A 57122-nucleotide genomic window follows, 5' to 3' on the forward strand; every position below is an offset into this window, starting at 1 on the left:
CCGGGCTACGTGGGCTACGAGGAAGGCGGACAGCTGACCGAGAAGGTCCGGCGCCGTCCGTTCTCCGTGGTCCTGTTCGATGAGGTGGAGAAGGCGCACGCCGATCTCTTCAACTCGCTGCTGCAGATCCTGGAAGACGGCCGCCTGACCGACTCCCAGGGCCGCGTGGTGGACTTCAAGAACACCGTGATCATCATGACCACGAACCTCGGCACCAGGGACATCTCCAAGAGCGTCGCCACCGGCTTCCAGTCCGGCACGGACACGCAGACCGGCTACAACCGGATGCGCGCCCGGGTCACCGAGGAGCTCAAGCAGCACTTCCGCCCCGAGTTCCTGAACCGTGTTGACGATGTTGTGGTCTTCCCGCAGCTGACCCAGGACGAGATCATCGAGATCGTGAACATGTTCGTCGGCCGCCTCGAGAAGCGCCTCAAGGACAAGGACATGGGCATCGAGCTCACGTCCGCGGCCAAGGTGCTTCTGGCGACCCGCGGCTACGACCCCGCCATGGGTGCCCGGCCGCTGCGCCGCACCATCCAGCGCGAGATCGAGGACCAGCTCTCCGAGAAGATCCTCTTCGGCGAACTGCACGCCGGCGACATCGTGGTGGTGGATGTGGAAGGCGAAGGCGACGACGCGAAGTTCACCTTCGCAGGCAACGCCAAGCCGCGCATCCCGGAGGCGCTGCCCGCCGCAGGCTGAGCCGTCATGTTCATATGCGGCGATCATTTCGCGTCTCTCTCTAATGGTCGTGGCTGGTCTGAGATTGGTTGGCAGGCTGGTGGCGGCCTCGCCGGGCGTGACTCCGCGTCTCTCTGGCCCATCGAAAGATGGTGCCTTGTGATTGATTTGTCCGCCCGCGGCCGGACACGTCATGTTTTCCGTAGCCGAGGTGCTCATCCATCTCCGCTTCCAGAGCGGTCTCCAAGACATTCTTCGTCAACCGGTTCAACAGCCCGCCCCGGCCGACGAGCTCGATTCCCTGCTCCCTGGCCTGGGCCAGGAGCTGCTGCGCTAACTCATGCTGGTCCAATTCAGTCGCCATGGGATCCATGGTTTCGCTCATGATCAGTCCTCCCCGCCAGGCACCGCCCGGCGTGTCAGGCCAACCCCGGACCACCGTTATTCAGACACTCCCGGCCGCAGAGCCCATTCCTTTGGGCGAAGCAGCCGTGGCTCGACCCAATGCACGACCTACCGGACGTTCTGTCGCTCCTCGACCGTCTTCCCGAGAGGGTGAGCCGGCAGTCAACCCTTGATGCGGTCTCAGCAGAGTTGAATGCGGGCAGGGTCCTCCCCGCATTCATTGCGGCGATGGTGTGGGGATGGGGCACCACCGCTGACATGGGTGCGCTGCGGACACGGTGGATACTCACCCAAACCAAGGCCAAGAGCACCGACGCCGTCTCGGAACCGGTGGATCCCTTTGTCGCAGACCGGCTGGAAGCAGGAGTCAGGTCTGTGCGCGCAGACGGGGCTCTTGAGGCTTTCCGGTTAATGAACAACGAGGGCCGCATCCTCCACCTCAGGTCCTCGTACTTCACCAAGTGGCTGTACTTCACTTCAGCCGTCGACGGCCCTGATGACTCGAACGCCGCCCCGATCTTCGACGACCGGATCGTCGGGTGGCTTGGGGACCCAGCCGGAGTGCCCCTTGAGAAGAACAGCACCGTTTCCTACGGCGAATACTTGGACCTGCTCGCAAACTGGGGAGAGTCGTACGGTCGAACGACAGCGCAAGTCGAAACCGAAAGCTTCAGGCTGGCGACAGGACGCGGATGAGTCGTCGGAGTACGACAGCCGACCTCTGAAGCAACCTCGACTGTCCGCAAGCCAATCCCTTACCGGGCCAGACTGAGAAGGTCTCCACTCTTGAGGATGGAGGTCGTTGTCTCGAGCCGAGCGGGCATCGTAGGTCGGTTGTCAGCCCAGCTCGGCTCGGCGGCCAGGCTCGGCTCCGTACTCTGACCACCCGCCTGCGTAGAGACGGCCCTGACCGAGTCCTGCATGCTCGAGAGCGAGAAGGTTGTGGCAGGCCGTGACGCCTGAGCCACAGTAGGAGATGACGGCAGCCGCGTCTTCGATCCCAACGTTCGCAAACGCTCGTCGGACCTCTGCGATCGGGCGCAGGCGTCCATCGGGGGCGAGGTTCCCACGGCACGGGACGTTCACTGCGCCGGGGATGTGTCCGGATTGGGGATCAGTGGGCAGTTGTAGGGTTCCGTCGAAGCGGTCGGCATTGCGGGCGTCGACGATGATCCCTGCAGCCCCTGCCGTGATGTCCTCAAGCTGGGCGAGGCCGGCCTCGGGCCACGGAGACGGCGTGAAGGTCGCGGGCGTCGGCTTCACGGGCGTCGTCTCCAGCGGTCCCGTCCATGCGGAAATCCCGCCGTCGAGCAGCGCTGCCCGATGCCCGAGCGCACGCAGCATCCACACGAGCCGTGCGGCGATGACTCCCCCCGCGTCGTCATAGGCGATGACGGTCGTGTCGTCGCCGATTCCCAGGGAGGACATTCCCTGTGCGAACACTTCAGAGTCGGGAAGCGGGTTCAGCCCGTATGGTCCCGAATTGCCCGACAGCCATGCGTCCAGGTCCACGAACACCGCATCTGGGAGATGCCCGCCGTCGTACGCTGCACGGCCCGACGCACCGTCGAGGTACCAGCGAACATCAGCGGTGACAACGTTACTTCGATGCGCCTTGAGCCACGCGGCATCAACAAAGGGTGGAAGATCTTCTTGGGTTATCCGGCTGTCCATACAGTGCAGGCTAGATGACGTGTCCATACTTTGAGCAAAAATATTCCATGATGTGGACATTATGTAGGGGATGCGACGCACCACTGCAGGCGCCCGTTAGCCAGTCCCCCCCACCGGGACACCATCCGACCGCGCTGGCGCTGCGAGAAATCGGATACGGATATTGGAAACCTGGATTCGCGGACGGACCGCCCGCAAAACTGCCCCGCTCAGGCTGGACAATCTCGACAGTTGCACCAGCCCGCGCAGAACATTGGCTACGTCCGGGTCTGCACCAACGAACAGGACCCGGCCGCGGCGCACAGGGCGCGTATGGGTCGGGTGCCCCGAGGGCCTGATCAATGGTGACCACGGTGTGACCGGCAGGAACGGGAACGGCCGGGACGGAACGAAGCCCTGGCGGCTGTCCGTCCCGGCGAGACTCTTCCCGTCACCAAACCCGGTCGGTTCGCCCGGCCCTACCCGATGCTCGAGAACATCATAGAGGCCATGACAAGAGGCTCCCAGGAGTTCCGACTGCCGACCGGGATGAACATGAGGGTTTGATCCCAAGTCGCAGCAAGTCATGCAGTTCCAGGCGCTCCCGGCCATGAAGGAGTACACAGCAACACCGCTGTCCAAGCCAAGGGAAGGAGCCGCCAGGCCGCAACCGCCACCAAAAAAATGTGCCCCGCAGGGGCCCATAAAAGGAGACTCGTACACATTCAGCGGCCCACAAGCCCCTGAACAGGGTAAACACGTGCCCGAGGTGGGACTCGAACCGGCCTCCAGCCCTTGCAAGCACTGGGAACCCCCGACAACATGCGGGATTCCAGCGAGTCTGAGGGCTGTACGACGGAGTCCGAGACGGAAAGTGTGGACAATGTCCACACTCCCCTAATTCATTTCAGGACACTTCGAACGGTAGTTGCCAGGCGTTCGGCAGTGTCCGCACCTACGGACCTTGGCGTCCTTGCTGCTGGCACTTCCGTACTCTGATCGGCGGCCGGGTTCGACTGTGTTGTACTTGGCTGCAGGTCGTCGAAGTAGCCCGGCACAGCCAAAGCATCTGCTGCACGTTTCAGCTCCGCCAGCTCTCCGGCGGTCAAGACCTGGTCTGCGAACGCCGCTTCGCGCATCATCTCCAGAATCCGCTCGTTGAGCCCGCGAACTTGTTCTGCGCCCATGCCACCCCTGGCTTCGTCGCCGATAATCTTGCCGTCTTCCAGTACGACAACCAGCAGCTCCAGGTACTCGGCAGCCGCCGCGTCGCTTACATCTCCTGTGCTGATGGGTAGTCGGGACACAAGTGACGACATCCATCCCTCTGTGCCTTTCCTCAGGGCAACTGCACGGGTTACCGGACTGACGGCTCCCAATCGGTCCGGGTCGAATAGGCCACGGGCCGGGTCGTGTCCGAATTCAATGGCCGACTGGTAGCGATCAAGCATCAAGGGAAGCAAGGCAGCGTCGCCCTGACGTTCCGAGAGCAGCGTGGGCGTCCACAAGCGATATCCCGGCGTGCTGGGCGACCTCTCCGGCGAGGAAAAACCACCACGCCTACTGCACCGACTGCGAGGGCTAAGCAGTCCCCACATCCAAGGTCCGGAACTCTGGCACGCCCGTCCAAGACAGTGTGACCCGCCCACCAGCGGGCGGCGACCGCCCTGGGTCGGGACTACGCGGCGCCACGTTCCCTGCCGACCGACGTTCTCCCTACCTTTGGCCTCTCGGCTTCATCACGGTCCGGTGGTGAAGGTCCAACGAGTGGTCTGGAGGGGGTTGCCGGCGGCGTCGCGGATGCCGCCGTACGTGCTGCTGGTCAGCGTGACGGTGTACTTGGTGTTTGCCGTCAGTGTTCCCCTCGGGTTCAGTGTGGCTACCCGGGTGGCGGCGTTGTAAGAGTACAACTCCACAGGAACCATTGCGCCGGTCGTGGCGTTGCTCAACATGAAGTAGTTTCCGCTGGTGCCGGTGACGGGTTCGCTGAAGGTTGCCGTGATATTCGCTGTCCGGCTTACCGCGGTGGCGTTCACGGCGGGGCTGCGGGAAATCACGGTGGGAACAGGACCGGTGGTGAAGTACCAGCTTGTCGTGGCACTGGGTTCCTTCTCCGAGGGGTTGTCCGCTAGCGGGTTGCCCGCGACGTCCCGTATGGCGGTGGCACTGCCGGTTAGGGTCGCGGTGTAACGGGTGTCCGCGGCAAGGGTTGTCGTTGGGTTCAGCGTGGCCACCCTGCTGGTGGGGTTGTAGGTTACCGTCGCGGGAACCGCCGCTCCGGCCGGGTTCTTTAGGGTGAACGTCGTGGCGCTGACGCCAATGACGGGCTCGCTGAACGTCGCTGTCACATCTGCTGTCTGGCTCACGCCGGTGGCGAACCAGGCAGTCCGGTTCATCACCGTCGGCCCGGGCCCTGTAGTGAGGGTCCATTGGGTCGTGGCCAGCGCGTTGTTGGAAGCATCCCGAATGGCGCGGGCGGATCCGGTGAGGGTGACGGTGTACTTCGTATCCGCAGCCAGGGCCGCCGTGGGGTTCAGTGTGGCGACGCGGATGGTCTCGTTGTAGGTGACCGTTGCCGGGATAACGGTTCCGGCTGGGTTCTTGAGGGTGAACGTGGACTCGTTGACGCCGGAAACAACTTCATTGAACGCCGCCGTGATGTCTGCGTCCTGGCTCACATTTGTAGCTGATGCTGCCGGTGTCCGGCCCGTCACGGTCGGTGCTGCTGTGTCGGCCGCTCCGGGAACATAGGTCTGGACACCGCATGTGGTCGGGACGAAGACGCGGTGTTGGGCGATGGCGAGGTTGCCGCCGAACGCGGGCGGACACGCAACCTCGGTGCCGCTCCGGACCCTGCCTGTGATCTCATCCAAGGCGAGAAGTTGACCCGGCGTGCCGGTATCGACCCCGGCGAGGATCCACACCAGCCCGTTGGCGATGATGGGTGCCGAGGACACGACTTCATAGCCGTAGTTTTGGTCCTTCATGCCCAGCCGGTGTGTCCACTGAACCGCCCCGGTCTCCAGGTCTACTGCGGTGATGACGGAGGGCTCAGAGTAGCCGGACGTGGTGAAGATTCCGATGCGGCCGTCGAAGGCGACGGGGATCTCGCTGTTGGGCAGCGTTCGGATGTATTTGCCCGTTGCGGCCTCCAGCACCAGCGTCTGCTCCGTGTAAGAAATGCTGGGGATGTAGAGCCTCCCGTTATGCACAGACGCTGCGGCGGTTCCCGCGCCCGGGCCGGAGTTGCCTCCAGGTTTCACGTACTTCCAGATCGACTTTCCTGTTGTGGCGGAGAAAGCCTCTACCAAACCTTGTCCGTTGTAAATGACCCGACCCGCTTCGATAAGCGAGGGTTCACTGGTTGCGCTAGGGCCTGCTACGAACCGATTAATGCCCGTGCTTGCATCCAGAGCGTAGTAACCGCCCATGACCACTCCGGAGCCGAACACGGTCCGGTATTCGCTCACGTAAGGGCTGGCCCACAGCAGTGCGCCGGTGTTGACGTCGAATGCGTCCAGGACCATCTGGCTGGTTTCGGGGTTGTCGTGGGCGAGATAGACCCTCAATCCATCGATTTTCGCCACGTGGGCGAAATGGTATCCATGGCGCCACAACAGCTTTCCGGTGCCCGTTTCGTAGGCAGATAACCACGAGCACTGGTACTGCCTGTCCACCACCACCGTCCGGTTTCCCGACACGCTGATTGACACGGCACTGCTGCCGCCGGAGGACGGGCAGTGCGGCGGCTCGGCACGCCAGGACTGGTTGATCTGTGCAGGAACGGTCTCCGCCAGCTGCGCATTCCGGTTGCCCGCGTCAATACCGTCTCCCAGTACAGATGTTCCGCCGGCCGGATAAGGCAGGTGGCCCGGAACGATCGGCTCCGCCGCCGAGGAGGCAGGACCCGCAACCAGAGACCCGCACAGTACAAGCGCAACAGTGATGCCCGAACCCCAATGGCGTATTTTCATTTGCTGCGCGCTCCGATCGGTGCCGGGGATATTTAGATAGAGCACACTCTCATATAGGGGGAAATAATTGTCAAGAATAGCGGCTCCCGGCAATTGTTCATGGCCTGTCTTTTCGGAAGCATCTTTCGAAGCTCTTTACATGAAGGAGGCCATTTCGGCCTTAGCGTGGCTTGGGTTGCCTTGCCGATGTCGGCAAGGAAGTACTCGGATTGGCGGTAATACTACTTGGTCCTAAGTCATTTACTACGTGGGAATTCAACGGCAAATACTGTGCCCGGCTATTTGGGAAGTATCACACTTGACCAATCGGCCAAAGCCCAAAAAGAAACGAAACTACGGACGGAAGTTCAGCCCTTTTTGGGTGTCCCGGACGAGAAGCACCGGTTTGAGGAGTCTGGTGCCCAAAACACAGGGGAACCGTAGGGTGGATGGCGCCCGCGGACGGGCGGGCCGATCGGTCGCCAAACTGCCTGGCGCGGACCTCTCCGGCGAGGAACTGTTCATCCAGGTGATCCCGCGGGCGGCGGACGAGTTCAACTGCGGGTCATCTTCCCGTAGGCGCCAGACGTTGCGGTTATCTTGCCTCCATTACCGCTGTAGGAGTTGTTTGTTTGAGCACCGCGCTCTTCGTTCCTAACTCTTTTCGCAGTCCTTGTGAGGATGGTTGCGCGTGCCTGACAGGCGCCGGCTCCAAACGCGACGCCTGGGGCCGCCCGCCGTTCATCCGGTTTCCCCTTATGAGGCAATACCCTGCGGCCCGTTCGACGAACCCTCCACGGGACATATCCATACGTATGGCTCTTTTGAGCGCTACGGTTATGGCGGGCTGTTAACTTCTCGTGCTGCTCGTTCTTCCGTGGCGGTGACGAAGCGCGATTATGAGTGTCCCAATGCTTGCAATGGTTGGAACTGTCAGGAAGGGCTGGGCTCCGCTGCCTCCTGTGTTGACGAGACCGGTGATGCCTATCCACCACAACAAAGCGGTCGTAAATGCGGACAGGATAACAACCGAGTAAGGGGCGCCGGGCGGGGGCGCGTTCCTGTGTCTGCGTTGTCGTTGCCCCATGGGGATTAGCCAGTGGCGTCGGAGTCGATTTCCAATCATGATGGTTCCGATGGTGGCCAGGGCCGGGACGGTCAGGAATATTGCTCCGCCGCCTCCAGTGGTGATGGTGCCGACGATGCCGATCCACCAGAGCAGGGCGGTTGTGAATGCAGCCAAGAGAGCAAGGAGCGTACGGCTGTCAGATCCTGCCGAGCTTGCTGCGTTTCGGTGGGTCATTTCTCTGGCCCTCCGGTGTCCATGGCTGGCTGATTCGCCGGCGGGACGGATCCAACGATGCTGTAGTCAATGGCGGTATGAGCGGTGAGATTATTGGTTCCCAGTCCGAAGAGTGCGTAGGTCATGACGGTGCGTTCACCGATGACCAGGCCAGTGGCCGGGTCAATGATGATTTCATCGCGTTGTCCTGCCCGGAGCGGCTCTGATCGGCCGATGGAGATCCCTGGTTTCCCGTCAAAGTTGGTTTGTTCACTGGCGTTCACGCCCGGGATCAATGCCAGTGCCTCGTAGAGGCCTGCGCGCAGGTCTGCCGGGACCAGTCCGGTCCGCAGCAGGTCCGTGATGCGCACGAAGTTATCTTCGTCGCGGGATGAGGACCCTCCCTGGTACTGGGCGTTAAAGTGCTCGATCAGGGCCTTGCCTTCGCGGGACAGGCCCATGATTTCCTGCTTATCGATCACGGTCCAGGGGATCCCGTAGAACTCGCCATCGGGTGCGTGGATGGTGTCCTTCTGACCGGGGCGCGGGGCGATGGCGCCCCAGTCCCGGTCCAGTACCCAATCCCGTGAGGGGTCCCCGGGAACGTAGACGTCAATGGTCTGGGTGTTCATGCTGAACATGCCATTTCCAGCAGCATCACTTCGGCCCACGAGCCAGTTGGCGTGCGTGTGGACGCGCTGGTATTCTCCTGGACCCGGGGTGGGGTCTGAAAAGGCCATAGTTTGTTCCGCTGCTGACCGCAGGAGACCGGCCGCGTGGGCGCTCTGGATCGACATATTGGTCTGACCCAGAACGATCACGCCGAAACTGGCTGCGGCCATCGTCAGCACCATGCGGCGCGTGCGTTGTGGTCTGTGGATAGGGTCATGATCGGTAATCGCCAGGTTGGCTGCAGGAACCTGCGAGCTTCCTGTCGGCCGTATTCTGGGGAGCTCTTGTGCCGGCATGTCTACGAGCTGGCGGCGAAGCGCATCGCTCCTGTCGGGCTCGAACTGATGTGTCTTCATTGTGGCCTCCGTTCATGCGCGGCCTGACGGTCTATCGCATAGGTACTGGAAACTTCGTCGAATAGGTCCCCGAGCCTTGCTTTGCCCGGTTTAGTCTGGATTTCACGGTGCCTTCGGGGATACCGAGTGCGGTCGCAGCATCCCGGATGCTCATTTCCTCGACCACGCATAGAGTCAGCACGTTACGGTCCGCTTGGCGCAGGCGTGCAAAAACCTGGTCTAAGGTGACGGCCTCAAACTCCTGCTGGTCCTCGTCGGCGAACACCTCAGCGATATCGGGGCTATGGGCAGGGGCAGGGAGGCGGTTTAGAAAGTAGTTGTACCGCCGGCGTTGGCTAAGATCGTTGCGGATGGTGTTGTTCGCGGTGACCAGCAGCCAGGCAACGATGGAGCCGTTGACCATGCGCACGTATTCACGGCGACGCCACGCCTCATAAAACACCATCGCTGTGACGTCTTCGGCGGCATGAGCGGAGCCGACGAGCCTCAGGGCGTGACGCAGAACCCGGTCGCGGTGGCGATCAAAGAGTGCGCCAAAAGCCTCACCGTCCCCATTCACGACAAGCTTCCAAAGAACCTCGTCTGTCCCTTCCACATCTCCGCCCATACCCCATAGTGTCCGGACCCATCGAAAGGTTCCATGATTTGCGCGACAACTTTTCGGGCGCCAACGCAAAGCGGCGTTTATCGTCCAAAAAGACGAACCCTTACCGGGCGGAAAACTGGCGTTCCGACAAGCAGTGCCAAAATTGGCCTGGACGGGACGCCGCAGACCACCGACCCCTGACCGGGCATTATTTCGCAAGGACGAAGACGCGAAGTGAGGGGTTGCAGTTTGCAAATCGTTAATCCTCTGGCCTACCAGTAGCTGTTTCATGCCCTGCTTGAACCGGATAGCTTCCGTTTGTGGGCATTTTCCAAGCGGTGCAGGTGACGGTCGAGGATGATCAGAACGTGTGGGTTGTGGTGGATGACCGCTTCCGGCTGAGCGAGGAATGCCGCGGTTACTCGCTGTGGCTATTCCATTCCGGGCGGGCGGTGAACACGCAGAAGGCTTACCAGCTTAGGCTGGCGCGGTTCCTGTCCTGGTGCACGGAGACGGCTACCGCGTGGACCGGGCTCCGTTTCCATCAGTTGGCGGCTTACAAAGCCTGCCTTGAAGGCTCCTCTGCCAACGGTTGTCGGCTTTCTGGAAAGACAGTCAATGCCCATTTGACGGCTGTGATGGCGTTCTTGCGCTACGCCGTGGCACACGGGTTTGCGACTGACCATCTCCGGGCGACCGTCGAAGGAGGCCGCCCTGGAGCGACTCCTCTGAATCGGGCGGGGCAGTGGAAGGTGGCTCCGGCAAGGCTGGTAAAGGCCCGAGAGATCAAACGACGGCCCGTGGTTCTGACCCCGACACAAGCCGACTGTATTTTGGAGGCGGTCGATCGGCCGCGGGACAGGCTCCTGGTACTGCTGATGCTGCGTTGTGGTCTGCGTGCCGGTGAAGCGCTCGGTCTGAGGCTGGAAGACATGCATATGCTGCCCGACTCAGGCTATCTGGGCTGCGCAATTCCAGGACCCCACGTCCATATAGAAAGGCGCAGCAACCCGAACGGGGCCTGGGCCAAGTCACCGTATGAACGAAATGTCCCTGTGCCGGCTGATGTTTGTGAGGGGCATTCGGCCTACATGGCGCAGAGATACAGTTCCCTTGGCCGCGACCAGCCCGACGCGGTGTTTCTGACTGCGACCGGGCAGAGCAGGGTGCCGCTGGGATACTCGGGGCTTCACAGCATGCTGACGGCTGTCGGGAAGGCCACGGGTTTGCCGGTCAGGGCGCATCAGTTCCGTCATACTGCGGCCACCGGCTGGGCGAGGGCCAAGGTCGACCCGGATGTCATCATGGCGTTGCTGGGCCACAGGTCTTTGGCGTCGACGTCCATCTATCTGCATCCTGCGCAGGGTGAGCTTCGCTGCGCGGTTGAAGGAACGCTGCCCGGCCGGGAGGCACCGCAGTGACAGCCGCCGCCGACTTCCTGCGCCGTGAATCACCGGTGTCCGAGGCCGGTTCATACATCACCTTCCTGGAATCCATGCTGGAACACCCCTGGCGTTCAGGGGAATGGGACGTCCGGTTATGGCTGTTCGCTGCAGACCCGGACAATCCGCTAACCGGCATCTACCCCTGCCCGACGCCCGGGTGCCCCCGGGTCGCTACCGTCACAGGCCGCCTCTGCCGTTCCTGCCTGGACGGAGAACCAGGTGCTGAACCTGTGCCGACCCGGCGCCGGGCCTTGCACCCGAACCCACCGCGCTGCATAGTCGGCTCAGCCGGGCAGGGCTGCGGGGCCATGGCCATGATCAAGGGACTCTGCCACCGGCATTACGCACGCTGGCACCACAGCTCTGACAACGGACAACAACGGCCCACCATCGAGGACTTCGCCGCGGCGGAGAAAGAAATGTTTCCTCCCGGCAAGGCATGCGCATCCCGGGGATGCGGGGAGGAATCGAACCAGCGCGCGTCCGGTCTGTGTCTTTGGCATCACGCCATGTTCGGGAAACTCGCCAAGCTCGGTGTCGACCACGAGGCCTTCATAGCCGTCGAACGCCCCCTCGGCATCCGCTACCACCGTCACGAGTTCTGCTTCATCGATCTGCCACCGATCCTTCGCACGGAGTTGCTGCTCGTCCTACAGGAACGGGACCGGAACTCATACCGGATCCTGCCTGCCACGATGCGCAGGATCGTCCGCGTTGCCTTGGAAACCCGTGCCCGCTCCATCCACAGGCTGCTGGACGCCGAACAGGGCCGGCCGCGCCCCGACGCTAACGTCGTCGGCTTCCTCCGGCATGCCGGCCTGCTCGCGGCCCGGTGGCGCTACCGTCATTCCGGCCGGGACATGCGCTCCGAGGACGTCTGGGACGCGGCGGTCATCGGCCTCCGCAAGGACCGGACAACCCACACAATCTGTTCCAAAGGCATTCTCGATTTCCGCTCCATCAGCGTCAACTGGCTGCGTCAGGCAGCCAAGGAGTACTCCCGCCACTTCGACCTCGCCGCCGATCAGGTCCGCGACGTCATTCGCACCGTTCAGGTCGCCTCGCACGCCCTGGCACGCCGGCCACACGGAACCCGGCCTGAGCAGCTGACCCGGGCCGACGCGAACGCGGTCGTGGACGCATACCGTCACCTCACCGGCCCCGACGGCGAACCTCGCACGGACTCGGTCAAGTACGACTACTTCAGGCTCTTCCAGCGGATGCTGCGCGATGGGGGCGATCTGGAGGTTCTGGCCCGGGTCAGCGCCCGGTTCATGTTCATCACCGCCGAGTCCCTGCCGACGGCAGGGCCTCACAAGAACCCCGGGAAAGCGATCCCGGACCACATCATCAGGCTCCTTGATGCGAACCTGGAACTGCTCGCCGTGGACGCGGCGTATGCCGTTCCGGCCGGACGAACAATGGCCTTCCACAACCTCATGCTGCAAACCATCTACCAGCTGTTGCGCGGTCTCGGCCGCCGGCCAACTGAAATCTACTCGCTTCCCCGCGACACTCTTCGGGAAACCGACGACGGCCAGCCGTACATCATCTATGTCCGGGAGTCCGTCTCAACACCGCTGGGGCTCTGCACCGAACCCAGCAACGTGAAAGCAGCCGGACAATCATGCCCCGTTCGCAACAAGTGCGGCGGCTGCCAGTACTACCGGGCTAACCTCTCCCACCTGCCCCAAATCGATGCCCATATCGTCGCCCTGACCGCGGACCTGTCCGCGGCCGGCGGCATCGCCGAACCCTGGGTCCACCAGTCACTCAAAGACGAAATCAGCTCCTACAAGCGAATGCGCACCGCACTCCTGAAGGAAAAATCCAGGCTCACTCCTGAAGACAGGGCCGCCATCGACGACGCCGTCACGCTGCTGCAGCAGATCCCTGCCGCGTCCCCGCCACCTGAAACAACCGGAGGGCATGCTGCCGTTGACCCCCGTCAGCACCGGCAACCGAACGTGAGCGAAAAACGACAGGCAGCAGTCGCCCAGCTAATTGCGGCCAAGAAAACGGAAAGCAAAGACAAACACGCCAGCGTCCGCAAAGCGGCGGCCAAACTTCTCAAAGGCCCGGAGCTCCTCACGGTCTCCTCTGTAGCCAGGACAGCCGGCGTCAGCCGCTGGCTGATCTACAACACCCCCGAGCTCAAAACCACGGTCAGCCGCGCAGCCTCCCAACAACGCGCAGCATGGGCCCAAGGACACGAGCAAGAGGGGATGACCCCAAAAGGCGCCGCGACAGAACTCCTCCGGCTCCACGAGCGGCTGGCCGCTGTCACCCGGCAACGCGATGACTACAAGCGCGCAGTACGCGCCAATCTCGCCGAAGCACTGGCCGGGCGGACGCCGGAACAGATGGCAAACTACATTCAGGAGCTGGAAAACGAGCTCACTTCAGAGCGGGAGAACGGTAACCAGGCCCGCACAGTCATCTCAACGCTCGAAGCCACAGTTGAGGACCTGAACGACCAACTGCGTGCCGCACAGTCCATCAACAGGACCATGATGAAACAACGAAACGAAACAGCGCCGGTCACGGAGCTCGAACCTCGAAGGCCCTGAAAGTGCTAGTCCTCGTCCGGCACGGGGCGGCCCTCGGCGGACTGCGCACGGACATACTCCGCGGTCTTCTCATAGCCCCGGGAAATGTATTCCTCCAAAAGGCGCGACTCAACCCGCCACTGGCCCCTGCCCCCGATCTGGATCGCCGGCAGCTCGCCGGACCGCACCAGGGCATAGGCCTGGGCTGAGGAAATATTCAGAATCTCCGAACATCGGCCAACGCCAGAAATCGCTTCTCAGCCACAGAACATCACGCCCCAAAGACTACCGAACCGGGCCCAACGATCCTCACGAACCTCGCACAAATCAGCGCCAGCCATTAAACCCTCTGCCCCCGAATTCCGGCAAAGCATTGCATCGACCCACTTGGCTGAGCAAGATAACCCCGTCCGCCAAACTACGCGGCCCGAAGTTCCCCGCTTTTCCAGCCTCGGTTCCGCGGGTGGCTTGATAGCCACTGGCGGATGTTGATCAGCACTTCGTCGACGTCATGCAGAAGGTCCCGTTGCTTGCCGATGAAGTTGCGGTCCGTGACGTTGGTCCGGAGCGCGTGGGCGGGCTTCTGCCGCGCCGCACGGACTTCGCGAAGCGGTTTCAGCGCCCACTTCGCGCTGTTCGCCTTCACATGGTTCATTGTGATTAACAGTTCCAGCCGGCTGAGGGTGCCCAGACGGTCCCCTCTCTCGTTTACCTTCGGAACTTTGGCATTGTCGAGTGCCGCTCTTTCGATGTTGTCCGAAAGGAGCTTGTCGAACGAGTGAATGAAGTGGTCCCACTCCCGTTTGTTCGCCCGGAGGATCCACCCGAAGTCTTCGGGTAGCTCGTGCGACCGGAAGAGACGCGCGCCCCATACGTTCTCGAACAGGTCGCTGATGGCTTCTAGCTCCTGGGCGAGCCGAGCGAACGGTCCCAGGCTGTCGGGCCAGTGGCCCATCTGCCAGCCATACCAGACTGGGTGAGGGGTGATGTCCTCGTCATCGACCTGAAAGCTCGCCCAGCGCTGCTGGTGCTCTGGGGTCAGGTCGTCCAAGTCACCGTAGAAGGCCGCGACGCGTCGGACAATCGGGGACTCTGGAACTTCCGGATCGTATTGGCGCAAGTCGTAGGCAAAGCCGAGGTGCAAGAGCCCGACTCTGTCCTTCTTTGGCTGGTCTTTATCGTCGTACGCCTCGTCCGACAGTCCAAAATTGATGCCGAAGTCGCTCATGCCGAACCTGTAGCGGGCGTCGTTACGGTAGCCTTCAAGGACGTCTGAGCTGAAGAACGCGAGCTCCAGCGTTGACCGACCGCGGGCCATTGCTCTGGCGAAGGGGGCGTCTTCAAACTTCTTGGGCAGCTTCATCCGCTTCAGTGCCTTTGCCTTGGGATAGAGGCAGACCCCGTAGTCGTCGTCGGAGAGTTCGCGAAGCTCGTCGATCTGCTCGGCGGCGGTCCGCCGTGAAGGCCAGGGGCGGATGTGGATGTTCAAGTTGTCGCTCGGGCCCACGACTTCGATCAGGCCGGCATTTAGCAGTTCGACGCCGCCTCGATCTCGTTGTGTGAGTTCCGGGTCGTGCTGATATGCAGTCCGTTGAAGTCCCGTGACTCCATGTAGCGTCGCTTCACCTTCTTCAGCATCTCCCGCGCGGACAGGGAGAGATCGTCTTTGCAGCCATTCCGGTCTAGCCGTTTTCCCTAGTCATAGCCTGACTGGGTTCGCCTGCAGGCTCTGGAAATACCTGCTCGGCCCCAGGGGCAGTCCTGTTGTCGACGGACTCAACCACACAGCCGTCCACGAACTTGGCTAGGACGCTCAGGGTCGCGAGCTGTTCGAGTCCGTCTTGCTCGGTGAAGTCCTCTGCGACGTGCGTCGCTGGGTTCCGGATCACCATGTTGACTCCGGGGGCGAAGCTCAGCAGCCCTGCCTGCATCGTTTTGACGTCCTGGTCGTCCGAGTCGCCAGGCCAGCGCAGTCGGGGCTTGCCCTCCTGAGGGGCAGTCATCGCGAATGCCTGCTGCCACAGGGAGGTGTCGCTCGCGTTGTTCCGGCCGGTGAGCTGCTTCATTTGGCCGCTGACGGCTTCCGCGGCGGCCGCAATTGCCTGACGGAGGTGGCCGTCGTTCCAGAGGCGTTGGGCTGCTGCCCACACCAGGGGGTGCAGGAGCGAGGGCTCGATCGTCGGCGACGAGAGCGCTTCGGCCTTCGCCTTGAGACCTTCCAACCGGTCTGCGGCCTGGAGGCAGCAGCCTCTGACGACAGGGGCGTCCAGCAGCGGCTTCGGCTCGAGTATCCGCTGCCAGTTCATGAAGGGGTCGAGCACCCCGGCTCCCTGAACTGCGATTCGGACGTCGGTGACGCTGCTGAGATCCATGAGCGCACCGGCGAGGCGGTTCAGTTCATCAGTGAGAACTCGGACGCGTGCCTTGTCAGAGCTGTCCTTCGGCAGGACAGCGGGAGCGATCCCCACGGCCATAGCCCCGAACCCGGAGTTTTCGACGTGGTGCGTCATGAACTCCTCGAACGTCCTAGAGAACTCCTCGAGGCGTTTCGTCAGGAAGTCCAAGTACTTGCTATTCGTCCGGACGTCCATGTCTCCCCTGATTTGGTCGTGGCATTTCGCACCCGAAGTCGTTCACCTGCCATAAGTCTGCTGGAGTTGCGCTGACTTCTCGAACTGGTGGTTCTGGCTGCTGCCTCAAGCATGTGTTAGTCGTGGAGGTCGAGACTCTGGACCGTTCACCGCCAATGGCCGGGTCCACATCAGGTGCAGTACCCACGCGACGGACAACAACCACCACTTATAGCCAGACACCAAAGCCGGGACATCTGCTGGACGTCATATCGGAGCCCGATAGTAAGCGGGGCCCCAATCCCCACGAATCCCCGAGCCTCCGGGCGGCTAGGGAACCGACCATTCCAACGGCTCTGCTGCATTAACGGCTGAGAAGTGTCAAGCTTTGTCAACACCAAACGGCGAAAAAGCCCCTGACCTGCGGAAACACTGTGCCCGAGGTGGGACTCGAACTGCATTCCCTCCCCTGCCAATACTGGACTCCCCGAGAAACATGCGGAATCCGGCCCGGGCCGACCCATATACGACGCAGTCCGAAGCCCAAAGTGTGTACTTTGTACACACTTCCTTTTTGCCACATTTCAGGCAACCCAAAGCGCTGCGTAGGAACCAGCGAAACGGCCGGGACTGTCTGAATAACGGTGGATCCGGGGTTGGCCTGACACGCCGGGCGGTGCCTGGCGGGGAGGACTGATCATGAGCGGAACCATGGATCGCATGGCGACTGAAGTGGATCAGCAAGAGTTAGCGCAGCAGCTCCTGGCCCAGGCCAGGGAGCAGGGCATCGAGCTGGTCGGCCCGGACGGGCTGTTGAACCGGTTGACGAAGAACGTCCTGGAGACCGCGCTGGAAGCGGAGATGGACGAGCACCTCGGATACGGAAAACAGGACGTGTCCGGTCGTGGGAGCGGGAACTCGCGCAACGGCACCCGCGCCAAGACCGTCATGACAGAGATCGGGCCGGTGGAGATTGACGTGCCGCGGGACACCGGTGCGACGTTCGACCCGCAGACCGTGAAGGAACGGCAGCGCCGGCTGACGGGCGTGGACGAGATGGTGTTGTCGCTGAGCGCGAAGGGCCGAAGTGCACGGGGCTCACATTGCCCCGGAAGTAGGACCTGAACGCATTGAGCAGGCGGTCCGCTTGGATCAGTTGATGCCAGAACAGCCGGACGGCTTCGCTGTCATAAGAGGCATGCAGGTAGTCCTCGGCGAACGGTATGGTCGGTTCGACCTCGTTCGGCACCGCCCGGATGGCCGTCTCGATGCCGAGCCGGTTCATGGCATCGAAGGTCTCACCATGGAATTCGACCACCGGCTTCGGGCTGAGGTTAACGTTGGCGCTCATGCCGTTGCCGGTGCCTAGCCGCAGGACGTGCTCGGAGAATTCGAATTCCATGTCGAAGGCGTCATGGCGGTCGGGGATGGAAGACGTCGTCAAGCCGCGCGGGGTGAGGTACAGCGTCATCTGCCACCAGTGGTTCAGCATCGGAGTGTGCGCCATGCGGATCTTGCCGACAATCTGCGTCCACATGTGGAGGTGTCCCCGGAGTTGCGGCCACCCGTTATGAGCGCCAGAAACTTCAGACGCGTCCGTCGCACGTCCTTCACAGCTAGAGGCCGACTCGACGTCTTCAGTCCGGCCGTACCCGCTTGTTCCATCCGTGGAAGGGCGCCCAGCTGCCCGCATCCCATGCCTCACGTAGGCCGGGCGTGCTGAGGTCCCAGTCTGGCCGGATCTCCTTCGTCACTGCGCGCAGGTCACGGCGGAGGTCGTCGACGGAGGGACGCCCCCAGAACCAGTAGCCGTTGTAGATGCTGTGGATGACCAAGCCGGGCTTCAGAACGAGCGTGTGCGGGATCATCGGGTCGTGGTCCGGATCGGTGTATTCCTGGATGTCCAGATCCTGCTGCACGGTGCGGCCAGGATCAGAGAGGAACGGCCATTGCGCACCCACCGACGCACGGAATTCCTGGAGCACGTGGTGGTCATCGGTCGCAATGGTTGCCATCTGCGTGTAGGCCACAGCGACCTTAGGGTAGAACGCCGCAAGTTCAAGGTGGTGCTGATGCTCCTTAGGGCAGTAGTGTCCGCGCGACAGCATCAAGACCAGGGGGTCCTCCCCCTGCAACTCACTGAGCCTGCGGGGGATGTTCTCGTGATCAGGCAACTCGTAATCTGGGAAGATGCCGCCAGGTGCAATATCTGAGCGCACGATTCGGCCGCCTTTCACGTGCCGGTGAGCGGCGACGGTCCCTGCCATCGACGTCGTTGCTGGCACCCAGTTGCGCTGTGGTGGCACCGCCGCTCCTGCGGGCGAGCCTACGCCGGCGCCGGGCACCCAGCAAGGGGCCGGGATTGGACAGGGAGGGGCAGGCTCGCTTAGGGGGAGCGCCTCCCAGGGCGCGTTTTCCAGAGACGAGCGCCCCTGCTTGCCCCCCGCATTTCCCCGCCGTTCCAGCTTTTTGGGTGATTGATTTAGGTCTTGACTTTTGCACTGCAGCCGCGGTCGAGGAGCGGGCCGGGCCCCGTCAGCCAGCCCGGAAGTACAGGGATTCTGTACTGTCAGTGCTGCGCTTTGCGCCGCTCCGCCTGCTGGATGGACCAGACTGCGTTGACCAGCCCCAATGTGGCTGAAGGTTTGCGGAAAGTTCCCCAGTTGCTCACCGTTCGAGGAATCGATTTCCTCACTGAGGAGACCCACATCGTTGACGTGGCTGCATGCCCGTTCGAATACCCCCCGTGCATGCCCGGGGCGATCTGCGTTGCTCGCCACAAGGGTTGGGCCCTGGCTCTCCCCCGCTGCATCCGACAAGGTAGGCTGCCCCCTTGACTTTCGTCCCGGATGAGGCCACTGTGGGGTCCCGAGGGCAGCGTCCTCGGCCGAAGATCGACCGGGGGGCGACAAGGAAAAGCGCATGGCGACCCCCGCCGCGTAAGCCCCGCAGCATTGGCCTGATGCCCGCCGCGCCGGCACGCCTTTCCCGGGTCGCCAGTGAGCCCGATGCCGCCCTTTCATGGCGCGCCCGACCGAGGAGGCCGGGATGAGTACCGTCGACGAAAGCAAACAAAGTGCAGCAGCCAGCCCGCCGGTGAAGCCTGGGGAGTTCAGGCTCGAGGTCGTGGTCGTGCCCGTCTCGGACGTCGACCGGGCCAAGCGGTTCTACGGCGGACTGGGCTGGCGGTTCGACGCCGAGGTCGCCGTGGAGGACGGCTACCGTCTCACGCAGTTCACGCCCCCGGGTTCCGGCTGCTCGATCATCTTCGGCGAGGGGGTCACCTCGGCGCCGCCGGGCTCGGCCCAGGGGCTGCACCTGGCGGTGTACGACATCGACGCTGCCCGGGCCGACCTGATCGCGCGCGGGGTCGAGGTCAGCGCAACCTTCCACGACGCCACGGGCATCTTCCACCACGCCGGGACCGAAGGGCGCCTGGACGGTCCGGCTCCCGGGAACAGGGACTACGGCTCGTTCGCCTCCTTCAGCGACCCGGACGGCAACGGCTGGATTCTTCAGGAGATTAAGACCCGGCTTCCGGGCCGCTGAAAGGAGAGGCTGATGGCCACTACGTACGAGTCCGTGGGCGACCTTGCGGAAGCCCTCAGGCGGGCCGCGGCCGCACATGGCAAGCACGAGGAGCGAACGGGCCAGGAGGATTCGGACTGGCCTGACTGGTACGCGCTCTATATGGTGCGCGAGCATGCCGGGGAGGAGTTGCCGACATGAACAGCGACTACGACGTGATCGTGATCGGCGGCGGCTCGCCGGGCGAACACTGCGCGGGAGCCCTCGCCGAGGGCGGCTTGCGCGTGGCCGTCGTGGAGCGCGAGCTGGTCGGCGGTGAGTGCACATACTGGGCGTGCATCCCGTCGAAAACCTTGCTGCGGCCCGGCGAGGCGGTCCATGCGGCACGCCAGGCTGCCGCCACTGCCGAAGTCGACGTCGAGGCGGCGTTCGCCTGGCGCGACTTCATGGTTTCGGACTATTCCGATGCAGGGCAGGAGCGCTGGCTGGCCGATCACGGGATCGATCTGCTCCGCGGCACCGGCCGTCTCGCCGGTCGGGGCGTCGTCGAGGTTGACGGCGTGCGGCATACGGCCGACCACGTGGTCCTGGCCAACGGTGCCGATCCCGTCGTGCCGCCTGTCCCGGGCCTGCGCGAGCTCGACGGCGTGTGGACAAGCCGCGAGGCGACCTCGATGAAGGCCGTTCCTCGCCGCTTGCTCATCCTCGGCGGCGGCCCGGTCGGTGTCGAGATGGCCCAGGCCGTGCGCCGATTCGGCGGCGAGGTGGCAGTCATCGACAGGTCCGCGCACGTCCTGGCTCGGGAGCCGGCGCCGCTGGGCGAGGCCCTCGGCGAGGTCCTGAGCCGTGAGGGCATCGAACTCGTGCTGCCGGCCACCTCGACCGCGGTGCGGCGAGACCGTGGGGACTACGTCGTCGAGATCGACGGCGGGCGCGAGCTGAGAGGCGACCGCCTGCTCGTCGCCACGGGCAGGCGCCCGCGTATCCAGGCGATCGGCCTGGAGACCGTTGGCATCGAGTCGGACGCCCGCGGAGTCCCGGTCGATGCGCACCTTCGGGTGGCGGACGGGCTGTGGGCGATCGGCGACGTCACCGGCATCTGGCCGCTGACCCACGTAGGGAAGTACCAGGGCGATATCGTCGCCGCGAACATCCTCGGCGAGGTGCGGGAGGCAAACTATGAGGCCGTTCCGCGGGTCACCTATACAGACCCGCAGGCCGCGGCGGTGGGCGCCGACGGGGGCCGCTTCAGCGCGAAGGTGCCGGTCTCGCAGGTGCCCAAGACTGCCACCTACACCCGTGACTACGCCGAGAGCAACGGCTTCCTGACCCTCCTCAGCGACGGCGAACGGCTGACCGGTGCGTACGCGCTCGGCCCGGAGGCCGGCGAGTGGCTGCAGCAGGCGACGCTGGCGATCCGGGCCCGTGTCCCCATCGATGTCCTAAGCGACACGATCCAGCCGTTCCCGACATTCTCAGAAATCTATGTCTCCGCGCTGAAGGCACTACGCGGGGAGATCGCGGTTGCGCGCTGGCCGGTCGGCGCGGGACCATCCACGGCGGACTGAGGGAAGGCGATCCGATGAGCACCGCAGCTGCCGCTTCGCCGGCCGCACGCGAGCCGGATTTTGCGGGGCACGCCGTGGTGGTGCTACGTGGCAGCGCCGGCGTCATCCTCGCCGGCCGTGATTCCGCGAAACTGGAGCACGCGGCCAACGAGCTCCTGCGTTGGGATTTCCTCATCGGCGATGAGCGGAGGCGTTTGGGATGCTGTGGAAGGCCGAACAGCAGAGTCACTGTCGGCGGCTGAATCCTCCTTCACCTGGCTTGGCCTCGAATCGGTGGCTCAAATCATTGCAGATGTTCGATCCGAGATCGATGTGGGTGCCGTGGACGACGACGAGAGGGCCGAGCAACTCGAGCTGTCAGCCGACGAAAGGTACAACGCCATCATCCCCTCAGAGGCTGCCTTGGCATCTGGTCAAGTTGCGATCGGTGTCGTCGACCGGTGGCGATTCGAGCGCTTCCGGCGGGGAAATCGAGACGGGATGAATTGAGCGTGTTGGGATGAGCGTTGCCACAGTCACTACTGGGCAGGCGCCAGATATCGCGGAGGCTGTGATCGGCGAGAAGGTGCCGAGCTGATGGCCGCTACCGATCATCTTCGCGTCAGCGACAACGTCGGAAAGCTGTTGTCGCTCAACGTGGGAATGCCGAAAGACGTTGCTTGGAAGGGCAGGACAGTCCACACCGGCATCTACAAATACCCGGCGGACGGCCCCCGGTTCGTTCGACGACTCAATGTCGACGGCGACGGCCAAGGGGACCTCGGGGGCCACAGCGGTGAACAGCGCGCGGTGATGGTGTACCAGCAGGGGTCGTATGAACACTGGTCTGAACACCTCAACCGCAATGACCTGGTGCCCGGTAACTTCGGCGAGAACTTCACCGTCGCGGGCCTCGCGGATGATGAGGTCTGCATCGGCGACCGGTATCGGATCGGTGACGCCGAGTTCGAGGTGACACAGCCACGGGTGACGTGTTACCGCGTCGGCCTGCGCCTGGGGGTGCCGCAGATGGCTTCGCTCCTCGTCTCTCACCGGCGACCCGGCTTCTACCTGCGGGTGCTCACGGAAGGCACAGTGCAGGCCGGCGACCCGATCGTGAAAGTCGCCGACGGACGCCATCAGCTGGCCGTTGAAGCGATCGACGGCCTGCTCTATCTGCCGGACCGATCTCACGAACTCCTGAAGCTCGCGGTCGACATTCCGGCGCTGAGCCCCGGCTGGCAGCAGTCCTTCCACGAGCTGCTCGCCGCGGCGGACATGGGCCAGACCGGGCCGCAGGCCGAGGCGGGACGGGAACCCGGATGGAACGGGTTCCGGCCCTTTACCGTGACCAAGACCGTCCAGGTGACACCGTCCGTGCTCTCCCTCTATCTGAGCGACAGATCGGGCGCGGCCCTCCCGGCGACTAAGCCCGGCCAGTACCTGACGCTGCGGCTGCCGGTCGGCGGCACGTCTGCAGTCCGCAGCTACTCGATCTCCGGCCGCCCGGACGACGCCACCTACCGGATCAGCGTGAAGCGGGAGGAGCACGGAATCGTTAGCCGGTACATCCACGACACGGTCGCCGACGGAAGCGTCATCGACGTCGCGGCGCCCCGCGGTGAGTTCGTGCTCGACGACACCGACGAGCCGGTGCTGCTGCTTTCGGCGGGAATCGGGATCACCCCGGTGCTGTCGATGCTGGCCTCGCTGGCCTCCGCGCATCCGGATCGGCAGGTGTGGTGGCTCCATGTCGCCAGGGCCGAGGCGGACTACGGCCTTGCTTCCGAGGTTGAGCAGCTGCTCGGCCAGCTGCCGAACGCCCACTCCTTCCTCTGGTTCACCCGTTCGGCCCCGCCGCTCGAGGGGCCGGCACCCGGAACGATGTTCGGACGACTGGATGCGGACGGCTTGCGCGCGCTCGGCTTCGACGTGGCGTCGAGCGCCTACGTCTGCGGCCCGACGGGATTCATCGAAGGGATGACCGAGGCGTTGAAGGCCATCGGCATCGCTCCGGGACGCATCCACTCCGAGCTCTTCAGCGCGCTGGCGTCGCTGAATCCCGGTGTCGTGGCGATGACGACGGCCGCGCCGCACCCGCCGGTGGGAACCGCGGGTACCGGGCCGGCCGTGACCTTCGTCCGGAGCGGTCTCACGGTGAACTGGTCGGACCGGTACGGGTCGCTGCTCGACCTGGCCGAGGCCTGCGACGTGTCGACGCGATGGTCGTGCCGCACTGGCGTGTGCCACACCTGCATTACCGGACTGCTCAGCGGTGCGGTCGACTACTCGCCCGAGCCGCTGGAGCGACCGGAGGCGTCGCAAACTTTGCTGTGCTGTGCTCAACCGACCGCCGAAACTGTCTTGGACGCCTGACCCGCGAGGAGTTCGCGTACCTGGGGCACGACTCCGTTTCCATAGAGCCGGATGTTCGTCAGCAGCGCGTCGTCGGACAGACCGCCCATCGCGTACTTCAGGTCGAACCGGTTGGCCCGACCGTCGTCATGCTCCTGGCGATCTTGGTCGCCTCGGTGCCACCCAGCAGAGCATTCCTCAAACTACGTGTTGACGCTCACCGCGGGCAAGTGGCAAAATCTTCCCTGTCCGAGCGGCTAGCGGTCCCGCGAGACTGCACTCACTAGGACGGCATTCCTCCGGAACGCGCGGGGATGCAAAGATGCAGAGAACCAGTGAGTGGACCGATGCCACCGGATACCAGCTATGTGCAGGCGATCCTTCCCGGTGCCCTGCTTTGGGGGCTCGGAGCCGGCCTGCTGGTGACACCTCCGACAGCCGCTGTGCGCCGTCCCGTTTCGCAGGGAGTGAATGACCGTGTTCATCAACGAAGAGACCCGGCGCTCATCCGGACCGCTCACAGGACAGACTGTCGTCGTGATCGGCGGCAGCATGGGGATCGGCCGTGCGACTGCCTTCGAGGCCCGCGCGCAGGGGGCCGATGTCATTCTCACCGGCCGCGATCCTAATCACTTGCGACTGGCCGCGCAGGAGGTCGGCGCGCTCAGCACGGCTGCCTTCGACGCCACGGAACACGAGCGCCTCGAACGGTTCTTCGAGGAGCTCCCCCAACCGATCGACCATGTGCTCGTCACCGCTGGTGGGTCCTACTACGCCCGTGTGCCCGATATGGATTTGGCACGCGTCCGCAGCGCGCTCGAAGAGCACCTCCTCCTCACCCTGAACGTCGCCCGATCGGCCATCGGCACCGTGCGCCCAGGCGGCACGCTGATCTTCATCACCGGCACCGGCGCACGCCGCCCCGGCCCCGGCCTGGCCGTCGCGGGCGTTTTCGCGGCGGCCCTGCCGGCTCTGGTCGCGAATCTCGCCTTGGAGCTGGCGCCCATCCGAGTGAACCTGCTCGCGGCAGGCTTCGTCGACACGCCTCTGTCGGCGTCACTGCTCGGCGACGATCTCGACGCCCGTCGCAGCGAGCTTGGCAGAACCCTGCCCATCCGGAGGGTTGTGGAACCGGAGGACGTGGCAGCGCTCGCTGTTCACATCATGACCAACTCGGCACTGACGGGTGCGACCTTCGACGTCGATGGCGGCGAGCAAGTCCTTGGGAGGCAGTGAGGAAGCAGGGTGGGTCCACGACACTTCCCTGTACGGCGACGCTGATCAGTTGCCGTCGAAGACAGCCTCTGGGCTCCACTCCGATGCCGGCTGAGAGTGAAGCCGCCAGTAGGCTTCGGCGATCAGTTCCGGCGCGAACGCTGTTCCATCCGCGATGTCTCCGGCGATGGTGACCCCGGTGACGTGCACGTTCTGCCGGGCCAGCTCGTCGTGCAACAAATGGGTCACCGCGCGCAGGGCGGTCTTTCCGATCGAGAGGGTCGCATGCTCGGGCTGCGGGTCGTGGCTGAGCCAGCTGTTCGTCGTCAGGAACGTGCCGGTGCGGGCCTGTGCCATCGCCGGCGTGAGAACCTGCGCAGCAGTGATGGCGCCGAGCACGTCGACGTTGTACGCGGTCATCAGATACTCGGCGTCCGTGGCCAGGATACTGTCTCTTGCGATCAGGGCAGCGTTGTAGACCACGATTCCTGGGGCGTCGATCTGTGCGATGGCTTGCAGCCGTAGACGGAACGACTCCTGGTCGGCGGCGTCGGCGAGCACGGTGTCGACGTTGGCGCCGGAAGCGCGCAATTCGTCGGCGAGAGCGGCAAGGGACTCCTCATGGCGCGCGACGAGCGTGATTCGGAACCCTCCTCTGGCATAGCGACGGGCCACAGCGGCCCCGAGGCCCGGTCCGGCTCCGATGATCAGGACGTGCTTCGGGTCGATTGCGGCCGCATTACTCGTCCCTCCGGTCGGAATCATGCCCTTTCGATCTGCCGGCCCGGCATCGGCTCTGCGATTGCTATCCGCCATGCGGGGGCGCCAAAGGTGTCGGCGAAGTACTGCGTCTCATGCACTACCTTCTCTTGAGCGAATTGCATGACGGACACCGAGTATGTCGGCACGCCGTCATACGTGATGATGCACTCGCTCACCCACAGATTCCCGCTTCCGGCGATCCGCAGTACCGTGAAATGCCTCTCGGCAGGGTGTCCACCACGTTGCGCCGCAATTGTCGTTCGACCTCGAAAGCGTTCACCCGACTGGGGATAGTCGAGGATCGCGTCGTCGGAATAGATAGCGTGTTCGGCTTCGCTATCCCCGCTTTCCGATGTGCGCCAGTGTGCCTCGAGTGCCGCCCTGGTCGGATCCATCGTGTTGTCCTTTCCGTGGGTGAAGCCGTCGATTCAGGTCGCCGTCCGGCGGTCTGCTTGTGGTCCAGTTTGAGTGCTGGCAGTTCCTCTCGCAATCCACTTTCAGCCCGCCCTGGTCGATCTGAGAGGTCGCGTGCGCGGCCAATGCGGCCGGGGTGCGCATGCCGAGAGTGCTTTGGGGTCGGCGAGTGTCTCACGCTCACTCCTCGACCGCCACTGCCGGTTGTCGGATCCAACCATCGTCGGGCAGCGAACTCCGACCTTCGATGCCGATGGCGCCCAGCACCTCCTTGCGGAGCGATGAGGACGCGGGGTCCTACGCACGACTGAGCAGGATGAGGCTCGATTCCGGCTACAGCGGCTTCTCGGCCGGCCGATGCAAGGTCGGCGAGGAACGCACGCGCGTTCAAAACTCTCGGTGTGAGGCCACGGAGAGAGTCGGGCCCGAACGCTCAATGAGGCGGCTGGCAGCGAAGCGTGAGAAAAAGACCTAAGAGCGAACAAGAGGTGTAACGCAGAACTCGCGTCCCTTCGGCCTCGGTGGTTTCACTGTGAAGAGATCGGAACATTTTCTGTGGCAGGGCCCCGGACCGGAGGTCATTTATTTTGACCGCCGCCACCCTGGCACTGACTGGCTGCGCGCCCGATCGCCAAGGAACCGGGCCCGGGACCGCCGGAACGCCCGAGACTGCCGCGACCAGGCCGGATGCGGCAGCTCGGCCTCCCGTGGATCTCCCCGCGCGGCCGGGGGCAACGTTGACCCGGGACGAGGTGACGGCGACTTATGCCGGGCACGCTGCGAAGTACTGGGGACTGGAAGCACCCGGGGTGTTGACCCGGTTGCCCTCCTTGGCCGCCGGGGTGGCGCTGACGTTCGATTTTTGCGGCGGGGCCCACGGCAGTGGGGCCGACCTGGCCCTCCTGGCCATCCTGCGGCCGAGGTCTCCGCCAAAATCGTCCGTTCCCTGGTTCTCATCCCGCTCGGGTCCACCATCAACGGCGACGCCGGCGCGACGTTCCGCCGTTGCTGTTCGTGGCCATGCGGTTTGTCCTGGTGGTCTTCCCCTGGATCACAGACAACAAGTAAGGAAAATCATGAACATCGAACCCTCCGCGCCCACCTCGAAAAACCCGGCGGCCCAGTTCGCCGGCGACGTCTGGCTCGACCCGATCGCGCTGCCCCACGAGTCCGACCAGACGATGGTCGTCGCTACCGTCCGCTTCGCGCCCGGAGCACGCACCGCCTGGCACTCCCACGAGCACGGCCAGTACCTTCGGGTCACCCAGGGCGTCGCACGCTTCGGCGGCCGCGACGGCACGACCATCGAGGTCCACCCCGGCCAGACGCTTTACACCGCGCCCGGCGAGGAGCACTGGCACGCTGCCGCCCCCGGCTGCTTCATGGAACACATCGCCATGCTTCAGAACGGCGAGGACCCCGCCAAGACCACCACCTGGCGCGAGCACATCACCGACGACGAATACAACGGCACCGCCCAGGCGTAGCCTCCCCCCTCCCTTCGAGTATCAGAGGCCCTCGATTCAGCGGCGGCACGGTTCAAAGATGGGCGCGTCACGGCTTTTGATGCCCTCACCAAGCACGTCACTACCGATCTCGCCTGCTTCCTGGACATAGAACACTGGCAGGCCAAGGTCGGAGGAGGCGACAAAATATCGCCATTTGATCTGCGGGTAACGAGCATTTATCGCCTCGAAGGCGACACCTGGGCAATCAACCCCGGGTGTGCAGACGCACATGACCGGCCGGATCAACGGCCGTGCGCTCGACGCCGGGCCCCATCGTCCCAGGCGTGCCCCGGTCGAGGGTGCGACATGCCCCCATACGTCTTGACGAAGACCATAGGGCACCCCGACGCTTCTATGTCTGTCAAGCGGCTGGAAACGGCTGCGGGCGCTGACCAACCGGCTTGCCCCTCCCCTCGTCGTTGTTTTGTCGGTGGCGAGCTCGCGAGCTGCCTCCGACGCAGCGGTGTCTACCGAAGGCGGAGAGAGGGAAAATCTATGAGGAACTCAGCGACGAAGGAGCGCCGAACAGAAGTTCCCGACCGCAGGCCCGACGAAGGAGGGCTAGACACTGCGGAGCGGGGGCGCATAATCCGAAGGAATCTCAACGATGTTGTCAACGGATATTGGTGTGCCGCTCCGGCGTCCCGGCCGGTGGCCGGTGGCTGGGAGGTTGTCCGGGCCGTCGGAAGGCGCCCTGGGCATCGCCATTGTCCGCGGCAAGGTCCGTCGGCACCTACTTCTCCGCCGGATACCGGCGCATCGCTTCCCGACGCGGACCCGTCAAGGCATCTTTATTAGCTTCCTTGGAATTAGGTTCCATGGAAACAAAGTGTTAGACTCCTTTTATGAACAAGGGCGTCGAAACCTGGTCTCTATACCCTCTCTTCAGCGAACTGACTCGATTGGAAACCGAGCTGTGGGACGCACTCGATAGCAGTCTGCGCAAAGAACATGGCCTCCCGATGAGCAGATTTGAACCGATGGCCGTCGTCGATCGCCTAGGTGCGTGCCGGGTTTTCGATGTGGCTTCGGCTCTTGCGATTACCATCGGAGGCACGAGCAAGCTCATTGACCGGATTGAAGAGGCCGGATATTGCCGTCGGAGAAATAACCCAGTCGATCGCCGGTCCTCCCTCATCGAGCTAACGGCGGACGGGCGCATGTTGCTGGAACGGGCGAGGAAGACGGTTGAAGCCGAGCTGGATCTGCGGCTGAATCCTGTGCTTACCGAGCAGAAAACGGATGATCTCGTGGAACTGCTGGGCCGACTGCGAAATGCCAGCCGCTCGGCAGCGGCTGCAGAGCGACCGAGCTGACGTGCTTGCGCGAGCCTGGGGTCATCATCCAATAGCCACTAACCAGCGGTGTATGCCGTAGCCAACTAGAGATGTAAAGGAAGCAGCAAATGACTGAAGAACTACGTGGACGCATGGACCGTTTCGTTGAATTCATCAATTCAGCCGACGAAAAGATTGGTGATGAGATCATCTCACCGTCGGCCACGTTCCACGTGCCCTTTCTGCCCGAGCCGGTGCAGGGTCCAAGCGGCTATCTCGAAATCATCGGGATAATGCGACAGGCGTTTCCCGACGTCCAGTGGTCACTGGAGGAAACCATCATTCAAGGAAACACGGTAGCTGCACGGTTCATCCTGCGTGGCACACACCGAGGGGACTTCCTCGGCGTATCTGCAACAGGCAAACCGATCCAAACGCAGGCAATGAACATCTATCGATTCACAAACGGTCAAATCATCGAAGAGCACGGTCTCCCAGACCTCTTCGGGCTAATGATGCAGATTCGGCCGATCGACGCCTAGAGGACCCTGAAAGTCATTGGAGATCGGTTCTTCTGAAGAACCTGGTCCGCGCTCCGCATGTCTGGGGTACGCCATGCGACCTCTAACTGACTGCACTGCGGAGCAGCTAACACCACACGACAAGGCCTTGTCCCAAGTCCCAGTTGCCAACTTCCGCTGCTGACTAACCGAACCGGGAACGATAGCCAACAACAAAGCCATACCCGCCTCCCCCGGGTAGCCACGACCCTACAACGGCCACGGAACCACCCGTCAACACCATAAGGACACCGGCAAAAGACGCCATCAGCAGAGCAGGCGTGGTCGACGGCGGAGCTCTGCGGAGCCGGCGGGCTCGCCCAACGGGACGAGCGCAGCGAGGTCCGTGCCTTGGTGCAGCGAGGCAATTCAGGGGCTCACCCGACCACCTCGAGAACCAGAACTCCTAGCTGACGGCGTGCTCCGATTCCCGGCAAGGGTCTGCCCCTGCAGCATGGGATCGAGCCGGTTCCGCGGTGGCGTAAAGGGTGTTGAGTTGGCGGTAGAGTGTTCGGGCGACGTAGCGCTTCAGGGATCTGCGGATCTCCCGGTAGCTACGGCCTTCTTGGGTGCGTTTGGCGACGTGGTCCCGTGTTCCGGGGTCGTGGGTCATCCGGGTCATAGTGATGGTGTGCAAGGCTCGGTTGAGGCGCCTATCACCGCCCCGGTTAAGCCTGTGCCGGACAGTGTTACCGCTTGAGGCTGGCAAGGGATTCACCCCTGCCAGTGCGGCGAAGGCAGCTTCGCCGCGAACCCTGCCTGGATGCGACCAAGCTGTCAGGACAGCAGCGACCAGCCCCGACGCCCACCATCTCTAACAGCGGCGCCGCGGGGCTTTGCTGGATCAGCTCTGTCATGCGCTTCTGGTTCGCAGTCAGCTGAGTGGTCACTTCAAGAACGCGACGCGCCAACCGAACTGCTTCCTCGCGCGCGATCGATAGTTCCATCTGCTCCTGTCGTTCCCGCCATCTGGTGATCGTGGCGATCTGGGCGGGAACCAGAGGTTTACGAGCGTCGATTCCCAGATCATGTGCCCGGAGTAAGGCGATGAGTGCATTGATATTAACTGTTCGTTCCCGGGTCAACTGATCCCGGGCTGCACTCAGGATCCTGAGTCCGGCACGGGTTCCTTCATCCCGTCGCGGAACTCGGAGCTGGGACTCCTCTAAGCCGATGACAGCGGTTCCGATGGCGGCGGCGTCCAGCGGGTCGGATTTGCCGATCGCCCGGCGCCCTCGAGCGTTCATCCGTGGAGCTTCGGCGACGTCGTAGCCGGCGTCGGCTACTGCCCGGGCCAGACGTGCACCATAAGAGCCGATACCCTCAACGGCCCATAGACAGGCCATATCGCCCTCTGTCCGTCGGCCTACCCAGGCAAGTGCGCGGGAAATCCCTGCCGAGGTGGTCGGGAACTGCTCGCACGCGACCTGTCGCTTGGTACCGGCCTCGATGATGGCGTAAGTGTGTGTGCGGGCGTGACAGTCCACGCCGATTACGAACGGGCGAGTCTGCGCAACGATAGTCAACGCGGCCACCCTACTTCCTTTCGAACGGGCAAGACTGGTCGCATCACGACCGGCACTGGACCTGGGAAGAGTCACCTCGAGGCAATACTGTGATGAGCCACAACCTCAGGGGCTGGGCAAGCTTCTAATCAAGCCACCTACGTGAAACAGGTCAACGCCGGCCGCTCCACCCAGCGCGGACAAGTCGGGGGGAATTCACCCTCAAGGGGCAATTGTTTTTTCGAGCCACGCGCCTGACAGAACGACCGGCATCAACACTGCCAGCTAGTCCCAGACCAGCCACCGTAAGACTCACAGTTGTTTTTTGCCCGCAGGGAAGTGTTTCTCCCCGACCGTCGGGCAGATCCACATCGACGGCGTGAAGTGCCTGAGGCGCATTAACCGAGCGGCCCACTGGCCGGGCCACCCCGACTTCAGTCGCTGGTCTTTTGTGGTATGCCTGCACGGGCCAGCTCGATGAGGTTTTCACTGGACTTCGGATGAGCCCAGGCGGTGGTTGCGACCGTGAGTTCCGCCCCGCATGTTTGGCACCAGGCACCGGAGGCGGACTCGGTTCCACAGGTCGTGCAGATAATACGCATTGATTTTCCGCCCGGCGACTGCGTGTGCCTCTGCGCCCACACTGTGAGCGCATGCAGGACGGGCAGCGCGTCGGTCCCGGCTGCCGTGAGGCGGTACTCATTCCGGGGGCTGGTTCCCGCGCTGTAAGGCTCGGCGGTCAGAACACCCGCCCCGACCAGGCGCCGGAGGCGTTCGCTGAGGACATTGTCGGCGACCCGCAGTTCCTTCTTCATGCCGTCGAACCGGTTGTTGCCCAGGAACACCTCCCGCAGCACCAGCAGGGACCACGGATCCCCCAGGACGTCGGCGGCCCGGGCGATGGGGCACTTGTCTTCCGACCAGCTAGTGCGAAGCGGCATCAGGATTCCTTTCCAAAGAGGTGCTTACTTTCTTGAAGCAAGTTTATTTACTTTCTTAAAGAAAGCTTGTACCGTGATTCTACGCCACCAACGGGATGAAGCAATCCCTGCCGATCACCGCACCGCGATCCCACGACCCACTGACGACCCCAGCTCCGAGGAGTACGGAATGACTGTTACCGACATCAGGACCGGGCCGGCAACGGCCGGCCCGGACGCCCCCTCACCGGGCCCACCATCACCCGCCGACCCTTCGCCCGCCGCCCCGTCGGGCATGCTGCCGTTGAGCCTCTTCGGTGTTCCGCTGGGCCTCGCCGGATTGGGCGCCGGATGGTCCGCGGCCCGGGCCACCCTCGGGGCGCCGGCCTGGCCGGAGGAAGTCCTCTACGGAGCGGCCAGTGCCATCTGGCTCATCCTGACCACGGTCTATCTGCTGCGCGGCCTGCGACGCAAAGGAGCCTTCCGCGCCGATCTCCGGCACCAGATAGCCGGCCCGTTTGCATCCTTCATCCCCCTGGTGGGGATCCTGCTCTCAGCCCACTACAGCGAATACCTTCCCGCACTAGGCATGTGGGTATGCGTTGCGTTCATCGCCGCCCTTACCGTCGTGGCCACCCAGCTCTTCGCCCACTGGATTACCGGCGGAGTTTCAATGCAAGCCATTCACCCCGGCTACTTCCTGCCCGTCGTGGCCGGATCCTTCGTCGCCAGCATCGGATTCTCCAGCATCCACGCCCACGACGCGGCGCTGGCCGCCTTCGGCATCGGCGCCTTCTTCTGGCTCGTCGTCGGAACCGTCGTCACAGTCCGGCTGATGACCGCAGGCGCTCTCCCCCCGGCGGCCAAGACCGGTCTGTCGGCCTACCTCGCCGCGCCAGCAACCGCAAGCGTCGCCTGGATGGTTTCACACCCGGGACCCATGGGAGCGCTGCAGCTCGGCCTCACCGGAGTGCTGATCATCATGCTGCTCATGCAACTGTTCCTCATCGGCGAGTACCGCAGGCTCCCCTTTAGCCCCCTCTTCTGGGTCTTCACCTTTCCTGTGGCCACCACTGCAAACTACGCCGTCCGCTGGTTCGCCGCAGCGAACCTCCCGGGCCGCGAAACCTATGCCTGGATCGCCCTCGCCCTGGCAACGGCATTCATCATGGCCATCGCCCTCCGCAGCGGGGTGGCGGCCATTGCCCGTATCGCCGAAAAACGCCGGAACAACACACCAGGCCTCGTCTAGACCGACGAGCCGCCGCCAGCGGCACGGGCTTCGGAAGCGCTTGGCTCCGCGCAGAATCCGCCATCGGACCGCTCCTCGTCGGATGGATCGTCGACAACTTCGGCATCAGCTACGTCTTCACCGTGTTTGCCGCAGCGGCCCTCATCGGAGGCCTCATCACCATCGTCTTCGCCATCGAGACCAAGGGCCGCGCCCTTGAAGAACACTCGCCCTAACCAACCTCCACGCCCTCGCACGCAATCACCAAGCCACAGGGGCCCAGGCCGCTGTGGCTTGCAAAGCATGACGTGCGGGGTCTCGGTTCCTTGGTCGGGTGGCACGAACCAGTGGTTAGATGTAGATGGCTCGGTTGAGTTCGACGACGTCGTCGGAGGTGAGGGTCGCACCGGTCTCGAGCTTTTCCGAGATTGCGGCCATCGCCAGGTCCCTCCGCTGCGAGATCCGATCCTTCTTGGCGGCTGCAAGAGCTTCAGGGATTTCCTGGCGCGTGAGATCGGTGCAGTAAGCGGGAGCTCCCGGCTGCTGGCGCCAGGAATCGGCAAGGGACCCCGCGTCGAAAGCGTCGAACCCGGTGTCCTCCACCAGGCTCACTGCTACTGCCTTGTCCGCCTCGCGGTCCGCGGCAATGGGGATTGCGATGCGATCGGGGTCGCCTGCTGCTTTGCCCTTGGCTTCGAACGACCCAGCCCCGACGGCGTTCCAGGCCTTGGCCACGGGACGTCCGAGCTGCTCGGTGATCCATACGCTCTCGACTTGCCCGTCATCGAGTGCCTGCACCTGTCCATCACGCATGGGGTAGTAGTTCGAGGTATCGACGATGACTGCATCGGCTGGAAGGTTGGCGATAAGGGGTTTGATCGCGGGGATACGACTCAGTGGCACGGAGATAATGAGGGCGTCGACGTCGGTGACAACATCGGCGGCCTCTACTGCCCGGGCTCCTGCTGCCACGATCTCGGGGTTGATGGTCTCCGGACCACGGGAGTTGGCGACCTTGACCTCGTGTCCGGCTCCACTAAGCTTGCGGGCCAGTGTCGCGCCGATGGATCCTGCTCCGAGGATGCCGATCTTCATGTGAATCCCTTCATTGAGCTTGTAATTAGCTCCATTCTGAACCCTTCCATTAGTGTGAAGGTCAATTCGCGTTCACGAAGGAGGGCCCCTATGCGCATTGGTGAGCTATCCAAACGGTCAGGTGTTCCGGCCCGGATGCTGCGGTATTACGAGGAACAGGGCCTGGTGACCCCTCGCCGCCTCGATAACGGCTACCGGTCATATGACGAACATCTCGTTGACCGCGTCGGCAAGATCCGTGGCCTGATCGACGCAGGCATATCGACCCGGATCATAGGGGACATCCTGCCCTGCCTGGATCGACCGCAGACTATCGTGGTCACCGACCCGCACCCAGAACTGCGAGAGGTACTTCTTCAGGAGCGTGACCGGATGACCCAGAAGATCGACATACTCGTCCAAAACCGTGACTCCATCACCCGGTACATCAAGGCCATGGACTCAGCCTTGGGTGTTGTCGCGGAGAAGACCGCAAGTTAACCTCGCCACCTACGCGGCTGGACTTGACCTTCCCATAGGTGTGAAGGTTGCATGATGGGTCCATGACATCCTCAAGAATCGAGACCCCCGCCTTCGCGCCTCCAGCAGGTCTTCGCCGCCACCGTGGTCCACTAGCAGCCCGCAACCGATGAGCAACGCTACGAAAGGACCGCCGCGGCAGGTCCCCACGGTCCGAACCTAGCCCCCGGAGCCCGCACCCTCCGTGACGGCCTCAAGCGCCACGCCTTCCCTCAGCCGGAGCTGCCCGGCGGCGACGGCTCGGGCCGTGGCCACAGTCGCCAGGCTCGCGGTTGCGGCGTTGCGGCCTCGGTCGGACTGGCGCTTCTTCTCTAGTCGGGATCGCAGTCGGCGGCCGGAGAATTCGCACTGCCCCTGGGATGGCTAGTCCTTCGCGTACTCAGGGCGGGAAATCGCGGGCCAAATCAGACGCCGGTGTAAGCATCCAGCCTTCCCTGTCCTTCTCGTAGCTAATCACCATCGGCCCCTCGGCGCCGCGGGCCGTATCCATGGCCAGCAACAACGCATCCTGCAGCCGCCGTGCATAGTCAAGCCTTTCAGCCTGCGCTCCGACGAGCTCGCTGTTGTCGATAACATGGAAAGCCTTACCTCCCGCGACCACCGTTACCGCATATCCCGTCTCCTCGTGGACCGATCCACGAGAAGTTCTAATTTCAGTGACTTTGGCGGCCCGAATCAGGCCCTGGTCGGCGGTACGAATCCACACGTCACCCATGGAAACTCCCTTGTTCTGTGGGCATCTGCAAATCTACTCCCATTTGACCTAAGCGACTACGCCGCAGCAGCCGGCCGATCGCGCTGCTTCAATTCGCCGGCCTGTTCCCGGCCGGGATTCTCGAGACTTGCCGCTGTCTCTGACCGAGTTGATTCATTTCCCCTAGCACCCCTGTGAATCCGGAAGTTGCCTCGCTCTCCGGCGCAGTTACCGCAGCAGCCGATCGTGCAAAGTCCGGCTGAGGACCGACGACCCGCGGGCTTCAGCCCTTATGAAGGCGACCGGGATGTCACTCCAACCCGTCGGGTGGCGTCATCCAGGGAGCTCCACCAGGTTGGCGGTGGTGTGACGGTGAAGCGGCGGCCGCTGATGGACGTAGGAACGATCCGGATGAAATGGTCCTTGCAGCCGGCCTCGTCGTCGTATTCCCCGTCATCCTTGGCGGCCACGGATTCCGGATGCACCCCTCGCCCCCGGGTTGAACATGCCGGTTCCGGCTGATTGAAAATGGCGCGGTCCGCCCGGCCACACCGCCGCATTGCCCACGAGGTAGCACCGCCCCGGCTGGATCCTAAAGAGTCCGGAAAGCCTTAGCCTGCAGGACAATGAGGTAAGCCACCGATATCAGCCCACTCCGGCGGGGGCCAGCGGCGGTTCCGTTTAGCCCGCGGCGGGCAGTGCGTCCGGAATGCGGGGCTTGGCGCTGCCGTCGAAGGTGAACTTCCGCGGGTGCGGATCTCCTTGAGGACCTTCTTCAGCCGCTCTTCAAAGTCACCGCGGTACCGGGAGCCGGCCACCACGGAGCCCAGGTCCAGGGTGTACAGCTGCTTGTCCTTGAGCGTCTCCGGGACATCCCCCCGGACGATCGCCTGGGCCAGGCCCTCGACGACGGCGGTCTTGCCGACGCCGGGTTCGCCGATCAGCACGGGGTTGTTCTTGGTGCGCCGGGACAGGACCTGCATGACGCGTTCCATCTCGGATTCACGCCCGATCACGGGGTCCAGCTTGTTCTCGCGCGCCGCCTGGGTCAGGCTGCGCCCGAACTGGTCCAGAACCACGGAACCGGCGGGAATCGCTTCAACGTGATCCTGGCCGGGGCCTGTGGTCTCCTTGCCCTGGTAACCCGAGATGAGCTGGATGACCTGCTGGCGGACCATGCTCGGATCGGCGCCGAGCTTGACGAGCACCCGGGCGGCCACCCCCTCGCCCTCCCGTATGAGGCCGAGGAGGATGTGCTCGGTACCGATGTAGTTGTGGCCCAGCTGCAGGGCCTCGCGCAGCGAGAGCTCAAGGACCTTCTTGGCGCGCGGGGTGAAGGGGATGTGTCCGGACGGGGACTCCTGGCCCGGGCCGATGATCTCCTGCACCTGCTCGCGGACACCGTCGAGCGAAATGCCAAGGGACTCAAGGGCTTTGGCGGCAACACCTTCACCCTCATGGATCAGACCCAAGAGGATGTGTTCGGTACCAATGTAACCGTGGTTCAGTATGCGCGCCTCTTCCTGGGCAAGCACCACTACGCGACGGGCACGGTCCGTAAATCGCTCAAACATTTCGCCACACTCCTGGCTGCCCCCATACCTTGATGCTACGTCGCCTCAGGCACGCTTGGGGCGTTCGCCGGAGGCAGGATATTAGAGAGCAGGATTCAGCTGACGTCCCCCGGGTATGGGGCAGGTTTTCGCACCGCTACGGCGTGCCACGGCGAGTGGACTCCGCCGCCACGACACCTCCTGCCGCTGGATGCCGATTCAATTCCCACCCCCAATCGAGCCGGTTAATGACCAATGGCGCTTGAGCACAGGTCCAGATGCATGTTCCGGCTGACGCCGACGATCAGGGTTGAACGTCAGCCTCGATGAGGTCATCAATTCCGTGTGCCTCTCACACGCCGACGGCTGCAGGGCTATCCGGTGAGACACCCCGGCATTTCCCAATCGGTGAAGTAGCCGGCCGGAGCTACGAACACGACGTAGAACGCGAGAGCCGGGGGCCTGTCCGGTGCGCACGAGGAATGTACAGGGCGTCTTCTTTTCTTCCAGGCTCACGTCGGGCGCGGGTCCGTGCCGGCGCCGTTGTAGAACCGGTCCACGGCGGACCTTATCCGCTCCAGCAGGGTATTGGCCGCTGCAGCCTGGTCCAGAAAGTATTGCCTCTGGTTCACATCCGCCTCTCTATCCGCCAGGTCATCGGCATGAGCGGTGGCGGCCTGCAGGGCGTGGACGAGAATTGCATAGTCATCCGCGCCGCTGAGGTCAAGGGTGATGATCAGGGGCTTGTCCGTTGTGCTCATGGCGTTGTCTGTCGTCCGAGGCGTGCAAAGCTGTGCCGCTGCCAGCGTATCCACCGAACCCGACCATTGGATGGGGCGCACAGGATCTGGATCCAGCCGAAGTCAACCGCAGCGTGCACCGGTCATGGCGGTCATCGTGGTGGCCGCCAAAGCTCCGACCGGACCGGACTCAGACCCGACTGTCCAGCGTTGATAGACACCCGCGCTCCCCTTATGGCACCGCTGCCCCTCGCCTGGTCACGGAGCCCGACCCTCCAACAAATTCAGCCCCGTGCCCGGCTGGCTAAGCGAGCGGTCCGCCACCATGGATCCCTGCGACGGGGCGCTTCCTTGTTTGATGTACGCGGTCAGTGCCCCACGGCATCGAAGAAGCGGTAGCCGGAATTTGCCGGTTTCGTCCGATGCGCTTTGGCTTGGATGAAGTTCCGGTCTTCGTCGGTGAGTACTGTTCCGCCGTGCTGGTCGCAGGCGGCATTTTCGGCTGTTTCCTTGTTGAAAACGGCCGTGATCGTGCGTGGCAATATCACGCATCCCGGATTCTCGATGAACCACTGCTGGGTAACTGGATCGAGCCGGTTCCATTGTTCCTTGATGTGCATCTCAACCATTCCTGCCTTTCAGACACTGGTTCGGATCACAAGGGTTAATGCCCCGCCGGGCATGGGCCTGAAGCGTGTACCTGCCGCGCTTTGCTTGATCTGAGGGCTCGGCGGGATCCTCCCGCAATTCCCCCGCCGGCCCGGCCGTGGATTTGTTCGAACCGAAACCGCTCCCGGCAGTTGGATTCGGCCGGGAACCTACTGTCCTGATCCGGATAACGGGGACTTTATCGCGCCTCGGCGGAGCTTGTTGCCGGGCCAGGGGCGGGACGGCAACAGCGACGGTTCGGTCGCGGCTGGCATCTCAGAATCTCCGCGAAGGGCAAGGGCCGACGAGTCCGCGCTGAAATCATGAACGACCGCGTCGGCAGCCTGGCGCTACTTTCAACCTCGTTTTAAGCCTACGCCCTCCAGGGCTGAACGCCCCTCCCCGGACGTCACGGTCTGCATGTCAATCGGAACACACGTGTGGAACGTGCGGCGCCCGGTAGCAGGAGCGCGAAGCGGTATGGGATCCGCAGGCCTGAACCGGCGATGTCGGCGATCTTCGGACGGCCCTTCATACAAGATTGACCGGAGCAACACCCATGTAGCCGAATTGTGCGTATTATCCGTGTTATTTGCGCCGATGAACCGGGCGTTGGTGCTGCACCGGTGCCACTCGAGCATCATCCAGCGCAGTGAGCCAGCAGATGCTCGCGCTCTTGTTGCCCGGTGACTAGGCAGGTTGGCGTACGTGGCCGCACTCATGATTTCGTAGCCCACGAACGTCTCATCGTTTTCGACCCAGGCATCATGGCCGGCGGGGATTGAACAGGCGTCGCCGGCGCGAACTGCGGCTCGGGTTCCGTCTTCCATCTCTACTGTTAATGTTCCGGCGGTGCAGAACCACAGGCGGTTGTTCTGGCAGCCGTCCGTGTGGACCACGGTCTTGACCGTCTCGGACCACCGCCAGCCGGGGCTCGAAGGTGAACCTGCCCAGTGTGGTGTCACCGAGGGTGACCACGTCAACTTCGGTCTTGGGCGGCCGGCGCTTTTCATCGGGTTCGTCCCCGTAAGGCTTTCATCAGCCGAACCCCTGCCGGGCTTTCGACAGTCTCGCGGGTCTCGCGATCGATCGCGCAGCCCTTCACACTGCGCGAATGGACATCCAAACCGCCGTAGGTACGCTTGTTCATGGCTGGATCCTCCAGACGTTCAAATGTGGCTCTCAGTCCACACCCGCTCCAAACTGCGGAAAGACCCCGGTCCGGCAACCCACGAACCGCTTGGCAGGAAATATGCAGGGTAAGGGGCGCCGCTACGGTTAATCCACGCCGTGCGCAGCCCTGCCCGGGCTGCCCCGTGAATATCCCAGGGATGGACGGTCACCAGAAGCATCCGTCCCGGTGCGACACCGCAAATCTCCGCAGCGTGCCGGTAGGCCCTGAACCGGCTTCCAAGCCGGCCCGTCCTCGGAGACAGCCCCCAACGAAGGACAGCGGGCCCGTGCAGACGGGCCCTTGGTGCCTCGGCCGAACGTCCCGACCCGGCTTCCGGGCGAGTCACCGAGGCGGGTTTGCCGGACCATTGCTGCCGGTTGTGACCTCACCGCCGCCAACGGTGCGGATCCACCTCGAGTCCCGCGCGGTCCCAGTGTCCCGTCTCCGCGGCCGCCTCGTAGGTGGCATGAAGGAACCCCAACAGCTTGCTGTCGGGGTCCGGCGCGGAGCGGACGTTTTCATAAGGAAAGAGGTACAGCCTGTCGCTTTGGCGATATACGACGCCGTCGGCTTCGTTCACATACTCGGCGTAGCCTGGCGGCTCTGGGTACGTGTAGGCATAGAAGGCCCCCTCCTCCCCCACACCGGGCCAGAACCCGCAACTGCTCAGCTCGTGGGAATAGCCCTCCACCATGACCCAGTCGGCACAATTCGGAACCCCACCGGGGTGAGCAGGCGCCACGCGTCCGGAGAAGCGCGCGTAGGCCAGGTCCATGCCTCCCCAGAACAGGTGGACAGGGCTGGCCTTGCCCCTGAAGCGGGAACTGAATACTTTCAAGACCCGGTCCGCCTCGATTAACTGCTGCCAGAACATCCGGATGGCACCCGGGTCGTAGGAGGCATGCTGATGGTCTTCGGCGAAAGGTATGGCCGGTTCCACCTCGTTCGGGACCGCACGGATGGGTGCCTGGATGCCGAGCCCGGCGAGGGTCTCAAAAACCTCCGCATGGAATGCGGCCACCGACTTGGGTTCGAGGACGATGCTCCGGGCAGTTCCCTCGCTGGAGCGGATGTGCAACTGGTGGTCACAGAAATCGAATTCGATGTCGAATGCCCCTCCCCCGTAGGGGATTTTCGACGTCGACAGTCCGCGCGGCGTGACGTACAGCGTCACGTGCCACCAGTGGTTCAGCATAGGAGTGAGCGCCATGCGGATCTTGCCGACAATCTGCGTCCACATGTGCACAGTGTCACGGGGTTTGAATCCAGTCATCGACCCGGAGCTCGGGTCACCCGTTACCGGCGCCGGGAGCCTCCACCTCGTCCATGGCAGGTCCTTCCGTGTCCGGACACCGACCTGTCGTGCGCCGTGGGCAACGGCGCCGGAAGGCGCAGTCTCCTTCCCAATAGTTGTTTCACTCTCGGCGGGCCGGGGTTTTGCGGATCAGCTGCCCCGGGACCGTCCGCTGCTCGGCTGCCTACGCCATCATGTCGCGAACTAACGGACCCACGCGGGAGCCGAAGAGCTCGATGCCGGTCATTATTTGGGTCTGGGGCACCCCGGGCATGCCGTACTTCAGGTCAAAGCGGCTCGCCCCGAGGGTTTTGAGCGTCTCGGTGATCTTTCGGGCCACGGTCTCGGGCGAGCCCACATGGAGTGCACCCCCCGGGCCGACGTCCCGGAGGAAGCTCTGCATCGTCGGAGGCCTGAAGCCGCGCACCCGGGCGGCCTCAGCGAACGCGGCCTCATAGTGGGGCCAGAACTCCTCGATCGCCTGGTCATCGGTGGCGGCAACGTGCCCGGGCGAATGCACGCCGACGGGGCGCCCGGGCTGGCCGAACCCGGCCAGGGCCCGATGGAACAGACCCGCGAACGGTGCAAAGCGTGCTGTTTCGCCGCCGATGATGGCAATCATCAGGGCAAAGCCGTACCGTGCGGCGCGCACCACCGACTCCGGGCTGCCGCCGACGCCGATCCAGGTCGAGAGGTGGCCCGATTCCGTCCGGGGATAAATGGTCAGTCCGTGCAGGGCTGCCCGGGTATTGCCGCTCCAGGTGACGGGCTTTTCCTTGAGGAGCTCGGCGAACAGGTTGACCTTCTCTTCAAACAGTTCGTCATAGTTTCGCAGGTCGTACCCGAACAGCGGGAAGGACTCGGTGCTTGATCCCCGTCCGAGGATGACTTCGGCGCGGCCGTTGGACAGTGAGTCCAGGGTTGAATAGCGCTGGAAGATCCTAACGGGGTCATCGGAACTGATGACCGTAACCGCGGATCCAAGCCGGATGCGTGAGGTGCGGGCCGCGACCGCGGCGAGAACGACGTCGCCGGCCGAGAGCGGAAAGCTTTCGGTATGGTGTTCGCCGATCCCGAAGTAGTCCACACCGGTTGCCTCGGCGAGCACGCCCTCGTCGACGAGATTCCGGATGGTCCGGGCGTCCGAAAGCCGCGTCCCGGAGCTGTCGGTGTGGACATCACCAAAGGTATCGAGCCCGAGCGTAATAGCCGGGGTGAGTGCCTCCTGGTCCACCGGGTGTTCAGTCATTGTTGTGGCGCTTCCGGTCCGGGATGGCCGCGGGTTGCCGGGTTGCATCTCCACGTGTGGGCTTGCGGTCCAGCACGAGGGCGGCGGCGATGCCGAGCATCCAGATGTCCTTGGCCAGCCCGGTCCCCTGCGGGCTGGGGCGGATGCCGTCCTCCAGCGTCATGCCGGGTGTCTTCAGGTACATGGTGAACAGGGATCCGGAGAAGATCCCGAGACCGATCCCGGCCAGGCGGCTGGGCAGGAAGGGTGTCAGCAGTGCCGCCCCCAGGGTCATTTCCGCGTAGCTGAGGATCTTGCCGAACTTCTCGGCGTCGATTCTGTTGACCGGCGGAATGACCCTGGCTGCCATGGTCTGAAGCCCGGCCGCGCTGTCCTTGTCCAGATGGCGTTTGCCCCAACCGGCATTCAGGATGAATGCCCCTGTGGTCAGGCGGAGAGGGATGTGGCTGAGTCTCATGGTCGACTCCTTTCATGAAATCTGGTGATAATTCGTTTCGGCTCGGCTCGGTGAACTACGTCTTCGCGCGTTCCCCGGTTGCCGCGGACCTCTCGATGGCGGCCAGGACCTTGTGGCGTGCGACGGCGTCGGCGAAGTCCGGCACGGTGTGGGTGCCGTTGTCGATGTCTGCCGCGAACGCCGCGTAGGCACGCCCGACGTTATAGGCCGGTGATCCTTCCAGGCTGGTGAGCGCGGGCCACTTCTGCCTCAGCGCCGGAGGGACAGCCAGTTCGGCGGGCTCGTTCCGCCCGCGCGCTCCCCGGACGGCGAGGGGATAGATTTCGGGGTATGCGGCGTCGGCGGTAATCCGGAGCGTTCCATCGGTTCCGTTGATTTCCCACAGGAACCCGGTGCCGCCGGCCACGGCCTCCCGGATGTGGACACTGGCGGTCACTCCGGAGGCGAGGGTGCCGATCACCGCGATCTGGTCGGCCGCCGTTTTCACGACCTGTTCCCCGGTATCTTCTATGGTGATCAGCGGCCTGCGAAGATCCGTCACGGCAGACAGGTCGGCGAACTCGCCCAGGACGTAGTTGAGGGTGTCCAGGCTGTGCCCGGCCGCGATGGTGAGCACGTTGGCCCCGTTTGTCTTGTCGAGCATGTAGGCGTTGGGCTGGATCACGACGTTGCCTGGGACCGACAGCCCGACCATGGTCGTTGACAGGACCTCGCCGACGTATCCGTCGCCGAGCAGCTCCTGGAGGAACTGGATCGGGGGGGCCTGGCGGGCCTGCAGCCCGACGGCCGTAGACACTCCCTGCCCGGCGGCAAGTGCGGCCATCGCCCTGGCGTCGTCGACGTCGCGGCCAAGCGGCCACTCACAGTAGACGGCTTTGCCGGCGGCAAGTGCGGCGGAGACGAGCTCGCGATGGTGCGGGACCTTCACGGTCACAGCGACCAGGTCGATGTCTGGTTGGGTCAACAGCTGTGCGTAGTCTGAGAACACCGCACGCACCCCGAATGCTTCGCCCACGGCTCGGGCGGATTCCGCGCTGTGCGCGGTGAGTGCCCGGATCTCGAAGTTTGGCAGTGCGCGCAGTGCAGGGATGTGTGCGGTGGCGGCCCAGCCCCGGACGGGGCTGACCCCGATGATCCCGACACCCAGCATCGATTCAGGCATGGCTAGAACCCCAGGACCTCATCGCAGAGGACGACGGTGATGCGGCCGGGTGTCCACTCGCGATTGATGATGAGAACTTTGTTCACACCGCTGTGCACGCCGTACGCGGCCTGGGCACGGGCGTCTTCGAGCGGTAAGGCGTATTCGTCGATGCGCCGCAGTGCCCCCTCGAGGTCGGGGACGATTTTCTGCGTCCCCACCACGAGGATCACCTTCCCTGCGCCGGATGCGTAGGGGCCGAGTTGGCTGCCACTGGCGGACGCGGTTACCAGCGACCCGGTCTCGGTGACCGCGTGGACACTGCCGAGCATGACGTCGGGCGAGGCGGCTAAGCGGCGGATCTCGTCGGCCCGGGTCGCACGGTCCATGCCGAGGACCCGTGACCGGAGGGACTCGTACCGACCGGAGCTCTCTATCTCCTCGGCGATACCGGAAGCCTCCAGGGACTGCGACGCGCCGTGATGCACCTGCGACCCCGCCGGGATGAGATCCAGGACGATCCGTTTGGCCTCTGCGGCGTTCGCGGCGCGAAGGACGGTGATCCCGTTCGCTTCCAGCGCCGCGGCGGTTCTCACGACACGCGCCTCCTCCGCCCGAGCCGAGAATCCACGGTCGAGTGTGCTGTTGACGGGCTGGACTTCACTCATGAGACGGTCCTCCTCACCGCTCCGAGGTACTTGCGATTGCAAATACCTATCGAGTTAACTGGTGGATATGCACAAAAATTCCTCACCGGGTAACGTAACTGCTGCCTTCGGCCGGCTTGTCGAGGAGTCGCTGCCGGGTCGGCGCGGAGAGAAGGCGTGGCGCGCTTTGCTGCAGGCACACGCCACGCTCATGCGCCGACTCGATACCAATCTCAGGGAGGACACCGGCCTGCGCCTGGCCGACTTCGACGTATTGGCCCAGCTCGCCGGCGCGGGCGGTGAGCTACGGATGACGGAGCTCGCCGCCCGCACGCTCCTCTCGGGCGCGGGGCTGACGCGCCGCGTCGCGAGGTTGGTTGAAGAAGGCCTGGTACGCCGGACGAACACCGCCGGGGACGGGCGAGGCGTGCTTATCGCCCTGACCGACGCCGGTATCGCCCGTCTGACCGAAACAGTGCCGGTCCATCTTCAGGGTGTGTCGAAACTGTTCGTCGAACGGCTCGACGAACAAGAACTCGCCGTTCTCGAGACCGCCCTGAGAAAAGTCATCGTCGACTGCACGTTCGGCTGAAGATAAGCCCGGGATAGCCTTGCCCGGCTGCCTGCGCTGGCGATGCTCACGGTGCTCACGAGGAGGTCGGATTAGTTGGAGGCGTTCAAAGAGCTGGCAGGCGCGACAGCGTGCACCAAAACCGTTGGCTACTACGGCGACCTGTAAGGCACTTGGGGACCGTTTGGAGCGGGAGGCACCCGGACTACAATCTGCCATGGTCTGGTCGCTGGAACTCCCGCGATTCGCCGGCGAGCTCACGCCGGGCCCCAATCGTAGTTCGGCTCCACAGCGCACTCCCAAGCAGGCGGCTGTATCATGCGTCTACCGTCGCCGTAACGGGTCCCGGAGGGTCTACGGCAACGGTAGGTGGCCCGCTCCATGAACCGGGGAATGAGCGGGCCACCGCTCGAAACTCCGTCTACGTCGCCGCCCGCCAACCCAGCACGGGACCGGCACGCCCCGTGCGGAGGACGCCGCCGCAGCCATCACAGCCGGCGAATAAAATCCGAGGCATCAAAAAATCCCGGACCTCGCGACCGGGGTTAAGGGACTCCCGGGAGTTTCTGGCCGGGTTTATGCTGGGTTTTGCCAGTTGCGCCCGGATCGCTGTGGCGCCTGGAACCTATGAGAGCGTGATACGCATGAACAGTTCCGACGCCGTCCTGGCAGGCCTTGATTCGGAGCTCGGCTGGCTCCGGGAAATCTACACCCACCTGCACCGGCATCCAGAACTAAGCCTCGAGGAACATCAGACCTCCCAACTGGTCGAAGAGAAACTCACCGCTTTCGGCTACAACGTCACACGCATCGGCGGCACCGGCGTCGTCGGCGTCCTCGCGAACGGGGCCGGCCCGACGGTCCTGGCGCGGGCCGACATGGATGCCCTGCCTGTCACCGAGGCCACCGGCCTGCCCTACTCCTCGGAGGTGGATGGGGTCATGCACGCGTGCGGGCACGACATGCACGTCAGTGCGCTGCTCGGAGCCGCCAAACTCCTGGCGGACAACCGCCGAGCCTGGTCCGGGACCTACATCGCGCTGTTCCAGCCGGCGGAGGAGGTCGGCGCGGGATCCAAGGCAATGGTCGACGACGGACTGATCACCAAAGCGCCGCGGCCCGACGTCGCGCTGGCCCAGCACGTGATGCCCTTTGCTGCGGGGACCCTGGCCACCACGGCCGGGCCGGTCCTCTCCGCCGGAGATTCGCTCAAGATCACCGTGCACGGCAAGGGCGCGCACGGCTCGATGCCGCACATGTCGGTGGACCCGGTGGTGCTGGCCTCCTCGATCGTTCTGCGGCTGCAGACAGTCGTCTCACGGGAGACCAAGCCGGGCGACTTCGCCGTCGTTACCGTGGGGGCGCTGAACGCCGGCGCGAAGTCCAACATCATCCCGGACCGGGCCACGCTGCTGCTGAACATCCGCACCTACGACAATCAGGTCCGGTCCGCCGTGCTCGCCGCGATCGAGCGGATCGTGAGGGGCGAGTGCGCCGCCGCCGGATCACCGCGGGAACCCGAGTTCGAGAACTACGACCAGTTCCCGCTGACCAGCAACGATAGAGCCGTGACAGATCAGGTCACCGAAGCCTTCACCGCGCACTTCGGGGCGGACGCCGTAAGCCGTGCCACGCCGCAAACCGCGTCGGAAGACTTCAGCCGCATTCCGGACGCCTTCGGCGTGCCCTACACGTTCTGGCTCCTGGGCGGGGTGGACCCGGAAACCTACCAGGCCGCCGTCGCCAAGGGGACCGTTTCCCGGGACATTCCGGCGAACCACTCCCCCTTCTTCGCCCCCGTGATCGAGCCGACTCTGTCCGTGGGCGTCCAGACCCATGTCGTCGCCGCACTGTCCTACCTCACCAAGGATGCCTAGGTCATGAGTACTGTCCAGTCTTCAGCCAAAACCGGAACCCAGTGGAAGCCCAACGATGCGTGGCTGATCGGCATCGTCCTGGCCGTCATCAACTTCTGGCTGTTCGCGCAGACCCTGCTTAACGTCATCCCGGGCATCCAGGGATCCCTCGGGATCGAACGGACGCTGGGGAACCTCGCGGTCTCCATCACCTCGCTGTTCTCCGGGATCTTCATCGTCGTCGCCGGCGGACTTGCCGACCGTTTGGGCCGCGTGAAGATCATGAACGTCGGGATCTACCTGAGCATCCTCGGATCGCTCCTGATCGCCCTGACCCCGGAGAACGCCGGCGCCCTGACGGCGGCTGCCCTGCTCGGCGGCCGCGTCGTGCAGGGGCTTTCCGCGGCCTGCATCATGCCCTCCACCATGGCCCTGGTGAAGACCTACTACGAGGGGAAGGACCGCCAGCGGGCGCTGTCGTTCTGGTCGATCGGCTCGTGGGGCGGCTCGGGCTTCTGCGCCCTCTTCGGCGGTCTGATGGCGACGTCGTTTCTGGGCTGGAGGTCCATCTTCTGGATCTCGATCGTGCTCTCGGTCATCGCCCTGTTCCTGCTGCGGGGCACTCCTGAGTCCAAAGCGGCGGCGCGGGCAGGCGGAACTTTCGACTGGGGCGGCCTGATCACCCTCGTCATCGCGCTCCTGGCACTGAACGTCTACATCTCTCAGGGTCCGCTGATCGGCTGGCTCAGCTGGGCCGGCATCGGACTCATCGCCGTCACGGTGGTCGCGGCCCTGGTGTTCTTCTGGATCGAGACGAGCCGGCACGACCCGGTCCTGAACGTGAAGCTGTTCCGCAACTCGACCTTCGCCGGCGCCACGATGTCGAATTTCCTGCTCAACGGCGCGGCCGGGACGCTGATCGTATCCCTTGGCCTGGTCCAGGTCGCCGCCGGCATGTCCTCGCTGCAGTCCGGTCTGCTGACTCTCGGCTACCTGATTGCGATCCTTTCCACCATCCGAGTCGGGGAGAAGCTGCTTCAGCGCTTCGGCCCGAAGAGGCCGATGATCTGGGGCAGCGCGATCGCCGGCGTCGGAATCCTGTTGACATCGATGACTTTCACCCTGATCGGGCAATACATCGTCCTCACCGTCATCGGCTTCACCCTGTTCGGCATCGGTCTCGGCTTCTATGCGACACCGTCCACCGATGCCGCGCTGTCCAACGTACCGGACGATGAGGCCGGCGCCGCGGCCGGCATCTACAAGATGGCCTCGTCGCTGGGCAATGCGATGGGCGTGGCCATCTCGGCGGCCCTGTATGTGGCCGCGCAGTCCATGGACCCGGATACCATCCGGTCTTGGGGCCTCTTCGTCGGCAACCAGCAAAACGTGGCCCTGCGCTTCGGCGGTGCCGTGGGAATCTTGTTCAACCTGTTTATGGTGGTGATCGCCATCATTGCCATCATGGTCACGGTGCCGGACGATCGGGCCGTCAAGCGGGCCGACTTCCCGGCGACACCATCGATCGGAAGCTAGCGAGCCAATTCCTGGCTGCGCGCTTCAGCTTGGGCGCTAGCGGCTAGTCGTCGAAGAATGTCTGCCCTCGAAGCCGATGCGGATTCAGGTCGCTTCGGAATCGAACCGTGGCAGCTGTCCCGCCGCGAGGCGTTCGACCGGACGTGGCGCAGAGGTTTCCGCGGTCACCAGCTGCGTCCCACCAACCGCGAGGGGAACCCATGCACGGGCCGCCACACAGCCCTCACAAATCAAACCCAGACATCCACGAGTCAGTCCGCAAAATCAGGCACCTCACCCACAGCCACACGACGGGATCGACGACCACACGATCACCAAAGCCACTAATTGAGCAGTCTCCTATGGGAATCTGCCACTCGGGGTCAGCGCCAGCCGAGCTGCGGCGCCACATACTTCAGGATCGACTCGATGACGTGGGCGTTGTAGTCGACACCGAGCTGGTTCGGGACCGTGAGCAGTAGGGTGTCTGCCTGGGCGATCGCCTCGTCCTCGGCCAGCTTCGCGGCCAGCTCGTCCGGGGCACCCGCGTAGGACCGGCCGAAGACCGCGCGCGTTTTCTCGTCGATGTTGCCCACCTGGTCGGAGCTGTGGCGGTCGCGGGCGAAGTATTGCCAGTCGCGCTCGTCCGTCAGTGCGAAGATGCTGCGGCTGACCGAGACGCGCGGCTCCCGCTCGTGCCCCGCCTCCTTCCAGGCCTGCCGGTAGAGCTCGATCTGCTCGGCCTGCTGGACGTGGAAGGGCTTGCCGCTCTCGTCGTCCTTGAGCGTGGAGCTCTGCAGGTTCATGCCGAGCTTCGCCGCCCAGATGGCCGTGGCGTTCGAGCCGGAACCCCACCAGATGCGCTCGCGCAGGCCCTCCGAGTGCGGCTCCACGCGCAGCAGGCCCGGAGGGTTCGGGAACATCGGGCGGGGGCTCGGCGCCGCGAAGCCCTCGCCAGTGAGCACCTCGAGCAGACGCTCGGTGTGCCTGCGGCCCATGTCGGCATCCGACTCGCCCTCGGCGGGTGCGAAGCCGAAGTGACGCCACCCGTCGATGACCTGCTCGGGTGAACCCCTGCTGATGCCCAGCTGCAGCCGGCCGCCCGAGATCAGGTCGGCCGCGCCGGCGTCCTCCGCCATATAGAGCGGGTTCTCGTAGCGCATGTCGATCACGCCGGTACCGATCTCGATGCGGCTTGTCCGTGCCCCGATCGCAGCGAGCAGCGGGAACGGGGAGGCGTATTGCTGCGCGAAGTGGTGGACGCGGAAGTAGGCGCCGTCCGCCCCCAGCTCCTCGGCCGCGACCGCGAGGTCGATCGCCTGCAACAGCGCATCCGACGCGTTGCGCGTGCCGGACTCCGGGTGGTCGGTCCAATGGCCGAAGGACAGGAATCCGATGTTTTTCACACCACAAGCCAACATGGTGGCGGGGGTTCTTATTCCCTCGGGGCCCCAGCCTCGCACCCCCCTCCCGCGACACGGGCCGCCTCCGCCACGGCCGGAGATCCGCCCGTCCGTCGCCTCCCTTACGGGTCGAGGTGCCCCGGGTCGCCCGGGTGCCGGTCCACGTTGAGGAACAGGAGCGGCCGGGACTGAACGAAGCCCTGGCGGCTGTCCGGGCCGGTGGCACCCTGGCCGTAGCCAAACTCCATCGGTTCGCCGGGCCCCTACCCGATGCTCGAGAACGTCATCGAGGAGATGACGACAGTCTCCAACGGGCTCAGGCTGCCGAGAGGGATGACCATGCGGATTTGATTCCCAAGTCTCGGCAGGTCATGCAGTTCCAAGCGCCCCCGGCCATGAAGGAGTAAGCGGCAACCACTGTCCAGGCCAAGAGAAGGAGCCGCCAGACCGCAGCAACGGCCATCAACGAAAAATGGGCCCCGGCAGGGCCCATAAAGAGAGATTTGTACACGTTCAGAGGCCCACAAGCCCCTGAACAGGGAAAACACGTGCCCGAGGTGGGACTCGAACCCACACACCTTTCGATACCGCATTTTGAGTGCGGCGCGTCTGCCAATTCCGCCACTCGGGCGCGGAGTACACCGGTGTAACAATCGCTCAACCACAGTGCTGTGAGCAACGCGATCGCTTCCAGTGCGCGAAATTACTCTACATGCAGATAGGCTGAATTCCAGAATCGCGCCAGTGACGCCGCATCGAACCAAACCGGTCCAAGTACATCGGCGGACGAAACCTATGATGGTGTAGTTCCCGCCGTACCTTTCCAAGGAGTTCCCGTGTCAGAACAGACGGAGTCATCCCCCACTTCCCAGCCGGCTCGCCGCGTTGTTGTCGCCGAGGATGAGACCCTCATCCGCCTGGACATCATCGAGATCCTGCGCGGCGAAGGCTACGACGTCGTCGGCGAGGCGGACAACGGCGAAAAGGCCGTGCAGCTGGCCGAGGAGCTCAAGCCCGATCTGGTCCTGATGGACGTCAAGATGCCCGTCATGGACGGCATCTCGGCCGCAGAGAAGATCGTCAAGGCCCGGATCGCCCCCGTGGTCCTGCTGACGGCCTTCAGCCAGAAGGAACTCGTCGAGCGCGCCCGCGACGCCGGCGCCATGGCCTACGTGGTCAAGCCGTTCACCCCGGCGGACCTCATCCCGGCTTTGGAGATCGCGCTCTCCCGCCACGAGGAGATCAAGGCCCTCGAGAGCGAGGTAACCGACCTGCAGGAGCAGTTCGCCACCCGCAAGCTCGTGGAGCGCGCCAAGAGCCTCCTGACCACCAAGATGGGCCTGACGGAGCCAGAAGCGTTCCGCTGGATCCAGAAGACCTCCATGGACCGCCGCCTCAGCATGCGCGAGGTCGCCGAAACCATCATCAACCAGGTCAACTAGCCGCCACCGGGCCGCCGCACCAAGGCCCCAAAGCTGCAAAGAACCGAAGCACCGAACCACCAAAAGGGAGGATCCCCGCCAACCGGCGGGGATCCTCCCTTTTTGCGCTCAAGCATTCAAGCTTTCAGAACTAGATCTTGCTGTTCTTCTTCTTCTTTTCCGGCCACGGGCCGACCTTGTCCTTGGTCACGCCCGTCTCGCCCTGGCCGCCGAAGTCCGCGAGGTCGCCCACCTTGTGGACCTTCAGCAGGTTCGTCGAACCGGCCTTTCCAGGAGGCGAACCGGCGGCGATGACCACCAGGTCGCCGTCCTCGACGACGTCCAACTCCAACAGGCTGCGGTCAACCTGGGCCGTCATCTCGTCGGTGTGGCCCACCATCGGGACCAGGACCGGCTGGATACCCCACGTCAGCGCGAGCTGGTTCCAGACGTGCTCCACCGGGGTGAAGGCGAAGACCGGCTTGATGGGGCGCAAACGCGAGAGGCGGCGTGCCGAGTCACCGGACTGGGTGAAGGTACAGATGTACTTCGCTTCCAGCTGGTCGGCGATCTCGACGGCGGCCCGGGTGATGGCACCACCGCGGGTCTTGGGCTTGGTGCCCAGCGGGGGAACGCGTTCCAGGCCGTGCTCTTCGGTGGACTCGATGATCCGGGCCATGGTCTTGACCGTCTCGATCGGGTACTTGCCCACGCTGGTCTCGCCGGACAGCATCACCGCGTCGGCGCCGTCGAGCACGGCGTTGGCGCAGTCGGAGGCCTCGGCGCGGGTGGGGCGAGGGTTCTCGATCATGGACTCGAGGACCTGGGTGGCCACGATGACGGGCTTGGCCCAACGGCGTGCCAGTTCGATGGCGCGTTTCTGCACGATCGGCACTTCCTCGAGGGGAAGTTCCACACCGAGGTCGCCACGGGCCACCATGATGGCGTCGAAGGCGTCGATGATCTCGTGCAGCTGCTCCACGGCCTGCGGCTTCTCGATCTTGGCGATCACCGGCACGCGGCGGCCCTCTTCGTCCATGATCTCGTGCACGCGGACGATGTCCGAAGCGTCGCGGACGAAGGACAGGGCAACCATGTCCACACCGCGGCGCATGGCCCAGCGAAGATCGTCCTCGTCCTTTTCGCTCAGCGCCGGCACGTTGACGGCCACGCCGGGCAGGTTGATGCCCTTGTTGTTCGAGACCCAGCCGCCGACGATCACCTGGGCGACCACCTTGACGGAGTCGACGTCGATCGCGCGGAGGGCGACCTTGCCGTCGTCGATGAGCAGGGCATCGCCCGGGTTGACGTCCTCGGTGAGTGACTTGAGCGTCGTGGAGCAGATGTCCTTGGTGCCGGGAACGTCCTCGGTGGTGATCGTGAACGTGTCACCGACCTCCAGGAGGTGCGGTCCGTCGACGAAGCGTCCCAGGCGGATCTTCGGCCCCTGCAGGTCGGCCATGATGGCCACGGCCTTGCCGAGCTGTCCCGCTGCCTTGCGGACGTTCTCGTAAGTGGTGTCGTGCACGGAGTAGTCGCCGTGGCTCATGTTCATGCGGGCCACGTCGACGCCGGCTTCCAGCACTGCAAGCGTGTTGTCAAAGCTTGCGATTGCCGGTCCGAAAGTGGCCACGATTTTAGCGCGTCTCATATACCTACCCTAGTGGTCTGTTGCATGGATGAAGTTGAAGCGAGGATGAATCCTGGGCGAGCTGGCTGGACTCGAGCTGTTGGACTACAGAACAGCCATCGCACGGTCGGTCGGCGCCACGGGTGCCGGCAGGATGGTGCTGCCCATCAGGAACTTGTCCACCGCGGCCGCGCAGGCGCGCCCTTCGGCGATGGCCCAGACGATCAGCGACTGGCCGCGGCCGGCGTCGCCGGCGACGAAGATGCCCTCGGTGTTGGTCATGTAGTAACCGTCCCGCGCCACGTTGCCGCGGCCGTCGAAGTCGGCCTGGACCTGGGCGGTGATCCCGGCCGGCTCGGGGCCGGTGAAGCCCAGGGACAGCAGGACGAGGTCCGCGGGGATGATCCGCTCGGTGCCGGCCTTCGGGAGGCGCTTGCCGTCGACGAATTCCGTCTCCGCCACCTTGACGCCGGTGACTTTGCCTTTTTCCCCGACGAACTCCACGGTGGAGGCGAGATAGGTGCGTTCGCCGCCTTCCTCGTGCGCGCTGGCGACCTCGAACAAGGTGGGGAACGTCGGCCATGGCTGGTGGCCTGCACGCTCGACGGGCGGCTGCTTGCCGATCGCGAGGGTGGTCACGGACGCGGCCTGGTGCCGGTGCGCGGTGCCGAGGCAGTCGGCGCCGGTGTCGCCGCCGCCGAGGATGACGACGTGCTTGCCCGCGGCGTTGATCTGGTTCTCCACGGTCTCCCCCGCCACCACCCGGTTGGCCGGCACGAGGTAGTCCATGGCGAAGTGGACGCCCTCAAGCTCGCGGCCCGGGATCGGCAGGTCACGCGGGACGGTGGCGCCGGTGGCGATCACGACGGCGTCGTACCGGCGGCGCAGCTGCTCCCACGTCACGTCGGTGCCGACGGCCACGCCGGTGCGGAACCGGGTGCCCTCGGCCTTCATCTGCTCGAGCCGGCGGTCCACCTGCTCTTTTTCCATCTTGAAGTCGGGGATCCCGTAGCGCAGGAGTCCGCCGATCTTGTCGTCGCGCTCGTAAACGGCCACGGTGTGGCCCACCCGGGTAAGCTGCTGGGCGACGGCGAGCCCGGCGGGGCCGGAACCGACGACGGCGACTGTCTTGCCGGTCAGTCGCGCCGGCGGCAGGGGGTTGACCCAGCCGTTCTCGAACGCTTGGTCCACGATGGACACCTCAACCTGCTTGATGGTCACCGCGGGCTGGTTGATGCCCAGCACGCAGGAGGCCTCGCAGGGGGCCGGGCACAGCCGGCCCGTGAACTCGGGGAAGTTGTTGGTGGCGTGCAGCCGCTCCATCGCTTCCTCGCCCTTGTCCCGCCAGATGAGGTCGTTCCATTCCGGAATGAGGTTGCCCAGCGGGCAGCCCTGGTGGCAGAACGGGATGCCGCAGTCCATGCAGCGGCCGGCCTGGCTCTTCAGGACACCCTTTTCCTGGGCCTCGTAGACCTCTTTCCAGTCCATGATCCGGACCGGAACGGGACGGCGGGGCTGGGTTTCGCGCTGACGTACTTTCAGAAATCCGCGTGGATCAGCCACCGGTCACCTCCAGGATTCGAGACCAAACTTCTTCGCCGTCGGGGTCCAGGCCCTCTTCGATGGCGTCAAGACGGGTTTGCAGGACGGCCGCGTAGTCGCGCGGCAGCACCTTGGTTATGCGGGCTGCGGTGTCATCGAAGTTCTCGAGGAGCCGTGCCGCGAGCAGCGATTCGGTTTCCTCGAGGTGCTTGAGGAGCAGCCCGTGGACGATGTCGCGGTCCTCGGCGTCGAGCTCGAGCAACTGCAGCTCGCCGGACTCGAGGGCCTGCTTGTTGACGCGTTCGGTCTGCAGGTCCAGCACATAGGCCGTGCCACCGGACATGCCGGCACCGAAGTTGCGGCCGGTGCGGCCGATGATGAGCGTCTGGCCGCCGGTCATGTACTCGCAGCCGTGGTCGCCGATGCCTTCGGCCACCGCGGTGGCGCCCGAGTTGCGGACCAGGAAGCGTTCGCCCACTTGGCCGCGCAGGAACATTTCCCCGCTCGTGGCGCCATAGCCGATCACGTTGCCCGCAATCACGTTCCGCTCGGCCGGGAAAACGTTGGTGCGGTCCGGCCGGACGATGATGCGGCCGCCGGAAAGTCCCTTGCCGACGTAGTCGTTCGAGTCGCCGAACATGCGCAGCGTGATGCCGGCCGGCAGGAACGCCCCGAGTGACTGGCCGGCGGTGCCATTGAGCGTGATGTCAATGGTGTCCGTGGCCAGGACGTCGGTGCTGAAGGTCTTCGTCACGACGTGGCCGAGCATGGTGCCGACGGAGCGGTCCGTGTTGATGACGTTCACGGCGATCTTCACCGGTGTGCGGTCGCTGAGGGCTTCCGCTGCCATGGCGATCAGGCGCTGGTCGAAGTGCTTGTCGAGTTCGTGGTTCTGGCCGGTGAGGTTGCGCAGCGGGGCGTCGTCGTCGAATTCGAGGCCGTGCAGGATCGGATCCAGGTCCAGCCCTTCGGCTTTCCAGTGGTTGATCGCGTCGCGGGAGTCGAGCATCTCGGCATGGCCGATCGCCTCCTCGATGCTGCGGAAACCCAGTTCCGCGAGGATTTCGCGGACTTCCTCGGCAAGGAATTCAAAGAAGTTGACCACGAACTCGGGCTTGCCGTTGAACCTGGAGCGCAGCTCGGGGTTCTGGGTTGCGACGCCGACCGGGCAGGTGTCCAGGTGGCAGACGCGCATCATGATGCAGCCGGAGACCACCAGCGGAGCGGTGGCGAAACCAAATTCCTCGCCGCCGAGCAGCGCGGCAATCACGACGTCGCGGCCGGTCTTGAGCTGGCCATCCACCTGCACCACCACACGGTCGCGCAGGCCGTTGAGCATGAGCGTCTGCTGGGTCTCGGCGAGGCCGAGTTCCCAGGGGACACCGGCGTGCTTGAGCGAGTTCAGCGGCGAGGCGCCCGTACCGCCGTCGTGTCCGGAAACGAGGACGACGTCGGCCTTGGCCTTGGTGACGCCGGCCGCCACGGTGCCGATCCCGACCTCGGAGACGAGCTTGACGTGCACCCGGGCCGAGGGGTTGGCGCGCTTGGCGTCGTAGATCAGCTGAGCGAGGTCCTCGATCGAGTAAATGTCGTGGTGCGGGGGCGGCGAAATCAGGCCGACGCCGGGTGTGGAGTGCCGCGTGCGGGCCACCCAGGGGTAGACCTTCTGCGCCATCAGCTGGCCGCCTTCGCCGGGCTTGGCACCCTGCGCCATCTTGATCTGGATGTCGTCCGCGTTGGACAGGTACAGGCTGGTGACGCCGAAGCGGCCGGAGGCGATCTGCTTGACCGCGGAACGGCGGGTGGGATCGAGCAGGCGGTCCACGTCCTCGCCGCCTTCACCGGTGTTGGACTTGCCGCCCAGCCGGTTCATGGCGATCGCGAGGGTCTCGTGGGCTTCCTGGGAGATGGAGCCGTAGCTCATGGCGCCTGTGGAGAACCGCTTGACGATGCTCGAAACCGGTTCCACTTCCTCAAGCGGCACCGCGGGACGCGAACCGGCCTTGAACTTCAGCAGCCCGCGCAGGGTCATGAGGTTCTCGGACTGGTCGTCAACGCCGCGGGTGTAGGCCTTGAAAATGTCATAGCGGCGTTCGCGTGTGGCGTGCTGGAGCCGGAAGACGGTCTCCGGGTTGAACAGGTGGGGCTCGCCGTCGCGGCGCCACTGGTATTCGCCGCCGCCGAGCAGGGGCTGGTGCGGCAGTTCAATGCCGTTCTCGGGGTAGGCCATGCGGTGGCGGGCCAGGACTTCAGCGGCTATGACATCGAGGCCGACGCCGCCGAGCTGGGAATGCGTGCCGGAGAAGTACTCGTCCACCAGGTCCTGGCCGAGGCCGAGGGCTTCGAAGGTCTGGGCGCCCGTGTAGGAAGCCACAGTGGAGATGCCCATCTTGGACATGATCTTCAGGACGCCCTTGCCGAGGCCCTTGATCAGGTTGTAGACGCCGTCGTGCGGGGTGACCCCGACGACGTCGCCGGAGGCGATCAGCTGTTCCACGGATTCCATGGCCAGGTACGGGTTCACGGCGGAGGCGCCGTAGCCGATGAGCACAGCGACGTGGTGCGTCTCGCGGACGTCGCCGGCCTCCACCACGAGGGCGGTCTTGGTGCGGTTGGCGCTGCGCAGCAGGTGGTGGTGAACGGCGCTGACGAGCAGTAAGGACGGGATCGGCGCCCACTGGGCGTTCGAGTCGCGGTCCGAGAGCACCACGTACTGGACGCCGCGGTTGATGGCGCCGGAGACCTGCTCGCAGATTTCGGTGAGCCGGGCGCGGAGGGCGTTCTCGCCACCTTCCGGGCGGTACAGTCCGCGGACCTTCATGGCGACCCTGTCGCCGTCGGCGCTCTCGATGTTCGCGATCTTGGCGAGCTGGTCGTTGTTGATGACAGGGAACGGCAGCGAGACCTGCGGCTGCCGGACCCGCTTGGTGTCCAGCAGGTTGCCGTTGGGACCGATCGCGCACATCAGGGATGTGACGAGCTCTTCCCGGATGGCA

At 64.2% G+C, this 57122-nt stretch carries 46 protein-coding genes, 1 tRNA gene and 8 pseudogenes (1 of these 55 running past the window's edge); 22 read left to right on the top strand and 33 right to left on the bottom strand.

The genetic code is table 11. The annotated features are described in order from the left end of the window. Nucleotides 1-705: AAA family ATPase (locus tag BLQ10_RS18310; protein ID WP_175558688.1), on the top strand; the 705-nt coding region annotated here is incomplete at its 5' end. Nucleotides 706-745: 40 nt separating this feature from the next. Here BLQ10_RS18310 and BLQ10_RS22850 read toward each other — a convergent pair. Then, nucleotides 746-1069, bottom strand: coding sequence for a transposase (locus tag BLQ10_RS22850; protein ID WP_254785659.1), 324 nt, complete (start codon nt 1067-1069; stop codon nt 746-748). 89 nt (nt 1070-1158) lie between these two features. Between BLQ10_RS22850 and BLQ10_RS18320 the strand changes: the two are divergent. After that, a pseudogene (locus BLQ10_RS18320) lies at nt 1159-1785 on the top strand (hypothetical protein); the annotation flags it as partial. A gap of 141 nt (nt 1786-1926) precedes the next feature. On the opposite strand, the gene BLQ10_RS18325 reads toward BLQ10_RS18320, so the two are convergent. The 3 genes from BLQ10_RS18325 to BLQ10_RS18335 form a co-directional block, all read right to left on the bottom strand. Further along, nucleotides 1927-2763, bottom strand: a complete 837-nt coding sequence (locus tag BLQ10_RS18325; protein ID WP_091564465.1) for a sulfurtransferase — start codon at nt 2761-2763, stop codon at nt 1927-1929. Nucleotides 2764-3644: 881 nt separating this feature from the next. Continuing rightward, nucleotides 3645-4193 carry a hypothetical protein gene (locus BLQ10_RS18330; protein WP_139164282.1) on the bottom strand — a complete coding sequence of 183 codons (549 nt, stop codon included), beginning with the start codon at nt 4191-4193 and terminating at the stop codon, nt 3645-3647. Nucleotides 4194-4481: 288 nt separating this feature from the next. Then, nucleotides 4482-6716: an Ig-like domain-containing protein gene (locus tag BLQ10_RS18335; RefSeq protein WP_091564467.1), complete on the bottom strand. Its 2235-nt coding sequence runs from the start codon at nt 6714-6716 to the stop codon at nt 4482-4484. A 463-nt stretch (nt 6717-7179) separates the two neighbouring features. Here BLQ10_RS18335 and BLQ10_RS23145 point away from each other — a divergent pair. Beyond that, nucleotides 7180-7353, top strand: a pseudogene (locus tag BLQ10_RS23145) (DUF4193 family protein); the annotation flags it as partial. A 641-nt stretch (nt 7354-7994) separates the two neighbouring features. On the opposite strand, the gene BLQ10_RS18345 reads toward BLQ10_RS23145, so the two are convergent. Together BLQ10_RS18345 and BLQ10_RS18350 are read right to left on the bottom strand one after the other, a co-directional pair. Then, nucleotides 7995-8819 (bottom strand): hypothetical protein, encoded by an 825-nt coding sequence (locus BLQ10_RS18345; protein WP_139164283.1) that lies wholly within the window; start codon nt 8817-8819, stop codon nt 7995-7997. A 217-nt stretch (nt 8820-9036) separates the two neighbouring features. Next, nucleotides 9037-9612, bottom strand: coding sequence for an RNA polymerase sigma factor (locus BLQ10_RS18350; RefSeq protein WP_091564470.1), 576 nt, complete (start codon nt 9610-9612; stop codon nt 9037-9039). Nucleotides 9613-9911: 299 nt separating this feature from the next. Between BLQ10_RS18350 and BLQ10_RS18355 the strand changes: the two genes are divergently transcribed. Continuing rightward, nucleotides 9912-11012 (top strand): tyrosine-type recombinase/integrase, encoded by a 1101-nt coding sequence (locus tag BLQ10_RS18355; protein WP_091564471.1) that lies wholly within the window; start codon nt 9912-9914, stop codon nt 11010-11012. A 332-nt stretch (nt 11013-11344) separates the two neighbouring features. Then, nucleotides 11345-13606, top strand: coding sequence for a DUF6262 family protein (locus tag BLQ10_RS18360; RefSeq protein ID WP_139164284.1), 2262 nt, complete (start codon nt 11345-11347; stop codon nt 13604-13606). Between the two features lie 5 nt (nt 13607-13611). On the opposite strand, the pseudogene BLQ10_RS18365 reads toward BLQ10_RS18360, so the two are convergent. The 3 genes and pseudogenes from BLQ10_RS18365 to BLQ10_RS18375 form a co-directional block, all read right to left on the bottom strand. Further along, a pseudogene (locus BLQ10_RS18365) lies at nt 13612-13850 on the bottom strand (helix-turn-helix domain-containing protein). 153 nt (nt 13851-14003) lie between these two features. Next, the gene (locus BLQ10_RS18370; protein WP_139164285.1) at nt 14004-15074 is read right to left on the bottom strand and encodes a hypothetical protein; all 1071 of its coding nucleotides are present in this window, start codon (nt 15072-15074) and stop codon (nt 14004-14006) included. Between the two features lie 193 nt (nt 15075-15267). Further along, on the bottom strand, nt 15268-16176 hold the full coding sequence (locus BLQ10_RS18375) for a TIGR02391 family protein (RefSeq protein ID WP_091564474.1): 909 nt from the start codon (nt 16174-16176) through the stop codon (nt 15268-15270). 678 nt (nt 16177-16854) lie between these two features. Here BLQ10_RS18375 and BLQ10_RS18380 point away from each other — a divergent pair. Then, a pseudogene (locus BLQ10_RS18380) lies at nt 16855-17238 on the top strand (transposase); the annotation flags it as partial. A 61-nt stretch (nt 17239-17299) separates the two neighbouring features. Here BLQ10_RS18380 and BLQ10_RS23150 read toward each other — a convergent pair. The 3 genes and pseudogenes from BLQ10_RS23150 to BLQ10_RS23155 form a co-directional block, all read right to left on the bottom strand. Beyond that, a pseudogene (locus tag BLQ10_RS23150) lies at nt 17300-17848 on the bottom strand (DUF5996 family protein); the annotation flags it as partial. Continuing rightward, nucleotides 17793-18374, bottom strand: coding sequence for a redoxin domain-containing protein (locus BLQ10_RS18390; protein WP_091564546.1), 582 nt, complete (start codon nt 18372-18374; stop codon nt 17793-17795). The gene BLQ10_RS18390 and the pseudogene BLQ10_RS23150, both read right to left, overlap by 56 nt. Before the next feature lie 420 nt (nt 18375-18794). Beyond that, nucleotides 18795-19178, bottom strand: a pseudogene (locus BLQ10_RS23155) (hypothetical protein); the annotation flags it as partial. 25 nt (nt 19179-19203) lie between these two features. On the opposite strand from BLQ10_RS23155, the gene BLQ10_RS18400 reads away from it, so the two are divergent. The 6 genes from BLQ10_RS18400 (at nt 19204) to BLQ10_RS18420 (ending at nt 24821) form a co-directional block, all read left to right on the top strand. Next, the gene (locus tag BLQ10_RS18400) at nt 19204-19704 is read left to right on the top strand and encodes a VOC family protein (protein WP_217635835.1); all 501 of its coding nucleotides are present in this window, start codon (nt 19204-19206) and stop codon (nt 19702-19704) included. 12 nt (nt 19705-19716) lie between these two features. After that, nucleotides 19717-19884, top strand: a complete 168-nt coding sequence (locus tag BLQ10_RS22570; RefSeq protein ID WP_217635836.1) for a hypothetical protein — start codon at nt 19717-19719, stop codon at nt 19882-19884. Next, complete coding sequence (locus BLQ10_RS18405) at nt 19881-21251, top strand: dihydrolipoyl dehydrogenase family protein (RefSeq protein WP_090581705.1); 1371 nt, start codon at nt 19881-19883, stop codon at nt 21249-21251. The genes BLQ10_RS22570 and BLQ10_RS18405 overlap by 4 nt, the downstream gene beginning before the upstream one ends. A gap of 14 nt (nt 21252-21265) precedes the next feature. After that, a complete protein-coding gene (locus BLQ10_RS22170; RefSeq protein WP_139164287.1) occupies nt 21266-21493 on the top strand; it encodes a hypothetical protein in 228 nt (75 codons plus the stop codon). A gap of 334 nt (nt 21494-21827) precedes the next feature. Continuing rightward, complete coding sequence (locus tag BLQ10_RS18415) at nt 21828-23606, top strand: MOSC and FAD-binding oxidoreductase domain-containing protein (RefSeq protein ID WP_091564477.1); 1779 nt, start codon at nt 21828-21830, stop codon at nt 23604-23606. Between the two features lie 450 nt (nt 23607-24056). Beyond that, a complete protein-coding gene (locus BLQ10_RS18420; RefSeq protein ID WP_091564478.1) occupies nt 24057-24821 on the top strand; it encodes an SDR family oxidoreductase in 765 nt (254 codons plus the stop codon). Nucleotides 24822-24866: 45 nt separating this feature from the next. Here BLQ10_RS18420 and BLQ10_RS18425 read toward each other — a convergent pair whose 3' ends face one another. Both BLQ10_RS18425 and BLQ10_RS18430 read right to left on the bottom strand, forming a co-directional pair. Then, nucleotides 24867-25565, bottom strand: coding sequence for an SDR family NAD(P)-dependent oxidoreductase (locus BLQ10_RS18425; protein ID WP_175558689.1), 699 nt, complete (start codon nt 25563-25565; stop codon nt 24867-24869). Continuing rightward, nucleotides 25562-25957: a nuclear transport factor 2 family protein gene (locus BLQ10_RS18430; RefSeq protein WP_090581715.1), complete on the bottom strand. Its 396-nt coding sequence runs from the start codon at nt 25955-25957 to the stop codon at nt 25562-25564. Before BLQ10_RS18430 ends, BLQ10_RS18425 begins: the two co-directional genes overlap by 4 nt. 1095 nt (nt 25958-27052) lie before the next feature. Between BLQ10_RS18430 and BLQ10_RS18435 the strand changes: the two genes are divergently transcribed. From BLQ10_RS18435 to BLQ10_RS18445, 3 genes are all read left to right on the top strand, one after another. Next, complete coding sequence (locus tag BLQ10_RS18435) at nt 27053-27463, top strand: cupin domain-containing protein (protein WP_091564480.1); 411 nt, start codon at nt 27053-27055, stop codon at nt 27461-27463. Nucleotides 27464-28329: 866 nt separating this feature from the next. Beyond that, a complete protein-coding gene (locus BLQ10_RS18440) occupies nt 28330-28800 on the top strand; it encodes a MarR family winged helix-turn-helix transcriptional regulator (protein WP_091564481.1) in 471 nt (156 codons plus the stop codon). A gap of 89 nt (nt 28801-28889) precedes the next feature. Next, a complete protein-coding gene (locus tag BLQ10_RS18445; protein WP_091564482.1) occupies nt 28890-29303 on the top strand; it encodes an ester cyclase in 414 nt (137 codons plus the stop codon). Nucleotides 29304-29727: 424 nt separating this feature from the next. Here BLQ10_RS18445 and BLQ10_RS18450 read toward each other — a convergent pair. Next, a pseudogene (locus BLQ10_RS18450) lies at nt 29728-30847 on the bottom strand (IS110 family transposase). Nucleotides 30848-31260: 413 nt separating this feature from the next. Then, complete coding sequence (locus BLQ10_RS18455; RefSeq protein ID WP_091564483.1) at nt 31261-31767, bottom strand: winged helix-turn-helix transcriptional regulator; 507 nt, start codon at nt 31765-31767, stop codon at nt 31261-31263. A 169-nt stretch (nt 31768-31936) separates the two neighbouring features. Between BLQ10_RS18455 and BLQ10_RS18460 the strand changes: the two genes are divergently transcribed. Next, nucleotides 31937-32998: an SLAC1 family transporter gene (locus tag BLQ10_RS18460; RefSeq protein WP_091564484.1), complete on the top strand. Its 1062-nt coding sequence runs from the start codon at nt 31937-31939 to the stop codon at nt 32996-32998. Next, entirely contained in the window at nt 32908-33213 is a 306-nt protein-coding gene (locus BLQ10_RS22985; protein WP_302847340.1) for an MFS transporter, read from the top strand. Before BLQ10_RS18460 ends, BLQ10_RS22985 begins: the two co-directional genes overlap by 91 nt. Before the next feature lie 115 nt (nt 33214-33328). Here BLQ10_RS22985 and BLQ10_RS18470 read toward each other — a convergent pair whose 3' ends face one another. Further along, nucleotides 33329-34138: an NADPH-dependent F420 reductase gene (locus BLQ10_RS18470; protein ID WP_091564485.1), complete on the bottom strand. Its 810-nt coding sequence runs from the start codon at nt 34136-34138 to the stop codon at nt 33329-33331. Nucleotides 34139-34162: 24 nt separating this feature from the next. Here BLQ10_RS18470 and BLQ10_RS18475 point away from each other — a divergent pair, with 24 nt between their 5' ends. After that, nucleotides 34163-34552 carry a MerR family transcriptional regulator gene (locus BLQ10_RS18475; RefSeq protein WP_091564486.1) on the top strand — a complete coding sequence of 130 codons (390 nt, stop codon included), beginning with the start codon at nt 34163-34165 and terminating at the stop codon, nt 34550-34552. A gap of 418 nt (nt 34553-34970) precedes the next feature. Here BLQ10_RS18475 and BLQ10_RS18480 read toward each other — a convergent pair whose 3' ends face one another. The 10 genes and pseudogenes from BLQ10_RS18480 to BLQ10_RS18530 form a co-directional block, all read right to left on the bottom strand. Further along, the gene (locus tag BLQ10_RS18480; protein ID WP_091564487.1) at nt 34971-35306 is read right to left on the bottom strand and encodes a hypothetical protein; all 336 of its coding nucleotides are present in this window, start codon (nt 35304-35306) and stop codon (nt 34971-34973) included. Between the two features lie 722 nt (nt 35307-36028). Next, nucleotides 36029-36859, bottom strand: a pseudogene (locus BLQ10_RS18490) (Clp protease N-terminal domain-containing protein); the annotation flags it as partial. Nucleotides 36860-37350: 491 nt separating this feature from the next. Further along, the gene (locus tag BLQ10_RS18495) at nt 37351-37599 is read right to left on the bottom strand and encodes a hypothetical protein (protein WP_091564489.1); all 249 of its coding nucleotides are present in this window, start codon (nt 37597-37599) and stop codon (nt 37351-37353) included. A 347-nt stretch (nt 37600-37946) separates the two neighbouring features. Beyond that, complete coding sequence (locus tag BLQ10_RS18500; protein WP_091564490.1) at nt 37947-38198, bottom strand: hypothetical protein; 252 nt, start codon at nt 38196-38198, stop codon at nt 37947-37949. 1037 nt (nt 38199-39235) lie between these two features. Beyond that, the gene (locus BLQ10_RS22480) at nt 39236-39376 is read right to left on the bottom strand and encodes a hypothetical protein (RefSeq protein WP_175558690.1); all 141 of its coding nucleotides are present in this window, start codon (nt 39374-39376) and stop codon (nt 39236-39238) included. A gap of 409 nt (nt 39377-39785) precedes the next feature. Further along, complete coding sequence (locus BLQ10_RS18510; protein ID WP_254785661.1) at nt 39786-40640, bottom strand: DUF5996 family protein; 855 nt, start codon at nt 40638-40640, stop codon at nt 39786-39788. A gap of 238 nt (nt 40641-40878) precedes the next feature. Further along, complete coding sequence (locus tag BLQ10_RS18515; RefSeq protein WP_091564491.1) at nt 40879-41943, bottom strand: LLM class flavin-dependent oxidoreductase; 1065 nt, start codon at nt 41941-41943, stop codon at nt 40879-40881. Further along, a complete protein-coding gene (locus tag BLQ10_RS18520; RefSeq protein ID WP_254785662.1) occupies nt 41936-42400 on the bottom strand; it encodes a hypothetical protein in 465 nt (154 codons plus the stop codon). Before BLQ10_RS18520 ends, BLQ10_RS18515 begins: the two co-directional genes overlap by 8 nt. A 55-nt stretch (nt 42401-42455) precedes the next feature. Beyond that, nucleotides 42456-43562: a Gfo/Idh/MocA family protein gene (locus tag BLQ10_RS18525; protein ID WP_091564492.1), complete on the bottom strand. Its 1107-nt coding sequence runs from the start codon at nt 43560-43562 to the stop codon at nt 42456-42458. 2 nt (nt 43563-43564) lie between these two features. Then, nucleotides 43565-44209, bottom strand: a complete 645-nt coding sequence (locus BLQ10_RS18530) for a lactate utilization protein (protein WP_091564493.1) — start codon at nt 44207-44209, stop codon at nt 43565-43567. A 67-nt stretch (nt 44210-44276) separates the two neighbouring features. On the opposite strand from BLQ10_RS18530, the gene BLQ10_RS18535 reads away from it, so the two are divergent. From BLQ10_RS18535 to BLQ10_RS18545, 3 genes are all read left to right on the top strand, one after another. After that, nucleotides 44277-44780 carry a MarR family winged helix-turn-helix transcriptional regulator gene (locus BLQ10_RS18535; RefSeq protein WP_091564494.1) on the top strand — a complete coding sequence of 168 codons (504 nt, stop codon included), beginning with the start codon at nt 44277-44279 and terminating at the stop codon, nt 44778-44780. Nucleotides 44781-45403: 623 nt separating this feature from the next. Then, nucleotides 45404-46636, top strand: a complete 1233-nt coding sequence (locus tag BLQ10_RS18540; RefSeq protein WP_091564495.1) for an amidohydrolase — start codon at nt 45404-45406, stop codon at nt 46634-46636. A 3-nt stretch (nt 46637-46639) separates the two neighbouring features. Continuing rightward, nucleotides 46640-48151 (top strand): MFS transporter, encoded by a 1512-nt coding sequence (locus BLQ10_RS18545; protein ID WP_091564496.1) that lies wholly within the window; start codon nt 46640-46642, stop codon nt 48149-48151. Between the two features lie 362 nt (nt 48152-48513). On the opposite strand, the gene BLQ10_RS18550 is transcribed toward BLQ10_RS18545, so the two are convergent. The 3 genes from BLQ10_RS18550 to BLQ10_RS18555 all read right to left on the bottom strand — a co-directional run bounded on the left by BLQ10_RS18550 (nt 48514) and on the right by BLQ10_RS18555 (nt 50164). Beyond that, nucleotides 48514-49536 (bottom strand): LLM class flavin-dependent oxidoreductase, encoded by a 1023-nt coding sequence (locus tag BLQ10_RS18550; RefSeq protein ID WP_091564497.1) that lies wholly within the window; start codon nt 49534-49536, stop codon nt 48514-48516. A gap of 119 nt (nt 49537-49655) precedes the next feature. Beyond that, nucleotides 49656-49781, bottom strand: coding sequence for a hypothetical protein (locus BLQ10_RS22990; protein ID WP_302847339.1), 126 nt, complete (start codon nt 49779-49781; stop codon nt 49656-49658). 301 nt (nt 49782-50082) lie between these two features. Then, nucleotides 50083-50164 (bottom strand) — tRNA-Leu (locus BLQ10_RS18555). A gap of 205 nt (nt 50165-50369) precedes the next feature. Here BLQ10_RS18555 and BLQ10_RS18560 point away from each other — a divergent pair. After that, complete coding sequence (locus tag BLQ10_RS18560) at nt 50370-50975, top strand: ANTAR domain-containing response regulator (protein ID WP_090581781.1); 606 nt, start codon at nt 50370-50372, stop codon at nt 50973-50975. A 130-nt stretch (nt 50976-51105) separates the two neighbouring features. Here BLQ10_RS18560 and pyk read toward each other — a convergent pair whose 3' ends face one another. The 3 genes from pyk to gltB form a co-directional block, all read right to left on the bottom strand. Continuing rightward, nucleotides 51106-52605, bottom strand: coding sequence for a pyruvate kinase (gene pyk / locus BLQ10_RS18565; RefSeq protein WP_091564498.1), 1500 nt, complete (start codon nt 52603-52605; stop codon nt 51106-51108). Nucleotides 52606-52689: 84 nt separating this feature from the next. After that, on the bottom strand, nt 52690-54147 hold the full coding sequence (locus BLQ10_RS18570) for a glutamate synthase subunit beta (RefSeq protein WP_091564499.1): 1458 nt from the start codon (nt 54145-54147) through the stop codon (nt 52690-52692). Beyond that, on the bottom strand, nt 54140-57122 hold the 3' portion of the coding sequence (gene gltB / locus BLQ10_RS18575; protein ID WP_091564500.1) for a glutamate synthase large subunit. It continues 1634 nt past the right edge of the window; the window shows 2983 of its 4617 coding nt (coding positions 1635-4617); its start codon lies beyond the right edge, outside the window; its stop codon occupies nt 54140-54142. Before gltB ends, BLQ10_RS18570 begins: the two co-directional genes overlap by 8 nt.

The organism is Arthrobacter sp. ok362, assembly GCF_900102785.1.
In the GTDB taxonomy this organism is placed as follows: Bacteria; Actinomycetota; Actinomycetes; order Actinomycetales; family Micrococcaceae; genus Arthrobacter.

Bases quoted from the DNA above. Each gene is read 5' to 3' on its own strand.
- BLQ10_RS18435 (WP_091564480.1), top strand. From the start codon at position 27,053: ATGAACATCGAACCCTCCGCGCCCACCTCGAAAAACCCGGCGGCCCAG.
- BLQ10_RS18425 (WP_175558689.1), bottom strand. From the start codon at position 25,565: ATGATTCCGACCGGAGGGACGAGTAATGCGGCCGCAATCGACCCGAAG.
- BLQ10_RS18510 (WP_254785661.1), bottom strand. From the start codon at position 40,640: ATGTGGACGCAGATTGTCGGCAAGATCCGCATGGCGCTCACTCCTATG.
- BLQ10_RS18330 (WP_139164282.1), bottom strand. From the start codon at position 4,193: ATGCTTGATCGCTACCAGTCGGCCATTGAATTCGGACACGACCCGGCC.
- BLQ10_RS18495 (WP_091564489.1), bottom strand. From the start codon at position 37,599: ATGAGCACAACGGACAAGCCCCTGATCATCACCCTTGACCTCAGCGGC.
- BLQ10_RS18405 (WP_090581705.1), top strand. From the start codon at position 19,881: ATGAACAGCGACTACGACGTGATCGTGATCGGCGGCGGCTCGCCGGGC.
- BLQ10_RS22570 (WP_217635836.1), top strand. From the start codon at position 19,717: ATGGCCACTACGTACGAGTCCGTGGGCGACCTTGCGGAAGCCCTCAGG.
- BLQ10_RS18430 (WP_090581715.1), bottom strand. From the start codon at position 25,957: ATGGATCCGACCAGGGCGGCACTCGAGGCACACTGGCGCACATCGGAA.
- BLQ10_RS18335 (WP_091564467.1), bottom strand. From the start codon at position 6,716: ATGAAAATACGCCATTGGGGTTCGGGCATCACTGTTGCGCTTGTACTG.
- BLQ10_RS18515 (WP_091564491.1), bottom strand. From the start codon at position 41,943: ATGACTGAACACCCGGTGGACCAGGAGGCACTCACCCCGGCTATTACG.
- BLQ10_RS18525 (WP_091564492.1), bottom strand. From the start codon at position 43,562: ATGCCTGAATCGATGCTGGGTGTCGGGATCATCGGGGTCAGCCCCGTC.
- BLQ10_RS18360 (WP_139164284.1), top strand. From the start codon at position 11,345: ATGGCCATGATCAAGGGACTCTGCCACCGGCATTACGCACGCTGGCAC.
- BLQ10_RS18535 (WP_091564494.1), top strand. From the start codon at position 44,277: ATGCACAAAAATTCCTCACCGGGTAACGTAACTGCTGCCTTCGGCCGG.
- pyk (WP_091564498.1), bottom strand. From the start codon at position 52,605: ATGAGACGCGCTAAAATCGTGGCCACTTTCGGACCGGCAATCGCAAGC.
- BLQ10_RS22850 (WP_254785659.1), bottom strand. From the start codon at position 1,069: ATGAGCGAAACCATGGATCCCATGGCGACTGAATTGGACCAGCATGAG.
- BLQ10_RS18520 (WP_254785662.1), bottom strand. From the start codon at position 42,400: ATGAGACTCAGCCACATCCCTCTCCGCCTGACCACAGGGGCATTCATC.
- BLQ10_RS18440 (WP_091564481.1), top strand. From the start codon at position 28,330: ATGAACAAGGGCGTCGAAACCTGGTCTCTATACCCTCTCTTCAGCGAA.
- BLQ10_RS18460 (WP_091564484.1), top strand. From the start codon at position 31,937: ATGACTGTTACCGACATCAGGACCGGGCCGGCAACGGCCGGCCCGGAC.
- BLQ10_RS18345 (WP_139164283.1), bottom strand. From the start codon at position 8,819: ATGGCCGCAGCCAGTTTCGGCGTGATCGTTCTGGGTCAGACCAATATG.
- BLQ10_RS18400 (WP_217635835.1), top strand. From the start codon at position 19,204: ATGAGTACCGTCGACGAAAGCAAACAAAGTGCAGCAGCCAGCCCGCCG.
- BLQ10_RS18325 (WP_091564465.1), bottom strand. From the start codon at position 2,763: ATGGACAGCCGGATAACCCAAGAAGATCTTCCACCCTTTGTTGATGCC.
- BLQ10_RS18420 (WP_091564478.1), top strand. From the start codon at position 24,057: ATGACCGTGTTCATCAACGAAGAGACCCGGCGCTCATCCGGACCGCTC.
- BLQ10_RS22990 (WP_302847339.1), bottom strand. From the start codon at position 49,781: ATGGAGTTTGGCTACGGCCAGGGTGCCACCGGCCCGGACAGCCGCCAG.
- BLQ10_RS18415 (WP_091564477.1), top strand. From the start codon at position 21,828: ATGGCCGCTACCGATCATCTTCGCGTCAGCGACAACGTCGGAAAGCTG.
- BLQ10_RS18445 (WP_091564482.1), top strand. From the start codon at position 28,890: ATGACTGAAGAACTACGTGGACGCATGGACCGTTTCGTTGAATTCATC.
- BLQ10_RS18350 (WP_091564470.1), bottom strand. From the start codon at position 9,612: ATGGGCGGAGATGTGGAAGGGACAGACGAGGTTCTTTGGAAGCTTGTC.
- BLQ10_RS18475 (WP_091564486.1), top strand. From the start codon at position 34,163: ATGCGCATTGGTGAGCTATCCAAACGGTCAGGTGTTCCGGCCCGGATG.
- BLQ10_RS18530 (WP_091564493.1), bottom strand. From the start codon at position 44,209: ATGAGTGAAGTCCAGCCCGTCAACAGCACACTCGACCGTGGATTCTCG.
- BLQ10_RS18500 (WP_091564490.1), bottom strand. From the start codon at position 38,198: ATGCACATCAAGGAACAATGGAACCGGCTCGATCCAGTTACCCAGCAG.
- BLQ10_RS18545 (WP_091564496.1), top strand. From the start codon at position 46,640: ATGAGTACTGTCCAGTCTTCAGCCAAAACCGGAACCCAGTGGAAGCCC.
- BLQ10_RS18480 (WP_091564487.1), bottom strand. From the start codon at position 35,306: ATGGGTGACGTGTGGATTCGTACCGCCGACCAGGGCCTGATTCGGGCC.
- BLQ10_RS18455 (WP_091564483.1), bottom strand. From the start codon at position 31,767: ATGCCGCTTCGCACTAGCTGGTCGGAAGACAAGTGCCCCATCGCCCGG.
- BLQ10_RS18540 (WP_091564495.1), top strand. From the start codon at position 45,404: ATGAACAGTTCCGACGCCGTCCTGGCAGGCCTTGATTCGGAGCTCGGC.
- BLQ10_RS22480 (WP_175558690.1), bottom strand. From the start codon at position 39,376: ATGAACAAGCGTACCTACGGCGGTTTGGATGTCCATTCGCGCAGTGTG.
- BLQ10_RS22170 (WP_139164287.1), top strand. From the start codon at position 21,266: ATGAGCACCGCAGCTGCCGCTTCGCCGGCCGCACGCGAGCCGGATTTT.
- BLQ10_RS18375 (WP_091564474.1), bottom strand. From the start codon at position 16,176: ATGGACGTCCGGACGAATAGCAAGTACTTGGACTTCCTGACGAAACGC.